A 54,741-nucleotide genomic window follows, 5' to 3' on the forward strand; every position below is an offset into this window, starting at 1 on the left:
CGTTCTTAGACCGCACCATTAATAACTATGCTGATGCTACACCTAGAGGTTTGCATGAAGTAGCTAGGCTATTAAACATATTGACCTTTTTGTATTTGGAACTGCAAACGGATGCCATTGGCGATCAATCTCAGAATCTGGTTACAGAACTGCGTGTGGCGGAAGCATTTCTTGATTCCAGATTGCAGGTAACAATTAATCAAGAAATCACCCAAAAGCTGCTCAACCAAATTCTGTCTTTAAAATCGCGGCAGCAACAATTACAAGATATGTTAGCTGAAAGAAATTCTGAAGAACAACTGCAAGAGCTTCAAACAACTCAGAAACAGCTAGATATGGCAATTGCTGACTATCGCCAAGGGTTGAATGCAGAAATCGAACAAACTCGAAAAATTCGTTTTATAGCGATCGCAGGCGCTCGTGAACAAGCTGCATCTGCGATCGTTGTAGCTCAAAATCACCTAACTGCCATTGAAAATCAACTTGAAACAGCCACAGATCAACTAAATGAACTGTTAACAGAAGAAAACCAATTTCGCTCTCAATATCTCGTCATTTATCCTATTTTGGTTGCTACTGCTTTATTCGGCTTGCTGATTCTGATCGGAATTTTCAATCAATCAACACTATTGCTATTATTGCAAAAGTTTTGGGCTAACTTAGTTAGTTACCTGCTTTGGATTGCGGTAACAATTCTGGCTTATTTAGGTATTGTTTGGCTCAAGTACAGCACTAATATTCGTGGTCGAATTCAAAAGATTCAGAAACAAATTAAACGACTAGAAAGCACTGTTAAATCAACCATTGTAGAATTACGTCGCAATTATAATGAACAATTAAAGTTGGAGTATGATTTATACGCCCAAAATCTCCGTGTCGAGGCATTGAATTATCTGATTAAAACAGTTAAACAAAGGGCTGAGACTTTACGCCAAACTCTTAGCAACTTGTCTGAGATGTACAATGATTTGGTTGCTCAACGCGACCAAGCTACGACGAACTTCTCAGAAGTTAGACTCACAGTTCTCACTGATGCGGATATTGATGCTTATTACCAAAGTTTCTTAACCACACTAAAAACTGAGACATTCACTCAGGAACGAATTAGCCGCTCTCAGTCGTGGAAAATTTCTGCTGAAGCATTTAAAAACCAACTTATCCCTTTTACTCGCCAGCAGTTTGAGCAACTGAGCAATTTGTCTATTGGAGAAGTATTAAACCAATCAGATTTAATTGCACAAAACACTGCAAATTTGCGTTTGAATCAACTTTATAATAGCGCTAACTTGTTGCTGCGAATTCAGGATATTGACACTAATTTAAACCCAACTTCTCAACGGGAAACTACTCTCTGGGTGGGAGCAAAAGATAAAGAACAAATTTTTGCATTTTACAGCCGATTTAGTCGCACTTTAACCGCCTTGGTAGCTGAAGATGAGCAGAGGTTGTGTGTTTTGACGCGTTCCTTGGGCTTTCCAGCTTATTTTCTCAGTCAAATTGAGTTTTATCGAGACTGCTATGAACGAACTCAGAGTGAACAAATCGACGAAGACGAAAACATTCCCGATTTAATCCCAGAGGAAATTGGCTCTAGTAGGGAATTAAAACTAGCTTATCAAACTTTGCTCTTAGCGATCGCTCTTGGGCTACTATCCCAGCATTCTCAAGGTGATTATCAATTCAACGGTCGGTCAATGGGTAAAGACCGAGAACAAATTGCCTTAGCTTTAGCAACTGAGTTCACTTTTCAGGAACTCTATGGAAACTTAGATGAACGTATTGAAACATTTGAACGTGATTTTATTTACCATAAATTACAGGAATTAGGAACATCTGCTTCATATTTAAATCATTACGAAGATAAGCTTTTAGATCATCTCCTCTCAGAGTATAATCCTCTGAATTAGGCGTTAAATCGCCTTATTTTACTTCTCTGAAAATTTACCCCCAACCTCTTCCCTACAAGGGCTATGGTGTACACACAAGTCATTGAATTACCCAAAACATTTTGAAAAACCTCACCCTGGTTCTGCTACGCAAAACCTGTCCCTCTCCTTACTAAGGAGAGGGAAAGATTTACCCTTGGGTAAAGCGAGGGTGAGGTTTTGATTTGTGGGTTGTAGAGTCAATTTGGATTGGGAATTTTCGATTTGTGTGTACACCATAGCCTTTTAGGAGAGAGGTCAAAAACAAGTCTAAAGATAGATTGACATTACATTTGTTCACTGAAAGTATTCTCCCTTCGTAGGAAACTGGTTATAATTGTCTTCCATCTATCTCAGAAATGAAATTATCCTATAGACACTATTTATATGGGACGTGTTCGTTCTAAATCTGACCTACCGACAAAAATCTGTCCGGTATGTCAACGTCCTTTTACATGGCGTAAAAAGTGGCAAGATTGCTGGGAGGATGTGAAATACTGCTCAGAACGTTGTCGTCGTCGCCGTTCTGAAGCTCAAAATGAAACTAACCGCAATACAGACGCAAATAGGGCAAGGGATTAATGGAGTCACAGGTGCAACCTAAATTAATTATTCATGGGGGGGCTGGTAGTTCTCTCCACGGTAAAGGAGGATTGGAATCGGTGCGCCGATCGCTCCATACAGTAGTAGAATTCGTCTATTCTCTGCTATTGTCAGGGACAACTGCCTCTGAGGCGGTGGTGCAAGGTTGCCAAATGCTTGAAGATAACCCCCGCTTTAATGCGGGTACTGGTTCAGTACTGCAATCTGATGGGCAAATCCGCATGAGTGCTTCCCTGATGGATGGCGCATCAGGGCGCTTTAGTGGTGTGATTAATATCTCGCGGGTGAAAAATCCGATTCAGTTAGCGCAATTTTTACAAAGTTCACCAGACCGAGTGCTATCGGATTTAGGATCGGCTGAGTTGGCGCGGGAAATGCAAATTCCCAGCTATAACGCTTTAACTGATTTGCGGTTACAAGAGTGGATACAAGAGCGCCAGGATAATTTTAAAAGTACAATGGCTGGCGTGGTTGCAGAACCCGAACTGGTAGAAACCAGCAATGCCGGACGCGGTACCATCGGCGTGGTAGCTTTAGATTCCTACGGTAGCCTAGCTGCTGGCACTTCTACTGGTGGGAAGGGATTTGAGCGGATTGGAAGGGTAAGTGATTCGGCGATGCCAGCAGGTAATTATGCGACTAGTAATGCTGGTGTTAGCTGTACTGGGATTGGGGAAGATATCATGGATGAGTGTTTAGCTGCAAGGATTGTAGTGCGTGTCACTGATGGTATGTCGCTCAAGGATGCCATGCAGCGATCGTTTGCGGAAGCGCACCAGAACAAGCGGGATTTGGGAGCGATCGCCTTAGATGTCAGTGGAGCGATCGCTTGGGGGAAAACTAGCGAAATCTTACTCGCCGCCTACCACGACGGCGAAAAAATTGGCGATACTTTGGAATGGGATGATAGTGAATTGATTGGCTATTGTTGATAGGACTTACACATCAAGTACGAAATGTATGGGCAATTCATGAATTGCCCCTACCATTGGACGCACCATTGAGAGGTTTTCCACCTAACCAGCCAAATTTACTCAATGCTATTCAAAGCTGGATTAATGAGATTGAATAAAGAATTGAGATGACAGTATCCTTTCAATTCAACCTATACCCTTTGAAATAACCCAACTCAGCGCTTAGTTGGGTTGGAAGCATCTCACTTTTGTCAAAATCGTCTAGCTCAGGGTTATTTTTGAATCAATTCTAGTGCCTGAGTTAAGATTCCTTGTTCGTCAACCATTGTGGCCAATTCTTGGGCTTCATAACGCCCTTTCCTGCGGAACGCTGCGCGAACAAAAGCTTCTAGCGCCGCTCTTTTCAGTGCCACTTGATATCCTTGTTGCAGAATATCCATTAATTCTGCTTGATTCAAGTAAAACCCACCGGATTTGCGGCGCTTGTTTATTTTGTTGATTTCACGCACCGTATTTTCTATCGAAACATCCCCAGAGCGAGTAGAACGTTTTTCGGCCTTTTGTTTAATTAAATGGATGAGCAGAATCACACCATAACTATCAATTTTATTGATTTTGTCACTGAGGCTCATTTCTTCTAACTCATCCACCAACAGCAGCGCCTCATGGATTTTGCCTTGTTCTAGAAATTGCCTAAGTTCTAGCAGTTCTTCCATGTTATATGTTGAAATTTTGGCTTTACTACTAATCTAGCTAGATTAGACAACTTGCAAAAATCCTGGCTTTTGCTCTAAAACCACAGATGAACCGCGATTAACACCGATGAATTATTTGTGTTGATCTGTGGTTTCATTTTCAACACTTTTCCTTTGCCAAGCTGGTTTTACCACCTGACGACTACGGGCAATCACCAGACAATCATCAGGGACATCTTCTGTGACTGTCGAACCAGCTGCGATATAGACATCATCACCCAAGGTAATTGGAGCCACTAAAACGCTATTGGCACCAGTTTTAGTCCGATCGCCTATTTTGGTACGATGTTTCTTCACGCCGTCATAATTGGCAGTAATTGTACCGGCACCAATATTCACCTGATTGCCGACAACTGTATCACCTATATATGATAAATGTGCCGCATTCGTGCGAGCGCCTAATTGCGTATTTTTCAATTCCACAAAATTCCCCACACGGCAACCAGCACCCACTTGTACCTGACCGCGCAAATGGGTATAGGGGCCAATTCGGCTTCCGGCTTGCACAGTACTATTTATTACTACTGAATATTGCACCGTGACATTTTCACTCAACTGGCTATTTTCAATTAAACTCCCTGGCCCAATGTGACTTCCGGTTTGAATCACCGTATTTCCTCGTAGGTGAGTTTGGGGTTCAATAATTACATCTGGCTGTAATTCCACTGTTTCATCAATGGTGATGCTTGTGGGGTCGATGAGGGTGACACCTGCTAGCATCCATTTTTCCTTGACTCGCTTTTGCAAAATTTCAGATGCTGTTGCCAGTTGCAAGCGATCGTTGATGCCGAGAATTTCTTGATAATCTTCCACATCAACTGCCATCACTTTTCCCACCTGAGTCACGGCATCAGTGAGATAGTATTCTTTTTGGGCATTGTTTGCTTGTAAATGGGGCAACACCTTTGCCAAATCTTGCCACCGGAAGCAGTAAACTCCAGCGTTAATCCGGTGATTTTCTCTTTGAGCAGCAGTACAATCCTTGTGTTCGACCATTTGCTGCACAATATTTTCATCGTTACAAAAAACTCGCCCGTAGCCCGTGGGATCGGGTAGGTGCGAGGTGAGGATGGTGGCGGCGTTTTGATTTTGGGCGTGAGTTTGTAACATTTGCTTAAGAGTTTCGCTGCGTATCAACGGTAAATCGCCGTTAAGTACCAGCAAATCCCCAGCGTAATCTTCCAAGTAGGGAAGTAATTGCTGGATGGCATGACCTGTCCCCAATTGCACAGTCTGTTCGACAAACTCCAAACTCTTAATTGAATGCATGGCGGCTTGCACTTTTTCGGATTGATACCCCACAATCACGATTCGCCGTGAGGGCGAAAGTGGTTGTACACTTTCGAGAACTCTCTCTACTAGCGATCGCCCACCCAAAGAATGTAAAACCTTGGGTAAGTGTGATTTCATCCGTGTGCCGCGTCCCGCCGCTAGAATTGCTACAACTACCATAATTAGCTATCAGCTATCAGTGAAATTGTGATTAATGCTGTTGGCACTTTAAAATGTAGGCTCAAATCATACCAGCTAATCATAGAAAACTGAAATTATCATAGGAGTCCGAATTCAGGAGTCGGGAGAACTTCACTCATCAAAGGCAGAGATTATAATAATACCAATTAGGGTTGATTACAGCAGCTACAAATCATTATTCCATACTCCCTACTCGCTCTGTTTTTCCTGACAGCAGCGAATAAACTCTGCAAACTGCTGCATTAGTTTGGGATTACGCCAACCGAAATCAGTTTCTTGTTGCATCATTGAAAGTGCTTCTGCTGAAGTAAAAGCTCTTTTATAAGGTCGTTCGCTGGTTAGGGCATCGTAAATATCAATTAACTGAAATACTTGCGCCAGGTAGGGAATATCATCCCCCTTGAGTCCATCAGGGTAGCCTGAGCCATCCCAGCGTTCGTGGTGATGACGAATAATCGGAATTACACCCCGCATACTGCGTAGTCGCTGGCAGATTTTTTCTCCAATCAAAACGTGCTGCCGCATGATCTGCCAATCTTCGGGGGTAAGTTTGCCTTTTTTCAGCAGCACTGCATCGGGAATACCAACCTTGCCGATATCGTGGAGATAACCACCCCAGATCAAATCTCGAATTTGGTAGCGTGAGAGGTTGAGGTATTCACCAAAAACTTTTCCTTGTTTTACCAGCCGTTCACAATGATCACCTGTGTTAGAATCGCGACTTTCAATAGACATGGCAATGGAAAATAGTACTTGTTCGGCATGGTCTAAATCTTCGTTCAAACGCTTCTGCCGCACCAAAGACTTTACACGCGCCGCCAGTTCCACACGATCAAAGGGTTTGGTGAGAAAATCATCAGCCCCAGCTTCAATTCCCCGAATGCGCGATCGCTTGTCATTTAACGCCGTAATCAAAATCACTGGGATTAGCCTAGTCTGCTCATCCTGTTTGAGTAATTGGCACACTTCAAATCCATCCATTCCTGGCATCATCACATCCAGCAAAATCAAATCTGGTTGTTTTTGAGTTACCAATCCGACAACAATGAAACCACTGTCCGCCTCAATCACTTCGTATCCTTCTATCCCCAAGAGGGAAACAGCAGTCATGCGACTAGCAACATGATCGTCAACTACTAAAACCTTCGGGGGATCTAAATCAAATCCATTCACTTCACTTTAGAACCATTGTGGTTTGTAGTGTTCTAGATACCAATGAATCATCACCGCAATTAACATCAGCTTTTATCCAAGAAGACCTTAGGCTTGTCTATGTTCAAGCATAAGATTCTTCTTGAGATCAGCCTAAAGAATAACCCATAATTAAGCTATTTGGCTTGTAAAAACTTGTTGGCTCACTATCTGGAAAAGAAATCAGAATTTTTGGCAAAAAAAATGTCTAACTTTTCTGCAATAGCGATAGCGTTCGTGCAGCGTCACAGCCCGTCGTAGACATCGCAACTGAACTAAGCTGTTACAGCTTTAATACCAATTCTGTATGAAGATGCGCTAAACCATATTTAAGTAGAAGAAAGAAAAACGTAGACGCATTCGCGGAGCGTCTCGTAGAGAAGCGGTGAAGCAGCGCCAGAACAGGGGAGGCAGTGCTACAGGTGCGGTTTCCCGACTTGTCCCTTGTGCGTTTCACGAGAGGCAGAAGCAACTGCCGTCGGCGAGCCAAAGATTGTTGCACCTGGGGTGGTTTCATGAGCGACTGGTGTTAGCGAAGCGTTAGCGATATGCAAACTAGATGTAAACAGCTTAGAAACTAGTTCCCATAAAATCTCTGCCTTGTGTTCCCAATAACCACTTTTTCCGCCAACGGGAGGTAGGTTCCAGCCAAGAGGTTTGTTGCTCTTGTTGTCGCCGGATCACGATTACTTCGGTTGGATCGCTCAATTGAGGATCGCGATAGGGAATAGCAGCACGGGTTAGCAAGTGTTCTTTTTCAGCTTGCGAGAGGGGAGGAAGTGCTGAGTAGTGTTTTAACTCAGCACTCCCAGAATGGGCTGCCACAGTACCAGGCGATCGCCTTCCCACAGGTGGGGTAGAACCAATGATCAAGCCAGCAGACAAAAGTGCTGTGCGTACAGCAGCAGCACAAGAATAGCTGGCTAATAAACCATCTGGATGTAAACACAATGACAGTTGTTTAATAAATTCAACAGTCCATAATTGAGGACATTGAGGTGGTGAAAAGGGATCGAGGAAAATTGCATCTGCCGAGAAACCCGACTGATGTACTAGCATGATCGTAGTTCTAGCATCGCCAATTAGTAGCTTCGCTTTCAGGCGAGGTGTTTGCACTTGATGCTCAAAAGCTAGCTGTTTCAAAATTTCAATATAGTCACAGTTCCAATTGTCAAACAAGTGATGAGCGATCGCAGCTTGTGGAACAGATGGATTCAGTTCTAAACCGATTACTTCAACACAACAACCAGGATTCACTGCCCATATTGTCTGCAAAGCAGCAGCTGTGTTATATCCTAGACCATAACAAATATCCAATAGTCGCAAGACTGGTTTTTGAGCGGCTGTAGCCAGTTGAGTAGGTTCCACAAACTTGAAAAAACTCTCCTGTTTAGCTCCATAATGGCTATGAAAGGATTCACCAAACTCTTGAGAGACAAAGGTGAAAGAACCATCTGCTGTTAACTTAGGTGTAAAATTCTCTAAGTCTGACATTTTATAAAACTAAATAATGACCAATGCCCAATACCCAATTTGTTGTTTCGCCAGCTTGGCTGTTTGAACATCTAGAAGATCCGCAAGTTGTGATTGTGGATTGTCGCTTTTCTTTAGCCGATCCACAACTAGGACAACAACAGTACCAGACAAGTCATATAGAAGGGTCATATTACCTAGATTTGAATCAGGATCTTTCCAGTCCAGTGGGTAAGCATGGCGGGAGACATCCTTTACCTAACCCCAATGATATAGCTAACAAATTTGCAGCGATTGGGGTAAATTACCAAAAAACTTTAGTTGTAGCTTATGACGATTCGGGCTTTGCCTTTGCGGCTCGTCTGTGGTGGCTGTTGCGCTATCTAGGACATGAGCAAGTAGCAGTACTGGATGGAGGCTTTGCTGGATGGCAAAAAGCTGGGTATTCTGTTACAGATGTTATTCCTCACCCCCGGATGGGTAAGTTTGTAGCTCAAGTACAAACAAAAAAGGTGGTAGATATTACAGAGGTGAAAAGCCGGAAAGATAGCCAGGAGGTAGTATTGGTAGATTCAAGAGAGAGCGATCGCTACCGAGGTGAACGAGAGTCAATTGATAAAATTGCTGGTCATATTCCCGGTGCTGTCAACTATCCCTGGCAAGAAGTTACAGACTCTTGCGGCTACCTACTCCCTGAAGAGGAACAACGCCGTCGGTGGGAAAAGCTAGAAACAGCCGCAGAAATCTTGGTATATTGCGGTTCTGGCGTTACTGCTTGTGTGAATTTACTTTCTTTAGAATTAGCTGGCATTAACAAGGGTAAACTTTATGCTGGTAGCTGGAGTGATTGGATTTCCTATTTATAGTCAGGAGTAGAGACGCGATTAATCGCGTCTCCACAGGAGTGAGAAGTTAAGAATTAAAACTCCAACCTCTGCCAATTTTAGATTTTGATAAGTATTGGGCGAATAGAACAAGACTGTTGGCGAATTGATAAGGAGTCTAACACATCAACCTCAATCCATCTTAATTTCAGTGCGTTTCAACGTACTTTAGCTATTAGCCCGCAATTTATTGCAGGGCGGGAAAGCAACGCAAAACCGATGTTTTAAGGATGGGGGGTTTAACAAGAGAGTGAATTTACCAACAGTCTCTTTCTAATCGCCACGGCTGAAATAAAAATCCAAACTCCAAACTCCAAACTCTGATCAAAACCCACCTAATTGCAAATTGTAATTAATACTGAAGAACCAGCCATCAAAATCAATGTTTTCCTCGGTTGAACTACCTAAACTCACTCCAGCCTGCACATTCATATTAGTGGTATTGGATATTCGGTAATTTAAATGCCCGAATAGCCGATGAAATTGGTCTTCTCGATCGCGCTGTGTAAAGTCAGAAAAGTTCACCTGGTAGTCAATACCAACCTGGAGAGGCTTTTGCAAGTAGTAGTTTAGAGAAACCCAAAAGGAATTGATGATCCGATTACGACTTAGGGGATCAGCAAAATTTACATTCAATTCGTAGAAGCTATCTAGCGTTAATTTTGGAGTTAAGGGATCTCGCCGCCCCAAAGACAGTTGCAGGGAATTCTCGTTTAAAAAGCGATCGCCTGCTTTGAAGCTATCCAAGTGATCGCTATTGTTGGCATAAAATAACTGTTGATCGCTCCAAGTGATTTCTCCGTACATTCGCTGTGATAGCTGCTGGTAAATACTGAGATTAAATCTTACCTGGTTGTAATCATATTGTGACTGATTTATATAACGAATCAGATTGCCATCAATTGAGCCGTTTAAATAAGTCTTAGATCCCAAAGGGAAATATGCAGAGGCTAACGTCAGTCCAGAAATAATTAAACCATCTTCTATTGGAATATCATTTGAGGAAAAAATGTTATCTGTCTGAAAGTAGCCTATACGGGACTGGAGATAGCCTATGGGTTTAAACTTAACTACGGGTTGTTCTGTTGGTGGGGGTGGCTGCTGTTCTAAAGGTCGTAACCGCACACGCAACCCCAATTCGCGATCGCTATCAAATTCAGGTGGTAGTTTTGGCGATCGTAGCAGATATATTAGCCTCTCTAGCCTTTGGGAGTAATTTATCTCAGGTGCATTTAATAGCTGCTCTTTTGAGTCTGGAGGAGATATAGGTAAATTACTTGGCTGCGATTCTAGCTGTGGCCGGTCATTTTGCTTTTGAGTATCTTCGGATTTTTTGGTTGTGTCAGGAACTTGAGTTGTTTCTCGTGTTTGTTGCGCCAGATTTAACGGCATCTGGGAGTCTAAAGGATGCGACTCACTGGACTGCTTGCACAAAGAGTTAATTGCCTCTTCCTCCAACTTCTGACATAATAACTGCTGGTAATTTACCTGTCTGCTTGCTAAATTTTGAGAACGCCAAATATCTCTATTTGCAGATTCTGCCGCATCTACTCTAATGCAACACCAACTTCCACCACTGGACGTTAACAAAATACAAAAAAGCAAATTTTTCCAGTTCTTCAGTCGCATCTAGTTAGACCGCATTCAGCGCGTTTGACAAATGTAGACCTACAAGCTATATCAAAAGTTCCGGCTCAGAATATGCAATTGAGTGCATCTATTTTAGCCTTGTAGGTATATACTGAAACTACAAACTCAAATTGCTGCTTTTCGGATTTTTCTGAGATTTTTTTGCAAAACTGAAAAAAATCCGACGCAATTTTGACTTAAATTTAGTGAAATACAGCCAGTGAGTCATTTCACAACAGATCCCTAACAACTTCTTGTGCTTCATACCTCATGACCCTATGGTTGATCTGATTAAAAAGGATTATCTGTAAGTTACTTCTGATTTAATTGTTTATATCAAGTACTAACTTTTAAATCTGCCACAGACTCTATTGCATACAATGTCAGTTTTAGAAGAAAAACTTAAATCAACTAAATATATAGTTGATTTGTTATCTATTTTAGGTATTAAATGTAAACTAAAATGCAAACAATTTCACTCAAAAGAACTTCCTCTAACAATTAGCAGCAGCTGAAACCTTTAAGTTTTTTTGGTATTAGTTGAAGTTCACAAATTCTCAAACTTATGTTTCATAAATTGTTTCCACTATTAGTAATTGCTTTATGGGGAATTATAGTACTGCCTTTGCCAGATCGAGTAAATGCCATAACTCCTCTGACGCGAGCAGAGATTCAGAACCTCCTCAACTTCGTACAACTGATACCCAGAGATAAACACAAGAAGCGTCCTGCACGCAAATCAGATGCAATGATTCCTGGGGATGGGTTGTCAACTGGTCGAGCTTCCCTAGCAGACTTGCGGTTTAACGACGGCTCTTTTGCACGAGTTGGGGAACAGGCTATATTTCAATTTTTACCAAAGACTCGCAGCTTTAGACTGTCAAACGGAACTGCATTGCTACTTATCCCACCTGGAAGGGGGGAAACACGTATACAAACGCCAAGTGCAGCAGCAGCAATTCGTGGTTCAGCATTATTTGTACGCTACAACCAACAAACGGATACCACGATTGTGGGTGCGCTGACAAATAGCGGCATTGAAGTTTCTAATCAGGAAGCTTCTCAAACTCAGGTGCTGCAAGCAGGACAGATGATGGTTATAGTTAAAGGCAAATTTCAGGGCTTATACGATTTTGATCTCAGAAATTTTTATGAAACGAGCGATCTAGTTCGGGGATTTGATTTGAATAGGCACAATCTTACACCTGCGGCCGATCCAGCGATCGCCAGCGTTCAATCTGAAACTGCTGCGGCTTTGAGGGCGCAGCCGCCAATAACAGGTGAGGGAGTAGTTGAAAACCCATCTTTTGCAGAGTTAACTACTAGTCCTTCAACTTCCCCCACCAATGACACAATCACAAGCAATTCCCCATTAGACCCCATTGGAGATGATTCCCCATTAAATTCCTTTGAGGACATAAGACAAGTCCTGTCAAATACTGAGGAGCGTTCTAGGATAAATCGTAAGAATAACAATTTACGTGTTCAAAATAATAACGTACAACCTATACCAAAAACTCCTGTAGAATCTATACCAAAAACTCCTGTAGAACCTATACCAAAAACTCCTGTAGAACCTATACCAACAACTCCTGTAGAACCTATACCAAAAACTCCTGTAGAACCTATACCAACAATTCCTGTAGAACCTACACCAACAACTCCTGTAGAACCTACACCAACAATTCCTGTAGAACCTACACCAACAATTCCTGTAGAACCTATACCAACAACTCCTGTAGAACCTATACCAACAACTCCTGTAGAACCTACACCAACAACTCCTGTAGAACCTATACCAACAACTCCTGTAGAACCTACACCAACAACTCCTGTAGAACCTATACCAACAACTCCTGTAGAACCTACACCGCCGCAAAAACCAACCACATAAACGTAAATTTATACCCGATGCCAAGGGCAGAACTATAACAAGTTTTAACTACTGCCTCTATTGCCGTCAAAGCAAAAAGTGATATTCCCTACGACTAGAGAACATCTGCTAACGCTAGATTAAATCTAGGACAGGACTTACACAGGGTTCACCGGATATCCTTATATAGTTCAATCACGTTTTCTGTGTAAGTTTCCAGGAACTCACTTGTTGCTAAAGAGAACATAAATTTATGACTTTTGATTACGACCTGTTTGTAATTGGTGCGGGTTCTGGAGGTTTGGCGGCTTCCAAACGGGCGGCTAGCTATGGGGCAAAAGTGGCGATCGCTGAATATGATTTAGTTGGTGGCACTTGTGTGATTCGCGGTTGCGTTCCCAAAAAACTCATGGTCTATGGCTCTCACTTTCCCGCATTATTCAGTGATGCCGCAGGCTATGGCTGGAAAGTGGGTAATGCGGAGTTGGATTGGGAATATTTCATTACATCTATAGATAAGGAAGTTCGGCGACTGTCGCAACTACACATCAGCTTTTTAGAAAAAGCGGGTGTGGAACTAATTCCTAGTCGCGCCAGATTGCTAGACCCCCACACCGTAGAAGTTGATGGACGCAAAATTACAGCAGACAAAATTTTAATTGCTGTTGGTGGGCGTCCCGTCAAACCAGAATTGGCAGGGATGGAATATGGCATTACCTCCAACGAAATCTTTCATCTAAAAGAACAACCAAAACACATCGTCATTATTGGCGCTGGTTATATTGGCACAGAATTTGCTTGTATTATGCGTGGTTTGGGTTCTGAGGTGACACAAATTACCAGAGGTAAAAAGATTTTGAAGGGGTTTGATGAAGATGTCCGTACAGAAATTGAAGAGGGGATGACGAACCACGGAATTCGGCTGATTAAGAATAATGTGGTAAAAACAATTGAACGGGTGTCGGAAAGGTTGAAACTGACTTTATCAGGGGAAGACCAAGAACCAGTAATTGCCGACGTGTTTTTAGTGGCGACTGGTCGAACTCCCAATGTAGATGGACTAGGTTTAGAGAACGCTGGGATTGATGTTGTTGCTACTTCTATGGAAGGGCCTGGATACGCTACCACAAATGCGATCGCAGTCAATGAATATAGTCAAACTAGTCAACCGAATATCTTTGCTGTTGGTGATGTCACTGACCGAATCAATTTAACTCCTGTAGCCATTGGCGAAGGTCGCGCCTTTGCCGATAGTGAATTCGGGAATAACCGCCGCGAATTCAGTCATGAAACTGTACCCACCGCCATATTTTCTAACCCCGAAGCCGCTACAGTCGGGTGGACAGAAGCCGAAGCACGGGAGAAATTTGGTGATGTAAAAATTTTTCACACTCGCTTTCGCGCCATGTACCATAGTTTGACTGGTAAGCAAGAGAAGACAATGATGAAGTTGGTGGTTGATAGCAACACTGATAAAGTGCTAGGCGCTCACATGGTGGGTGAAAATGCAGCTGAGATCATTCAAGGTATAGCGATCGCACTCAAGGTGGGCGCAACCAAAAAGGATTTTGATGCCACTGTAGGTATCCATCCCTCAGCCGCAGAGGAATTTGTCACAATGCGGTAATAAGAGTTAGGAGTTAACAGTTATGAGTTATGAGTTATAAGTTGAAAAAAGAAACTCATAACTTAAAACTTAAAATTCCTAACTCTTAACAATCTACAGCCTTGCACTACATATATCTTCACGGTTTTGCATCCAGCCCTAATTCTGCCAAAGCGCGGGATATAAGCGATCGCTTTGCCCAAATTCAGACAAAGCTGGAAATTCCCGACTTGAATGCTGGTGATTTTTCCCAGTTGACAATCACTCGTCAGCTAACTCAAGTTGCCGCCCAATTCAGCAATGATTCTACGCCAGTAACACTCATTGGCTCAAGTTTGGGTGGTTTGACCGCCGCCCACTTGGGTCAACAATATCTACAAGTACAACGTCTTGTGTTGCTAGCACCAGCTTTTGGGTTTTTATCCCATTGGTTGCCCAAGCTAGGCGATGAAGAAGTACAGCGTTGGCAACAGGAAAAATCTTTCATGATCTACCACTATGGGGAAGGGCGATGTCTAACGACAAGCCGCTCCGCGTCTACGCTTCCTTTAAGTTACGATTTCGTTACAGATGCTGCCCAATATCAAGAAAAGCTTTTGCAACGTCCTATCCCCACCCTAATTTTGCATGGAAAAAAGGATGAAGTCATCCCCATCGAAGCTAGTCGAGGCTTTGCGCGTTCGCGTCCTTGGGTGGAGTTAGTCGAACTCGACAGTGACCACGCCTTGGGTAATGTTATGGAAAAAATTTGGCAGGCAATTCGGCTCTTTTGCCAGTTACCTTGAGGCTGTAAAATATTAAACTCATACCTAACCTAATATTTTTCAGTAAGTACTACTGAACTCGTAGATCCAAAGAGTTTCAGAGATATTTTGCCTAAGTCCTATTAAAACCCAAAATCCAAAATCGATATGCTTCCCTTCATCCGGTCAGATTTAGCCCAGTTCACCGCGTACAAACCCCACCCCAGTAGCGATACAGCCGCATCTGTCCCCGCGCAGTTTGATCGGCTGGATACAAATGAAAGCCCCTACGATTTACCACCTGAGTTAAAAGAGAAGCTGGTCTGGACGTATCAGCAAGTAATTGAAACAAATCGTTATCCCGATGGTGGACATGAAACACTTAAGGATGCGATCGCCCAGTACGTCAATGAGTCATCTGCCCTCTCGCTATCCAATACTGCTGCCAATATTTCTGTTGGCAATGGTTCAGATGAACTAATCCGCTCTTTATTAATTGCCACCTGTCTAGGAGGAGAAGGTTCAATTCTCGTTGCTAATCCCACTTTCTCTATGTACGGAATTTTGGCACAAACTTTGGGCATTCCTGTAGTAGCGGTGGGTAGAAATGAAACAAATTTTGAAATTGACTTAAAAGCAGCACAATCTGCGATCGAAAAAACTCAAAATCCCCCGATTCGCGTAGTTTTCGTAGTCCATCCTAATTCGCCGACTGCTAATAGCTTAACTGCGGCAGAGTTGGCATGGTTAAGAAGTTTGAGTGAGCATATTTTGGTAGTAATTGATGAAGCTTACTTTGAATTCAGCCAAACTACCCTAGTAGGTGAATTAGCACAGCGTCCCAATTGGGTAATATTACGCACTTTTTCTAAAGCTTTCCGATTGGCATCTCTCCGTGTTGGCTATTGCGTCGCTCATCCCGAAGCGATCGCCATTTTAGAAAAAGTTCGCTTACCCTACAATCTCCCCAGCTTTTCCATAGCAGCAGCATTAGTTGCTTTACAAAATCGCACACTCTTGCTGGAGTCAATTCCCCAAACCCTGAGTGAACGAGCCAAACTCATCGAAATTTTGTCCCAGCAACCAGAACTACAAATTACCCCAAGCGCTGCTAACTTTATTTACCTGCGTCTTAAACCAAATAGCTTTAATTCACAAGATGTTGTGTTAAAAACTTTCCACCAGAAACTTAGAACACTCGGCACCCTGGTGCGACACATTAGCGGAGGATTGCGAATTACTGTTGGGACAATAGAAGAAAACGTTCGCACCGTTAATCGAGTCCAAGCGGCTTTGGCAAATTTGGAATTTTAGCAATTCACTCAGTAATTAAATCGGCTGTCCATCTCACTGCCCAAACGGCGTACTATTCCCACTGTTTGTGGCAGCACACCTACTAAAAGAGCAAAAGCAACATCCGGCAGAAGAGTCACTATTTCTGGTGGAAAATATTGTTCAAATTGATCGAGAATCTTTTGGACTCGCTGCCCAGGCACTGGGTTTTCTGTAATTTGTTTGATCAATCGAATCCACTGTCGCCTAATCAAGTAAGCCTTCTGGCGTTCTTCATTAGATTCGGGAGTTAGTAAAGATAGATTACCTATGGGCAATGCCCTTTGGCAATCACAATCGTAATCCCCACCCACAGCAGCCCCAGGCCCAGCAAACTCTGCATGGTAGCGTTTAAAGAGTATTAATCCATTTCGTCTACGACTATTGACGATGAAAACTTCTCCACTGTGCAAACGTGTAAGGATATCCGAGCCTTGCGATTGCTCAGTTCCATCTTGCATGACAAGAGAATCAAGGAAACTAGTTTCAGGGTAATAAGTTGATACCATAGAGGTTTGATAGCGTCGATGCTGTTCGCTATCCATGTTTTTTAAACTTTCAACGAATTTGGTAGTAGTATGCACTTCAAAACGGAATTAGCTGTTATATCAAATCAGGTTTTTGAATTCTTTTATTATCAAGAGTCTTTTGTCCAATTTAACTAAGATAGTAATAAATAGGCATTCTTTAGTAATTGAGTGATCATATTTTATGAAATATAACTAGATTTGTCTCCCAATTCGGAGAGTGTTTTCTTAAAGTTTTTATAAAGATAAATATCTTAATTACAAAGTTCTTATGAGGGGGTTGCTCATTTGCTAAAGGTCATTGTACAGCTATTTCCATTATAATTCATTTACTTATCTATATAAAATATCTAAGTATTATTATTTCATCACAAATTAAAACAAGACAAAATGTAACATTTCAGTGAAGTTTTCCCAAGTTATCTTTTATTAAGATAGTGATCTTTTATTAATATGATGAATAGGAATAACTGTAAAAAATATAAATAAAATATTCTTAAAAGGATTATCCTAAGGTATATACAGCAGAAGTCAGAATTGGTCAATTCCCAAGTAAAACACGCTTTCTACCTGGCTTTTAGACGAATAGTTGTGTAATTTCCCTTTCTTGAAATCTGCTGTATATCTAGCTATTTAGCTAATATTGGCTGAGTTTTTAATTAAGTTAGTTTGTACTTTGATTGTCGATATTGGTGAGAGATTTTCTCGAAACTAATTACAACATCAAAATTTACAATTGCCCAAATAAAATTCAGATAGTGGAATCAGCACTCAGGTGCTTGTGCAAGAACATCTGGCTTGAGCGTCCTAGTAAAAATGTATTCCAATTAGATTCGACTTTATCCACCCGATATCCCGCCTTGAAATAAAGTTGCCTTGCCTGATGGTTATTTTCCAAAACGTGGAGATATAAGTCTTGAAATCCCCACTCGCGAGAGACTTTTTCACAGCTAGTCAGTAACCCTGAAGCCACACCATTTCTACGGTATTTTGGGTGAACCGCTAAATTAGATAAGTAAGGAAAACCTATACCAACCTGGCTCCACGAATCACTGTAACGTACACCCAATTCCACACTTCCCACTAAATTATTAGCCGCACCAGTAGTAGCTTCAAAAGCGACTAAACAAATATGACGTAGCGGAGGGGATGCCATGCGATGCCTTAAGTCTTCGTAAATACCCAAACGTAGCAATGGAAAAGCCCATCCCCACATACCCTTTTGGGAGTGAAAGCTTTCAGCAATAATTTGGGCAACATCGATCAAATCAGCAGATGTAGCTGTACGAATTTGAAATTGGCAGCAAGCTGGATCGATTGCCTGTTGCTGGTATGGATGAAAAAACCGATATTTCAAGGCTAATTTAGTATTGATTTTATTCAACGAAAATTTTCTCAAATCTTCTCAAACACCATTTAAACTTAATGAAAACTTTATATCTGCCCAGGAGATTGAACTGACCTAAGATTGCTAATTCGCTTTTCCTTGTAGAGTATACAAAGTTTTACACTTTAGTTTGGGGCTTTATAGCCTACATTTTTGAAAGAGTCTTAAAAGTTACAGCTTCATAAATTTACAATCTTTCCCTTGCTTTAGTAGGGAGGATATCAGTCTGTTTACCACAAAAACATCTGTCAAGTAGTACAGGTTTAGGTAAATGGGTAGATAAATAGCATAACCTGTCGGTAGGCATAACCTACAAAATTGTTAAGTAAGTATACTACCGACAAACTCTGGTTGCAAACCACCTTTGCTTGCAGTACTGAACTTGTTTATGCAATTGCCGCTACACTAATAGAACTTTGCTACCAGGTCATAGCAAGAGGCTGTACAGCTACTGGGGAAAAACCTGCAAGGTTCTTAATCCCTAATTTATTAAGCACGATCACTTGTCTGAATGATAGTTCTGATTGCTAAATTAGAAAGAGGTATTTGTCTAATAGTATACTTTGGCTTTAAATTTTATTGTTTTAATTTTGCTGGCTCTACCATGACTACCATAAATAAAATTTACCTGCAAGTGTTAGTAAAACTGCTGCGGAGGGAAAACTGAGTATGCAGCTGATATCTAGATTTTTCAGCTAGCTATGAGCGCTGTATGTAATATCAGACATTGCTCACAGGAGGTGAAAGAAAATTTGACAAGCAAGCATCGGCTCTGTAACCCTAAAACTGACTATGAAAACAATTACACTGCACCAAAGCAAACGGTAATCGGCACAAGCCATTGAGACGAACTACTGTGAGTAAACGCTCCTACACTCAGCAGTCATGTAGCCAAACAGCCTTATTGGTCAAAATGCTCTGCTCTTACCTGACTCAGAAAAATCCTTACCTGATCAGATTATTCTTTATCCGACTGCCATTGCAGCAGGAAGGCGGTGCATGAAATCCCAAGTAAACAGTAAGCCTAAAATTTTGGTTGTCGATGATGAACCAGACAACCTTGACTTGCTTTACCGCACTTTCTATCGGGACTATAAGGTGCTAAGGGCAAACTCTGGCCCTGCGGCACTCGATCTGCTGGCTCAAGAGGGAGAGGTCGCAGTGATTATCTCCGATCAGCGGATGCCGATGATGAGCGGTACAGAATTTTTGAGCCTGACAGCAACTCAATATCCAGATATTATCCGGATTATTTTAACTGGCTACACCGATGTCGAAGACTTGGTGGAAGCAATCAACGCTGGTAAGGTATTTAAATATGTCACTAAACCGTGGGAAGCAGAGGAACTCAAAGCAGTGGTACGCCAAGCTTTGGATACTCACAATGTCCTCAAAGCCCGCACCCGCGAACTTACCCGCACACTTCGACAAGAATCGCTGCTGAATACCGTCACAAATACGATTCGCAGTGCTTTAGACTATCGCCAAATTTTGCAGGCAATTGTCGATACAGTGGGGCATATGTTGGAGGTGGATGTCTGTCTATTGCGTCCCTTCCAAGATGAGCAGTTGGCGGATAAAGGATTCATTTATCAGAAGGCTCTTTCTGAAGAAGCAGGGGAAGTTGCAGTAAGTCTTTCCCCTCTTTCCCCAAAGGGGGATCTGAGTCCCACCATAAGCGGCGCTGTGGCTCTTTTGGCTCAGACGGTGTGGGAAACCCGCGAAGTCCAGGTGATTCACGATGTGATCGATGATGAGCGCATTCACGGTAATACTCCCGAACTGCGTCAACGTGCAGCAGCTTTTGCTGAGGCTAACATTTGTTCTAGTTTGGTTGTGCCATTGATCTGCCAACAAGAACTGATGGCAGTCCTGGCACTGCATCAGTGTTCTGTGCCTCGCTTCTGGGGGGATGATGAGGTGCAGTTAGTGTTGATGGTAGCGGATCAGGCAGCCTTAGCTTTGTCTCAAGCTTATGCTTACGAACAAGTACGTGCCCTTGCCAAGCGAGAAGCCCTAATTAATACGATTACTAGCGCGATTCGCTCTAGCTTAGACCCGGAAGATATTTTTGCGGCGATCACCCAGCAATTGGGACAAGCCTTACAAGTCGATGGCTGTGTCTTGTCTTTGTGGACAGAGGAAGATGAGTTTGCCGAGTGTGTGGGCTTATACGACAGTTTTCAACATACTGAAAATTTGCGTAGGCACAGCCCAACCCAGGCATCGCCAGCCCCAGACAAAAATTTAAGTAGCAATAAAAACCTATTAACTCAGAGAATACCCTATTCTCAAGCATCTATACAGGAGAATCCAATCCTTCAACAGATGCTACAGACACATGAACCAGTGGTAATTGGTGATGTCAGCCATTCTTCCTCACAAGTGCAGGGTTTTAATTTGCCTTTAAAAATGCCAGGGCGATCGCTAATGTATGTGCCATTATTAGCTGATGGTAAATGTATCGGTAGTATTACGTTGTATGAAGGTAAAAAAGTACGCCAATGGCTGTCATCTGATATCGATTTGGCGAAAGCTGTAGCAGCTCAAGCAGCGATCGCTGTGCAGCAGTCACACTTGTATCAAAAGACTCGCCAACAAGCTGAACGCTTACTGGAATTAGACAAACAAAAAACTGAATTTTTCCAAAATATCTCCCATGAGTTTCGCACACCCATCACCTTGATTCAAGGGCCTTTAGAGTCGGCGGTGGCGGCTGGTGAGGGATTATCTTACTCCCAAAGTGCGATCGCCTTGCGTAACTCCCGCCGCCTGCTGCGACTGGTAAATCAACTCCTGGATTTACAACGCCTGGACGCAGGAAGAATGCAGCCTAGTTTCCATCGCTGCGATTTAGTCGAATTTGTCAGCCAAATTGTAGAGTCTTTTCGCCCCTACTGTGAGAAAAAAGGACTGCATCTGACTACCCAGTTAGATGAATGTTCTACGGTGTACTTGGACATGGAAAAATTTGACAAGGTGGTTTACAACCTGCTGTCAAATGCGATGAAGTTTACTCCCGAAGGTGGCACAATCAGCGTCAGACTAAAATCTGAAGGCGATCGTTGCATATTGGAAGTACAAGATACTGGAATTGGCATTCTTAAAGAACAAATTCCCCACCTATTTGAACGCTTCCGCCAAGCTGAAGGTTCAGCAAATCGCTCCTATGAAGGCAGTGGTTTGGGTTTAGCTTTAGTTAAAGAATTGGTAGAATTACATGGTGGCGAAGTCAGTGTGGAATCAGTTTACGGCGATGGCACTACCTTTAGTTTATGGCTTCTGACTGGAAATGCTCATTTACCCGCACAGCAAGTACTAGAAACGTCTACCGAACTAAACATCAGCCGCGCTAGCGTAGAATTGGCTGATTTAGAACTGGTATCAACAACAGATAATATTGAAGATATTACAATAAACTTATCCCCCAGTATTGACACTTCATTATCAGCACTCAGCGAAAATGAGGGTAGGCTTGCGACCATCAGAGATTCGGCGACTCAGCACTTAATTTTAGTTGTAGACGACAACCCGGATCTGCGAAACTATGTATCTGAGATTTTTCGCCGCAACGGCTATCATGTACGGACATCTCGTAACGGTTCTGAAGGGTATGCGATCGCTAAGGAAATTATACCCAGCTTGATTGTGACTGACTTAATGATGCCCTTGGTGAGCGGACTTGAGATGATTCAGATGATCCGCAATGACGAGAAGCTGAAAGGAACACCAATAGTTCTGCTGACTGCGAAAGTAGATGAGGAAACCCGCATCGAAGGTACAGAACATGGGGCGGATGCTTATTTAGCAAAACCATTCAATGACCGGGAACTTTTGGCGGAAGTTCGGAATCTTTTAGGATTGAAGGAAAATGAACGACGAATTATAGAGTTAAATACTTATCTAACAGAATCGGTGCTAAAGCGCTTTTTGCCGGCTGTGTTGGTGCAAAAAGCCGCAACGGGGGATTTAACGTTAGATTTGCGCCCAGAACCACGCTTAATTACAGTTTTGTTTAGTGATATCGTCGGTTTTACACAGCTAGCAAATACTCTCAGATCCCGACGAGTAGCAGAGTTGCTAAATGAATATTTAGCAGCCATGACCAAGGTTGTATTTGCCAATGGCGGCACTGTAGATAAATTTATGGGAGATGCTATCTTAGCTTTATACGGAGCGCCGGAAGAACTAACCCCCAATGAACAGGTGCGTCGTGCCATCAATACAGCAAGAGCAATGCACCGCGCACTGGCTGAGTTGAACCAGCGCTGGCAAGACCAAGGTGTATTCGATGGACACAAACTTACTAGCGTACAGTTTCGCTGCGGTATCCACCAAGGTACTGCTGTTGTGGGGATGTTTGGTAGCGCTGAACGTGCCGATTATACTGCTATTGGCCCAAGTGTGAATATTGCTGCAAGGTTGCAAGCTGCCGCCGTTCCCGGTACGATCCTGGTTTCTGCTGCCGTGGCAGATTATTTGCAGGAAGAAGAAATTACTAAAGGTAGTTCGCTAGAACTTAAAGGAGTAGATGAAACGGTTTTGACCTTTGCTGTTACACCAGAGATAATGGTTAATCGCTAAAATTTAGCTGGGAATAGAAGAAGCCCCACATCTGACCTGAAAGGCAGTGTGGGATGAATTTTGGGCAATGATAGCGAAGCGGTAGCGAGTCATCGAGCGTCGGAATTGATCAACGAGCGATAGCAAACGCAGTTTACTCACCAATGTTGGTCGATGATAGCGCAGCCTCTTCGAGTCCGCGAGCGTCGGAATTGCCTATCTCTGGGATTTTTAATGAGTCAATAAGGTCTTCAATAACGTGAGTCATCGTCGTATCCTTCATTGTTGCGTATAAACGAAGCTTATCCATTCTACGTTTGCTCATCCGTATTCTTAAATAATCTTCTTTCATAATATCTCCTCAATATCTCCTCAATTATGTTAACATGAGGATACAAGGAGGTAGTGAAAAGTGTTGAAAGCAACTAAGGTAAGATTGTGCCCAACAACTCAACAAGAAATAGCTTTAGCCAAATCGTTTGGTTGTGCAAGATGGTACTGGAACTATGCTTTAAATGCTTGTATTCAACACTACGAAGAAACCGGAAAATCATTAAACAAGAGTGTTTACAAAGCTTACTTGCCTCAATTAAAAGTAGAACATCCTTGGTTAAAGCAAGATTGCTATTCGTCGGTTTTGCAATGCGTAGCTATTAACCTAGATAAGGCATATAAAAACTTTTTTGTTCGCGTAGCGTCTCCCTCAGGAGAGGGAAGGGCTAAGTTCCCTAAATTCAAATCCAAAAACCATAAACAGTCGATTCAATATCCGCAAAATGTCAAAATTGTAGGAAATTGTTTAAATATTCCCAAAATGGGAGAAGTGAAAACGATATTTCACCGACCGATTCAAGGGAAAATCAAAACGGTTACTATCAGCAAGACTCCTACGGATAAATATTTTGCTTCTATCCTATGTGAAGTGGAAGGTGAATCCAATCAATCAACTGGCGACAAGACGTTGGGTATTGACTTGGGGTTAAAGGAATTTGCTATTGTTCATGATGGAGAGCAAGTTACCAAGTATTCCAACCCTAAACACTTGAGACGACATGAGAAAAATCTAGCACGTAAACAGAAAAAATTTGCACGTAAAGTAAAAGGGAGTAAGTCAAGGCAGAAACATAAAAAACTAGTAGCCAAGGTTCACGAAAGAGTATCAAATTCCCGCCAAGACTTTCTGCATAAACTAAGCAGGAAGCTGGTAGATGAAAGCCAAGTTATCATTGTGGAAAATCTCAATGTAAAGGGAATGGTACGGAACCGGAAGCTAGCAAAATCAATATCTGACGTGGGATGGGGAACCTTTGTTAATTTCCTTGACTACAAGCTGAAACAACAAGACGGTCAACTTATAGAAATAGGAAGATTCTTTCCCAGCTCAAAAACCTGTTCATGCTGTAGTCACGTCGTTGATGAGTTGACATTGGATGTACGTGAGTGGGATTGCCCATCATGCAATACTCATCATGACCGTGATGGTAATGCAGCATTAAACATCAGAAAAGAAGGGATGCGGATATTGCAAAACAATGGCGGAGGGAACCCCGTTATTGCCGTGCCGAGGAAGAGTAAGACCAATAATAAGCCGCAAGGTGGAAAGGCATCTATCGTTGAAGCCGGAAGCCTACACAGTACTGTACTCAGTCAGTGTAGGTAGTTCACACTGGTATTTTAAAGCATTAACAATGAGTAAGAGTGCGTAATCATATCCAGTTTCTATAATATGACACCATCGGTTGCAGACAAAACTCCAATACCAGCCAAGGTCTGGAGACGACACACTGACCCACCCGGTTTGTGGATTTCTGTCGTTATAGGTTCAGTCTTTCTGCACTTGCTGGCGTTCTGGCTGATGCGCTCATCTAATGCATTTAGTCTATGGTTTCCCCAGCAAAGTCAATCTGCTGTTCCCATTGAATTGATAGACATTACTCCTAAAACAAAATCAATAACCAAATCAAAATCAACAGCTAAAACAGTTTCGCTAAAGCCACTATCCTCAACTCAAAAGTCTGTACCAGCACGTTCAGCACAAAGAGAACGAACTACGCCCAGAAATGAAGATTTTGGCGCAATAAATTCTGCGGATAATCTCCAGCAAAAGAGCCGAACTTACGCCTCTAAACCTAAGAGCAAACCCTTTAGGCAACAGAGAGTTCCCACGCCGACACCGAAACCTACAGCCACACCGAAACCTACAGCCACACCGAAACCTACAGCCACACCGAAACCTACGCCGACGGCAACACCTACAGTTCCAGTCGGGAATTTACCTTGGAACCGCCGTCAAGAAATCAAACTGGGAAAGGGAACGCCACTACCAACAGGTATTCCATCAAATCCACCAGTTTCGGAACCTGAAAACAGAGAAACTCCAGCAACTCGAACTAGGGAAACTCCAGCAACTCCGACTAGGGAAACTTCAGCAACTCCGACTAGGGAAACTCCAGCAACTCCGACTAGGGAAACTCCAGCAACTCCGACTAGAGAAACTCCAGCAACTCCGACTAGGGAAACTCCAGCAACTCCGACTAGGGAAACTCCAGCAACTCCGACTAGAGAAACTCCAGCAACTCCGACTAGGGAAACTCCAGCAACTCCGACTAGGGAAACTCCAGCAACTCCAACTAGGGAAACTCCACCAACTCCTACTGTGGGAGCATCGGTAGCAATAGTAGCTCCTTTGCTTAGAGATGAAGTGAGTAACTTGATACAAACAGGAAGATTACGACAAGATGCTTTACCCGACGTTATCGCTTTATACAACGGAAGTAACACAAAACAATTAGACTCAAGTTTTCTTGTCCACAATTCTGGACTTGAGCCAGCACAACTCTTGGCTAGCTTAATAATTGATAAGAATGGCAATTTTCAAGAGGCTGTAGTTCTAGAAATAGAACCAGGAACACTGCAAAGGGAAAAAAGCACATACGAGCAAGTCCTCAGCGAAGTTTTCAAAACAGAAAACTTTATTGCTGCTCACAACAACAATGGCACAAAACCAGGTTTGAGCAATCTGTATGTCAGGATCAAAATCCAACCTGCCAATTCCAAATAAATGCTTGAATTTTTGCAAAAGCTGTGTTATGTTTATTAGGTTGGAAATTTGCGGGCGTAGTTTAGTGGTAAAACTATAGCCTTCCAAGCTATTAATGCGGGTTCGATTCCCGCCGCCCGCTTAGAAAAAACCCTGAAATACAGTAGTGCAACAAGTAAGTCTGGGCTTAGTAAAATAACCAGTTCCAAATTAACTTGTTAAATCATGGATGCCTACGAATAAATAGCAAGGCAAGCCAGACACTAGTACTGCAATATGTGTCGGCCTATTTTGGAGCGGGTATTTTGCCCGCCCAGTCAATACAAATATTATGTTAAATAGTTTAATTATTGCTTTTCTTGACCCAGAAACAGCCATAATTGAGCGACCGATGCCTGCGGCGGGCTACGCCTACGCCAACGTTGGCAAACAAATAAAAAAATAGAGGAATATTTCACAGCTTTAATTGCCGAGTATCCCTCATTGCTTTAAGATCAACAATGTCAAATATTTCTTTATCCAAATTTGCCACTGACGTAATCTCGCGTCTCTTCTTGGTTAGGATTGTTGAAAATTACTTCTGTTAAGTCGTACTCTACCATGTAGCCGCTACGACCTCCTGTGTCTGAAGTCCGAACATTAAAAAAGGCTGTCTTGTCAGAAACGCGCGCTGCTTGCTGCATGTTATGGGTGACAATGACGATAGTATATTGCTCTTTAAGTTCGTGAATCAGTTCTTCAACACGCAAGGTGGAAATGGGGTCAAGAGCAGAGCAAGGCTCATCCATCAGTATAATTTCAGGTTGTACTGCGATCGCTCTAGCAATACATAACCGTTGTTGTTGTCCACCGGATAAAGACGCTCCACTTTGTCGGAGTTTATCTTTGACTTCATCCCACAAAGCTGCTTTTCTGAGACTGCTTTCTACCAATTCATCCAAATTACCTTTGTAACCGTTGATTTTGGCTCCAAAAGTAATATTGTCAAAAATTGATTTTGGAAATGGGTTTGGTCTTTGAAACACCATCCCAATTCTCCGACGCACTTCTACAGGGTCGATGTCGGATGCATACAAATTTTTATCGTAAAAAAATATTTTACCTTCTGCCCGAAATGACTCAATCAGATCATTGAGGCGGTTATAGCATCGCAACAATGTACTTTTACCACAACCAGAAGGGCCGATAAAGGCTGTCACCTGATTTTTTGGTATATCTAGCCAAATATTCTGTAAGGCTAAAAACTTGCCGTAGTAAATGTTAAGATTTTCGGTGCGTAAAACGGTTTCAGTGTCATTCACTGTGCTAGTGCGAGTAGGCATAAATTAAGTAAGTGTGTTAGTTTTAGCGATGGGAACTGCACTGTGGATGGTTGTTTACTAAGCTTTTTTACGAGTTGCCCAACGAGCGATGATACTTGTGAGTAGAACCATTAATACCAAAATTAAAGATGCTGCCCAAGCTAATGATTGCCAATTTTTAAACGGAGAAATGGCGTATTTGTAAACCAAAACAGCAAGGGAAGCTGTTGGTTGGAATAAGCTATCAGGCCAAAAGTTGGAAAATAGAGCAGTAAATAGTAAGGGTGCGGTTTCTCCAGATGCTCTGGCGATCGCTAGCGTTGCCCCAGTTACAATTGCTGGTAAAGCTGCTGGTAATACTACTTGACTCACTGTTTGAAAGTTAGTCGCTCCTAACCCTGCCGATGCTTGCCGCAAATCTTGCGATACTAACTGCAAAGCTTCATCGGTAGTTCGCAAAATAATTGGCAACATCAAAATTGCCAGTGCAAACCCTCCACCGAGAGCTGAATATGATCCTAAGTTTAACTTTACCAATGTCAATACTACAATGCCATAGGCAAATACCCCAGCAATAATCGAGGGGACTCCACTCAGGACGTTAGCCGCAAAACGTACCCATCTGGCTACTTTTGCCGAACTAAATTCTGTGATGTAAATCGCCCCCAAAACTCCAAAGGGGATGCTAATCAAGGCAGCAATTCCTACCATCAGCAGTGTCCCTAAAATTGCATTACCAAAACCTCCTCCCTTTTGTAGAGCTTTGGGTGGCAGTTCAACAAACACCGCCAGATTCAGACTGCTAAAGCCTTTAATAATCACGTAAGAAAGCACTGCTAGCAAAGGTAAAAGTGCCAATACTCCGCAGATAAATGCGACTACGGTCATCACTGTATTAAACAGTGTCCTTTGAGACGTGGAGGAGCGAGTTAAACTGCGCTCTGGAAAACTAGAAGTCATAATTTAACCCAAAACTAAGCTACAGTCGCTTGACTCTCATAACGATCAACTCTGCCAGAATATTCACTACCAGCGTCAAGAAAAATAGAACTAAAGCCGCGTACATTAAAGCCGCAACTTGCAAACCACTAGCTTCTGAGAATTGATTTGCTAGTAGAGAAGAAATCGTATTGGCTGGTGCTAAAAGAGAGATACTAATGTTGTTGGAGTTGCCAATTAACATCGTTACAGCCATTGTTTCTCCCATTGCCCGGCCGAGTCCCAGCATCACAGCACTGACTATGCCCGAAAAGGCTGCTGGGATCAGAACTTGCAAAATCGTTTCCCAACGCGTTGCTCCAAGTCCTATAGAGGCTTGGCGCAAACTGGGGGGTATCGAAATCAAGGCATCGCGGGATAAGGCTGTGATGATCGGCAAAGTCATAATCGCTAATATGACTCCCGCCGGCAACATTCCTGGCCCTGTAGGAGAAGTGCTAAAAAATGGCAGCCAGCCAAAGTAACCATTGAGCCATTTTCCCAAGCTGGTTAAGATTGGCACTAAAACAAAAATACCCCACACGCCATAGACAACGCTGGGAATAGCTGCCAGCAGTTCTACTGCGAAAACCAGTACCAGCTTCACTTTAGCGGGTAAAAAATCCTCACTTAGTACAATAGCAGTACCAACCCCAATTGGTACTGCTATCAGCAGACCAATAAAAGAACTCACGAGAGTTCCATAAATTTGAGGTAGCACCCCATAGCTATCATTAACCGGGTTCCAAGTGGTGTTGGCTAAAAAGCTGGCACCAAATTTTTGGATGGCAGGCCAAGCGCCAATTGCAACCTGCGACGCGATCCATAATAAAGTAGCAGCAACCCCAAAGGCGAAAATTTTAGTCAGCCAAATAAAACCCTGATCTAGCGACTTTTCTGCGCCAGAGCGATTTTTCATCGCTGATGAAAGATTTTGAGAATTTGTAGTCATGAATACCGACTTTAACAAGTAAACCAGAGAAAAATGGGGGAGGCAACCAGATTAGTAAAATTGTCGCCTCATCATCTATTTAAACTGATGTATTAGTAACTCCGTGTTTCCAGTTACTATTGATTAGGCGTGTTTGATGCTTACTTGCTAGCGCTAGTAGCAGTGCCAACAGAAATTTTATACTCTGGACTGATTTGATCGGCAGCAGCAGCCACCTTTGTGATCACGTTTCCGGGTAGAGGAACATATCCTAGTGCACTAGCCTGCTTCTGACCCTCAGTTAAAGCGTATTCGATCGCGGCTTCAACTGCCTTAGCTTTTGCGGCATTGGGATATTTCTTGTAAGCCAAAATCCAGGTGTAAGTGACGATGGGATAGGAATCAGCCCCTTCGGGATCGGAAATGAAGGCGCGGAGATTTGCGGGTAGAGGTACTGATGCGAGAGTTTTAGAGGCTGACTCCTCACTAGCTACAACAAACTTACCGCCTTTGTTTTCCAAGGCAGCAAATTTGAGACTATTTTGTTTGGCATAGCCGTACTCGACATAACCAATGGAACCTTGAGTTTGTTGAATTTGAGCGGTAACACCCTCATTACCCTTAGCACCGGTTCCCGTAGGCCAGTTGACAGTTTTGCCTTCGCCAACTTTAGTCTTCCACTCCGGGCTAATAGCACTAAGGTGTTTTGTGAACACACCCGTGGTTCCGCTACCATCGGAACGATAAACAACATTGATCGGCTCTTTAGGAAGTTTTGCACCTGGGTTAGCCTTGGCAATTTGGGGATCATCCCAAGACTTGATTTTGCCTAGTAGAATATCGGCGTAAACGGCCCGTGGTAGCTTGAGTTCTGGAACATCTGACAAGTTGTAAGCCAGGACGATGCTACCAGCAGTCACAGGCAGTAAGAGAACACCCCTATCTGCTGGTACTTTCTGGATTTCTTCATCCTTCATCGCAACATCGCTAGCACCAAAGTCTACGGTGCCTTTGATAAATTGCTCAACTCCAGAACCGCTACCAACTGATGCATAGTCAACTTGCAGATTTGGATATTTTTTGTTTAAATCCGTGAACCAGGTATCATACAGTGGTGCTGGAAAAGACGCCCCAGCCCCGCTTAACTTTACGGTTCCACCAAGGTCTAATTTGGCTGGGCTAGAGGCAGTAGTATCTGTAGCAGTGCCAGAAGGCGTATCCTTCGTGGCTGTATTATCTGGGGTTTGCTGTCCGCCACAAGCTGCGAGGCTGATTGTCAGTGCTAACACTGAAATTGAAGCTGTGAGGCGATGAGTTTTTATTACACTAACAGGTGAGAGCATCGCTATAAATTTTTTAGTAACTTTCCAGGTGAGCGTTTCTAAGATACCCCTAAAGGACTACGATTAAGATTAACAATAGGTTAATAAAGCAAAAAAATGCTTGTTTTTTTTTGATGAAGAGCAAAGCCTTCTTTATAGTTTTGCTTGATAAATTTTATACTCTTACGTTGGAATAAGTTATAAATAATGCTGCCTAAACAGAATCACACGTATTTACAAAAATTTATTCTTAGTGTATCTTCATTGGTCAAGCGCTCAAAAAAGTATGTCAATAGATGATAAAGCCTGGTAAACTAATGTACTTTGAATTTGCATAACCAGGGCGGGTTTTCTGGGCTACCCCACAAGAGTTTTACTTCTAGGTAATATGCAACTTTTATGTCCAACAGCTTAAAACAAAAGGCTTAGAAATTTGGGAGCTTATGGAAAACTGTTTCTAGTTACTAGCCTAAGCAGACCTGAAGCAAACAACTAAACAATCTCATTTAGGCTGTGAAATTCTTGTAAGAGAAAGAGTAAGTTGTTTATGTATGGAGAATATAGGGAGCGATCGCCTAAAAAAGTCGATTAAGGAAATATTTTAAGCACTTTGTAGCTAATTTAGACAATACTCTCAAAAATTAGTACAAGAAATTATATTATACTCAGTAATTTTACCATATTTTAGGTCAAATACCAGAATCAGAAAACGCCTCAGTCAATAAAAATTAGACAATAGACACTTAAGCCGCAATTCGCAGAACTGAAAAGTTACATACCAAGAAGGCAAAAGAAAATATGCTAGTTCTTAAGATGTCAGCAGAAATTTCATTTCAATATTAATGAATATACTGGTTGCTGTAGGTTTTCCCTTTTGCCTTTTCTTGGTTGTCTGATAAATGTTTGCTGCTTCCAATCAATTACTATGGTCTATGATTGGCTTACTCCTAACAATGGGTGGCACTTTCCTAGAAGCTTATGGCATCACCTTACCTTGGAGTTGGAGTCAGCACGGAATTCAAACTTTTTCTTTAGGAGTCAGTTTTCAAATTGGCGCAGTGCTGCTGGTGGGTTGTTTAGGAGGCAAAAATGCCGGTGCGCTCTCGCAAATTGCTTATTTAGTGATGGGGTTAACCTTATTACCTGTATTTGATGATGGCGGCGGTATTGGTTATGTTAAGCTATCTCAGTTTGGCTATCTACTAGGCTTTATTCCTGGAGCTTGGATTTGTGGCTTGTTCGCTTTTAAAGCTAGACCCCGACTAGAAACTCTTGCCTTTAGCTGTATCTGTGGCTTGTTAACTCTCCACCTATGGGGTATTACTTATTTGATTATTAGCTATATGTTTCAGTGGAAAGGCACAGAAAATCTACCCTTGATGCAAGCAATCCTCAGATACTCCTGGTTTGCACTACCAGGTCAACTAACTGTGGTGTGTGCCGTTACTGTAATAGCATATATATTGCGCCACTTAATGTTTTATTAGTTCATTATCATTTGTCAAAAGCTGATGACCAATGACCAATGACCAATGATCAATGACCAATGACCAATGACCAATGACCAATGACCAATGACCAATGACCAATTCGCCATGCGTTTAAAAAATAGCCTTTTCTGGATAGCTGCCTTCATAGCTTTTTTCTTAGACCAAATAACAAAATACTGGGTGGTGCAAACCTTTAGCTTGGGGCAGACACTACCACTCTTACCTGAGATATTTCACTTCACTTATGTCACTAACACTGGTGCCGCTTTTAGTCTGTTAAGTGGGAAAGTAGAGTGGTTACGCTGGCTATCTTTAGGAGTGAGTTTAGTATTGGTAGCGTTGGCGTTGTTTAGTCCAACGTTAAATTGGTGGGATCAGTTGGGCTATGGCTTGATTTTAGGTGGAGCGATGGGTAATGGTATTGATCGTTTTATTTTAGGCTACGTCGTTGATTTTCTTGATTTTCGCCTGATTAACTTTGCCGTATTTAATGTGGCAGATTCATTTATTAGTATCGGTATTGTTTGCCTATTAATTGCTTCGTTGCAAAAAACACCGACTTCAACTGGCAGGCCGCATTAAACTATTAAGCCTGGGATGATTAATCCCAGGCTATTAATTACTAAAACCCTTGTTCAATCCTATATGCGAAGACTTGATATATAGGTTTGAGCGATTTTTATTTGTCATATTACACCAGTTTGCATAACTGGTGCAAGAGGTGAAGATGCACCGGCGATCGCTGATGGCAAACTAGTATTCAGATTATGCCCCAGCTTTTAATTTAATTACCTGCTGCCAGGAGTTGTTGGCATAGAGCCTGGAGTAGTGGGAGAGCTACCTGGTTCAATACTGCTGCCAGGAGTGCCAGGAGTGCCAGGTTGTTCAGGTGGGGTTGAGCTACCTGGTTCGGTAGTGCTGCCAGGAGGAGTACCAGGTTGTTCAGGTGGGGTAACGCTTCCTGGACCTGGAGTTAAGTTGCTAGGAGCGCCAGGTTCAGGTGGGGTTGAGCTACCTGGTTCGGTAGTGCTGCCAGGAGTGCCAGGTTCAGATGGGGTTGAGCTACCTGGTTCGGTAGTGCTGCCAGGAGTGCCAGGAGTGCCAGGAGTGCCAGGAGTGCCAGGAGTGCCAGGTGGGGTAATGCTTCCTGGTGCTGGAGTTAAGTTTCTAGGAGCGCCAGGTTCAGATGGAGGAACGCTTCCTGGTGTCGGACTGGTTTCGGGAGTGCCAGATCCAGGTGTGGTAACGCTTCCTGGTGATGTGGTGCTATCTGGAGTGGTGGTGCTGGGCGTAGTTTCTGTTGGTACAGTGCTAGGAGCGCTAGGGGTGGATGCTGTACCGCCAGGACAGCGAGAGTTGAGCGGAAAATACTCGCACAGAATTTTCATCCCTTCTGGCGACATCTTGATTTCCGTTGGTGCAGTAGTGGAGTCGCTACTGGATTGGGCTATGGGGGATTTACTGGATTGACCTACAGCAACGTTAGCGGTGAGCGCTAAAGATAGAGCTGTACCAATCATGGTCAGAGATTTTCCCATCATTCTGAAATTAACCTTAACGGAACACTCGCACTATTAAAACAGACAATTAGATTTAGAAAATCTTCCTAAATGAAGATATTTCGGTTTGTTTCAGAATATGTGGATATGTAAAATTGGTAAAAATTAAATCTGTTGTTTATTAATAACTAGTGTTTAAAAGTACAACAATAAAAATTATGGTTGTAGTTATTGAACTAGTAAGAGTAGATAAAATAAGCCTTTGAGAATTGGAAAAAAAATTATCCCTCTGTAAGTAAGTGACAAAAATCACAAATTTATTCCAGTTATCAGCTAAATCTAAGTATAAATTAGATTAAAAAATTCCGTATAGCCAATTTATGCTTTGGCTTATGAGTAAAATGATGAAAGACTAACATTTAAATTGATTGTAATTCGATTGCCCGATTCTTCACTAAAAACTCTGATGTGAATAGCCGATGAGTTCTCCCCAACCCCCTCACAAGCCACAAACGTTACTAGGTCAACTGACTCAAGCAGTACATACGATTCAAGCTAGGGTCGATTTTTCTAAATTGGCGCTCAAGCCTAATGCCAAGGTACCGGAACTTTGGGTGCAGGATGCGGGGGCGGATAAGGCAGAAGTATATCCACTGTTGGGCGATCGCTATATTCTAGGTCGTAGCTCCAAATCCAGCGATATCGTCATCCGTAACCCTGTTGTTAGCCAAATTCACCTGTCGCTATCGCGCAATTCTACTCAGCACACACCAGTTTTCGTGATCAAAGACGAAAACTCCACCAATGGCATTTATCGTGGCAAGCGTCGTGTTAGTTCCCTAGAACTGCGTCACGGCGATATTCTTACTCTGGGGCCCCCAGAACTCGCTGCTTCTGTGCGGTTGCAATACGTCGATCCACCAGCCTGGTATGTCAAAGCTGCAAGTTGGACAGCTTATGGTGTCGGTGGTGTTAGTGCCCTGTTAGCGTTAGTGATTGGCGTCGAATGGCTGAAATTTACAGTTAAACCTCTACCTACAGCTACACGCGCCCCAGTCGTTGTTTACGCCCGTGATGGCGCCACCCCACTGAGAGAGCCTCGGACTATCTCTCATGTAGACATGAAGCGTTTAGAGGAATTTGGCCCTTATTTGCCTGTTGCGGTGGTAGCTTCAGAGGATAGTCGTTATTACTGGCACTTTGGGGTTGACCCTGTGGGGATTTTACGAGCCGTGTTGATCAATAGCCGCAGTGGAGATGTGCAACAAGGAGCCAGCACTGTTACCCAGCAAGTTGCCCGCAGTTTGTTCCGCGAGTATGTAGGCAGACAGGATACCCTTGGACGCAAATTGCGGGAGGCAATTGTCGCCCTGAAACTCGAAACCTTTTACAGCAAAGATGATATTTTGCTGATGTACTTAAATCGGGTTTTTTTGGGGGGGGATACCTCTGGCTTTGAGGATGCATCCCGATATTACTTTGACAAGTCAGCGAAAGAATTAACTTTGGCAGAAGCAGCAACGTTGGTGGGAATTCTACCAGCCCCCAACGGCTTCGATTTTTGTGGAGATAGTCACAATAAGCTAGAAGCTGCTGAATACCGCAATCGCGTGATTAAGCGATTGCTAGAGATGGGCAAAATTAAACCTGAGGATGCGAACCGAGCCAGACGCTCCACCGTCCAAGTTAGTCCTAAAGTGTGTGAACAGCAAGCTAAGACGATCGCTCCTTATTTTTACAGTTACGTCTTCACGGAACTAGAATCAATCTTGGGGCAGGGAGCCGCAAGAGAAGGAAACTATATCATTGAAACCCAGCTTGATCCAGCCTACCAGACCCAAGCAGAAACAGCGTTGCGAAATTCAGTCAACAACGGTGGCGCAAATTTTAATTATTCTCAAGGGGCAGTAGTTACTCTTGACTCCAGTACTGGTAGCATCCTGGCAATGGTGGGCGGGACTGATTACAAAAAAAGTCAGTTCAATCGTGCTGCCCAAGCCAAAAGACAACCAGGTTCCACCTTCAAAATCTTTACTTATACCGCCGCTATTCAACAGGGAATTTCAGCATCCAATAGTTATTCTTGCGCTCCTTTAACTTGGCAAGGCTTCACCTATAAACCCTGTCGTTCAAGTGCTGGCAGTTTAGATATTGCCACCGGGCTGGCTCTTTCAGAAAATCCCATCGCCTTGGGAGTTGCCAAACAAATTGGGCTAGATAAAGTCGTGGCAATGGCGCAGCGTTTGGGGATTAAATCACCTCTCGATCCAGTTCCGGGCTTGGTATTGGGTCAAAGCGTGGTCAATGTTTTGGAAATGACTGGTGCTTTTGGTGCTATTAGCAATCGCGGTGTATTGAATCCTCCTCATGCGATTAAGCGAATTTTAGACAGTGGTGATTGCCGCGATCGCAATGATATCAAAACTTGCCGTGTAATCTACTCCTTCGACCAAGATCCGGATGCCAACAAACGAGTGCTGCCAAATGGTGTAGCCGATGAGATGACTAGTTTGATGCGTGGCGTAATCACAAGAGGTACTGGTCGTAGTGCTGCCATAGGACTGGGGGAAGCTGGTAAAACTGGCACGACTGATAAAAACGTTGACTTATGGTTCATCGGTTTTATCCCCGATCGGCGGCTTGTAACTGGTGTTTGGCTGGGAAACGACAATAATTCCCCTACATCTGGTAGCAGCGCTCAAGCAGCTCAGTTGTGGGGAAATTATATGAGGCGGATTACAAGGTAAATTGGGCATTGGGCAATGCCCTATGATTAAAAATTCATAATTCATAATTCATAATTATGTAATAGAAAAGGGATTTCAACCGTTCGACTGAGCGCTCATGCGAAGCCCCAACTAAAACATAACTGCTTGTAAAAGCAACCGAATCAAACCCTTTTTAATTATGAATTATGAATTAATAATTATCAATTAGGCTGATATCCCTGCCAAGGAGTGACTTCCAGCGTGCCGCTAGGCTTGAATATCACTTGGAAATGGGCGAGAGGTTCTTTATTGTTGGGAGCTGCTACATTGGAACCATAGATAGCGTTGAACATTTTCGGAAGGGGTGTTTCCCGAAAATAGTCAAAGGCGACTTGGTTGAGTGGTTCATAATCAGCAATTACACCACCTTTGTTAACCGCTACGCGATATTTTAAATCTCGCGTAAAGGTGGGGGTGCCACTCCAAGTTTGGCGAACTGAATTATAAAGCTTTTGGTTTAAACCTTTGACTATATTAGAGTCAGTAATTGTTGCGCCAAGTACCTTTGGTGTACTAGCATATCCTCGCCAAGGGCTAACTTCTAGTACTCCTTTTGTATTAAACACTACTCTAAATTGGGCGATTGGTTCATTGGAAATGGGAGTGCGGTTAGCAGGATTGTAAAGTACGTTAGGCAGAGGAGTTTGCCCCACTCTTAGATTCGCCTCTTTATTCAACGCTTTGTAACCAACGATCGCCCCATCCGCAGCTACACCCAGCCGATAAATTAAATCCTCGTTCAATCCTGAGCGATTAGTCCAAGCTGGATGAATTTGGTTGTACACTTGGCGATTCAATGCACGTAACTGGGATGGATCAGTAATTTCCGAAACTGTATTTAAAAGTGCTTCTAAATCTTTAACTGGCGGCTTGGCATTAGCTGTGGTTGTTGGTGTTGATGTGGGGGTTGCAGCAGTGACGGGAGTTGCAGCAGCTGATACTAGAGGAGTGATGCTTTTTGTTGTAGAGCTAGTTTGGTCATCTGGTTGAGGCTGCGGTGGACGCATTTGAGGAGGTGGAATCAAGTTAAAAGCGATCGCTGCTACTGCTAAACTTGATACTCCCACAGCCGCAGGAACTGCTTGCCTGATCAAAGCCTGACTAGCACCGCCATAGCGTCTGGTAACTGGTTGTAGTTCTAAGGAAAGTTCTGGTAAAGTTTGGCTATCAGCAAAAAACTGATCCACTGCTTCCACTAAATCAAACAACTGCACCGTATTCAAATCTATTTCAATAGGCGGACGTTTGGAATTGTTAGAGTGGGACTCGAACCCGTCTGGAGCACCTTCTGAATGTATAATTAGCCTGTGTCGGTTGCTGTCAACTTTCTGAAACTCTACTAGTTCCGATTCCTGGTTGTGTGCTTGCGGATTGGGTACACTACTTAAAAATTCTTGGGCATAGCCACTAACAGCCCTCACCAAACTTTCAAAAAACTCCCGCCCTCCGGTTAGGGGTTGATTGTAACCAGATAAATAGCATTCTGCATTTACCAATATTGATAATTCCGGGCGCATTTCCTGGAACTGTGCAGCCCTAGTGACATCACTTAACCCTTCTAAAAGCAGTGTACAATTAGGTAGACTGTACTTACGTTGAATATTCATTCCACTTCCCCGTCAAATAAACTAATCCAGAACCTCTGCATTCCAGCTGTACCCGTACAAAATAGTAATTGTCCTAACAAATTTATCGCTAGCTCATCTAATTTTTCATCAGAACTTAATGCTAGTAAACCAGAACGGCGAGCATTCATCCGGCTCTTGAAATGCGCTCTAAACCGCTCTAGGTAATTAGATAGGCGCAAATTCTGTTCTAATGGAATCTGTTTTTCTTCCATTTGTTGACATATCATTAGTAACTGGCGGATGACAACAGTTAAACGCCGCGCCATGTAGCAAGCAATGACCACCAGAGCTTTTGCTTCCATAATAGTTAAGGGACGGCGCATGTGCGCTCTTCGTAGCGGGTTAGAGCTACGCATCCGCCATAAATTCACTCTGTCTTTAACAATTCCTTTAAGATCCAACTCTTGAGCAAAAGCCAGGATTGCTTCCGAACCACCAAGCTCTAAAGCTTCAATTGCCAGTAAAATCAGATCAATTTGCAACCGCGTTCTTCGAGGACAGGTTTTGGAAGCGATCGCCGGATCTGGTAAAGTGTCCAGAACCATCGGCAGTGATTCTTGGGTTGGACTGTTGAACGGCGTTAAACTTGCTGAGACATTCATTCTATAAATACCTTGTGCGGTTCCAACAGACTAGATAAAACAAATTTAAGATCGGTAGCCAAGACTTGAACATTAGACTTGTAGCACTAGTATGACTACCTGATATATACATTAGTTAACTCTTTCTACTCAAAAGTTTCCCTATATTGAAATTAAAGTTTTAAAACATCAGTTAATTCACCTCATTTATTAGTGCAATACCTTTTCTAGCTTGGTTTAGATTCTAATTATCGTCAATGAAGGGCGAAGCTTCAGCCTCGACTCCCAGCGTATGACATTATAGTGTACGATTTTTCAGGTATCTGAAATTGAACATTGGGTGTTGGACATTGGGCATTGGGCACAGTTATAAATTTAAATTAATAACTCCTCACTCTTCACTCCTAACTTTCCCTACTCCCTACTCCCTACTCCCTACTCCCTACTCACCATCCACTTTTTTATGGATTTGAAGTCTCTCGTTCGTGACATCCTAGATTTCCCCAAACCCGGAATTTTATTTCGGGATATTACTACGCTGCTGCGCGATCCAGAGGGACTGCGCTACACTATTGACTTTTTAACACAAAAATGCAATCAAGCTGGGATAACGGCAGATTATGTCATCGGTATAGAGTCGAGGGGATTCATTTTTGGCTCACCTCTGGCTTATAAATTAGGAGTTGGTTTTATTCCCGTCCGCAAAAGTGGGAAGTTACCAGCAGCCGTTCACTCAATTGAGTATGAACTAGAATATGGTACAGACTGCCTGGAAGTGCATCAAGACGCTTTACCCAAAGGTAGCCGAGTTTTGATTGTGGACGATTTGATTGCCACGGGTGGAACTGCGAGCGCAACAGCAAAGTTGGTACAGAAGATTGGCTGCGAACTAGTAGGGTTTGGGTTTATTATCGAGCTACGGGATTTACAAGGACGTAAATATCTGCCGGACGTGCCGATTATCTCTCTAATTGAATATTAGTCATGGGTGATTAGACAAAGGACAAAAGACAAATGACATCTACGAGAATTTCCTTGGAGACAGGTCGGGATTGGCTAATCAGGCTAGTCACGAGCGAAACTTTTGTTTATGTCGCAAAGCGGCTATTCCAGGCACTACTGACTTTGTTTTTGGCGGCAGCGTTGTCGTTTTTCATTATTCAACTCGCTCCTGGGGATTATGTAGATACGCTGCGGCAAAACCCGAAGATATCTCCAGAAAGAATTGAGGAAATCAAGCGGCAGTTTGGTCTGGATAAGTCTTGGCCAGAGCAATTTTGGCTGTGGCTATGGCGAATCTTGACAAAAGGGGATTTTGGTACGAGTTTTATTTATCAACGTTCAGTGGCATCGCTGTTGTGGGAACGGGTACCAGCGACTTTGCTATTAGCGATCGCATCTTTAATTGTCACATGGGCGATCGCCATCCCTCTAGGAATCTTTGCTGCTGTTAACCAAAATAAGCTAGCAGACCGGATTTTACAAGTGATTAGCTACGCCGGACAAGGCTTTCCCAGTTTCATCACTGCCTTAGCGCTGCTGGTTTTAGCCCAACTCACCTCGCCCTTATTCCCAGTCGGTAGCATGACTAGCATCAATCACTCGGAACTGTCGTGGTTTGGCAGAATCCTTGATATCGGCTGGCACATGATTTTACCAACGATCGCCCTCTCAATTACAAGTTTTGCTGGTTTACAACGGATCACTCGCGGCGAATTATTAGATGTGCTGCGTCAAGATTACATCCAAACGGCTCGTGCCAAAGGACTGCCAGAAAACCGCGTCATCTACGTTCATGCACTCCGCAATGCCATAAATCCCTTAATTACCTTATTGGGTTTTGAATTAGCTGGTTTATTAAACGGTGCCTTCATTGCGGAATTTTTCTTCAACTGGCCCGGTTTAGGGAGGTTGACTTTACAGGCTTTACAAGCTCAAGATTTATATTTGTTAATGGCAAGCTTGGTAATGGGCGCAGTGCTGCTGATTGCTGGTAATTTAATCGCCGATTTAATGTTAAAAGCCGCCGATCCACGCATTCGCCTAGAAAATCTCAATTAGTCATTTGTCATTTGTCATTTGTCATTGGTTTAACCCCATCTCCCTCATCTCCCTCATCTCCCCCATCTCCCTCATCCTCATCTCCATGCTGTCCGAAGTCTATTACTTAGTGCGCTCAAAAACTGACGGTAATTATCTCATCGCTCGTCCTGACACCGAAACATCAGGTTATTTATTGCTGTTTCAGGAAAACTTTGATGCCCTTAGCTATCTCAACACCCATGCGGCAGAAGTGGCAAATCGCTTTACTGTAGAATCTATTGCGCGTACACAGTTGGGAAACTTGCTCAAACGCTGGGGTTTTAGCGGTGTGGGTATTGTGACTGACCCCTTATTGCCCAAAGTTGAGTTTTTACAGCACAGTTAAGCTGTACTTTCTATTTGTTAATTGGATATCCATCATAAATGTTGGGTTTCCTTGCTCAACTAGCGAGGGGAGCGATCGCATTAATTATTTCTAATACTTCCATCCCACATGATGGTGTGATAAAGAATAGCATCATTGACATGACCATCAGTACTACCCGTCAAGTTTGCATAGCTGAGGTTAGCCCCATCAAAAATAGCAGCCTCCAACTTGGCGTAGGAGAGATCAGCCCCAATCAACAGAGCGTTCTCCAGAGAGGCGCTATACAGGTCAGCCCTATTTAGGTCAGCACCACTGAGATTAGCCCCACTCAGATCCGCACTCAGATGACTATCACTGAGATTAGCCTGTCTGAGATCAGTATTAATCATTTCAGTAGCCTCGAAGTGAGTACCTACCAAACAAGCCCCACAGAGGTTGGCATCCATTAGGTTTGCACCATCCAAGTAAGCTCTACTCAGATTAATACCCCGCAAGTCGGTTCTACTCAAGTTAGCGTTACTCAAATCAACTCTAGTAAAATCTCTATCTCCAGCAGCATAACGCCTGAGCAATTCCTCAGCATCCATACCTCAATTCCGCATTCATTCATTAATTAATATATTCTAAAGATAGCGTCCTTTTCGTCAGAGTCATGTTTTCTCTGAGAAGGAAAATCGGAAGATGCTACTGAAAAGCGATCGCGTGCTAATTTGTTAGGTAAATAATTGTGCGATCGCACAGTTAAATTTATGGATTAGTGTGGACTCAAAGCAGCTTGTCTCTGTTTGATAGGAATCTCAATCATAAATTCTGTCCCCTTTTCAGGTGCAGAAACACACTTAATTTTTCCCTTATGCTTATCTACTACAATCTGGTAACTAATAGATAATCCTAAACCAGTACCTTTGCCTACAGGTTTCGTAGTAAAGAAGGGGTCAAACAATCTAGTCTTAATTTCCTCAGTTATTCCTGAACCATTATCTTTAATGCTGATAACTACGCACTCTTGATTTTTAACTTCAGTATGAATAGTAATAAAACTGGGGTGTTGTTTAATTTCTTCTTTTAAGCGCCCCATTTCCTGTTGACGTAAAGCATCAATAGCATTACTCAAGATATTCATGAAGACCTGATTTAATCCCCCTGCATAACATTCGACAAGAGGCAAATTATCATAGTCTTTGATAATTTTAATTTCTTGCTGTTCAGATTTTCCTTTGAGATGATGCTGCAAAATTAACAGTGTGCTATCAATTCCTTCATGAATATCAACAGGTTTCATTTCCGCTTCATCAAGACGGGAGAAGTTCCGTAAGGTTAGCACAATCTCGCGGATACGATCAGTACCAACTGCCATTGAGGATAAGATTTTCGGCAGATCATCAATAATAAACTCCAAATCTATCTGATGAATTAAAATACTTATTTCTGGGTTGTCATGAGGATATTGTTGCTGGTACAGATTCGTTAAAGCTAGTAATTGCTGAATATATTCTCTAACATACATTAAATTGCCATAAATGAAATTAACAGGGTTATTAATTTCATGAGCAACACCAGCAACTAGCTGACCCAGCGAGGACATCTTTTCAGTTTGGATTAGTTGTACTTGAGTATTTTGCAATTCTTGCAGTGTCTGTTCTAGTTGAATATTTTTCTGTTTTAATTTTTTCGTTCTCGTCGCGACTTGCATCTCCAAGATATAATTAGCTTCCTCTAAGGCGGCTTGAGCGATTTTTTTCGCTTTTAAATATTCTTGCAATAAATTCAATACCAAAAGCCATGCCGGAATAAGTATTATTAAACTTATGATAGATTCTAAAATTGCCCAAAATATTCTTTGACGATATTCAGCAACTGTCTGCTGTAACTGAAGTGAGATATTACGGTTTCTTTTAGCAACACCATCGGCATAAATGTGTTTATTAGTTTCATATTCGCGACTAGATAATAGGAGTTGGGCCGCTTGTTTTTGATTATTCTTGACTAAATCAAAAGATTGATACTCCATTCTGACCAACTGCTGATTTGCAGCATCAATTTTTTTGGTATCCTCATTTTCATATGTTTTAGGAGCCAGTTTAATAAGTTCTTTAATGATCACATCGAGTTGAGGTTCAAATTGCCGATACCGTTGTTCCCAAGTCAAATTACCTGTAACAGCATTCATGCGAGCCGACATTGTTAATACTTCATCAAAATAGATAATTTTATCACTTAGTTTTTGGAGTTGAAATTCATTTTTAGTAATCCTATTAAAATGATAATATGCTTGCCAATTAAGCCAAATTTGAGGAATAAATAAAAGTAACGTTAGTAGTACTGTTACAGTTACTATTTGAGATGGAAGAAATCTCAGTTTATAAGGCAGGTGCATTTTTATACTCTTGTTTTAGATATAATTAGAATCGGGCATCAACTAAATTTCAATATGTTGTATTAGTGGGATCTCATCAGCACTAATACCAAAATAATTTCTGAGATATTTTATAGTCTCATTGTGATAATTTTCAAAAATTACCTCATTTATTTGTTTGATTTTGATTTTTTTTCCATAAATAAAACCTAAGTCAAAATTTATTAAATCTAATTTAGAAAATTTATATGGATATGGATATATAAATCTAGCAAAAAACTTAAATATCAATAAATGTATTCTATTAGTATTTAAGTCGTTTCCCATAGTAAATCCAATTACAAAAGCTTCATCTTGAGGAGAAATTCCTTTACCTAAAAGTATGTGAATATAATCATGAGCGTGAAGGCTAATTTTACCAGGTAGCGCCAAGGGGCTATTAGGATTCTCTAGTAACCAAATGATAAAGGGAATCTTCGGATTATGTAACCTAAATACTGTTGAATATGCTTCTTTTAACTTAATATGATCTACATCTATTTGAAAAGTTGTATCTAAATCAAAAGCCATCTCTATACTCCCCAACGTTATTTAAAAAAGAATTAAACTTTATTAGTCTTGATGAGTTTGCTATTTATATTAATTTGCTTTTATTCTATAAATAGCAAAAGCATGGCAATTAGCGGCTACTGTTAGATTTAATAAAAACAGAAAAAATAGATTAATTACTGTCGGTTCGCCCATTTTTTAAGCGATTAGAAAAAAGACGGAACGGAAGAATAAGGATTATAGCGTTTGTCCCAAATTGCGATGTCTACGACGGGCTGTGACGCTCCTGCGTCGCTAACGCTACGCTATCGGTGACGCCAGTGGAGTCAATTAATCTTGGGTATTGGTTCACCACTCGCCACCATCCAAAAACCTGATTTCTCCCAAGCCCTTATTCTTAGGTTATTTACCAATTTTTCTAACTTCAAAACAATGGGTGAACCCCCAGTAATCAATTAGTATTTGCTTTTTCCTAATTTGTCTATATTTATCATGAAAAGTTATTCTTATTTTTATAAAAGAATGCTTAAAATTAGTTACAGTAAACTCTCAGTATTATCACTACTTAACGTTTATAAAATTTATAATTACGTTAAAAAGATGACAATTTAAATATTAAATATTAAATATAAATTTTGCAAATATAGCGTTAATGTTTGAATGTAGTAAGATTTTTTAAAAATTTAAGTAATATAGCAATCCGAATTGAAACCTGAGAAAATACGTAGACATAAAGTACGTATCTATAAGCATTTCAGCGATTTTCTTGCTCATGAATGATTTAGGATTGCTATATCTACATTTATTATGAAGATATATAGGACTCAGATTTGATTTTTTAAATACACGTAGGGGAGCCAGTACGTTGGACGGGTTCCCCGGCTTTAGATAGCTATAGACTAATTTGTTTAAGTAAATAATTGTGCGATCGCACAGTTAAAATCAGGCAATATCGGTGAACTCAATTCATCACCATTGAACAAAGTAGCAACTAACTTTAAACTTGCTTGTTCGCGTCGATAGACTTCCACCTGTTGCTTGTGCCAATCCACAATCCAATATTCTCTGACGCCTCTTGCTGAGTAAAGCTTTAATTTAAGTTCCCTGTCCCGCTTTTCATTTTCAATCCCAGCAGATAGCACCTCTACAACCAGTTCTGGCGCACCGATCAAATGCCCAGCCTCATCTAAAAGTAGGGACAATCTCTCATTGCTAGCCCAGACAACATCGGGAATCACATTATCATTATCCCCAAAAATTATGCCTGGAGCAGTCACAACTTCTCCCAAAGAAGTAGTCTGTGACCAATTATCCAAGGCAGTACAAATTCTGACACAGACTTTTTGATGATTCCAGTGAAGCGCTCTGGTCACAAACAATTCTCCGTCAATAATTTCATAGCGGTTCCCGTTATCTGGAAACAATTCTAAGTCGGCGGTAGTCCAGCGCACTCTCTCAGATATCGGCTGGTTCATAAATCATCTCTGTTAGAGTATTTACCTATTTTAGCCTGAGTGGAAATTGAAAATTAGTTAATAGTGAGGAGTGAGGAGTTAGGAGTTATTATTCACTCTCTGCTCCCCTCAGTCCTAAGTTCCTAGTACAGTAGGGCGTAAATAAGCCACCCATTTGTAATGTCTGAAACCCTTGCTAAAACGTAATTACGAATTACGTTAGCGTAGCGGGGCGTAGCCCATTACGAATTACGAATAGCGGTACTAGCCCTCTACACCACTACCTTTTCTAAGAGCAGCTTAGAACGCTTCACTTGCTGAGGAATTTCTACGGGATAATCTCCAGTGAAGCAGGCAGAACAGAAACTGTTGGTGTCTTCTCGTGTCGCTTCTAGCATTCCCTTCCAACTAAGATAGGCGAGGCTGTCTACTTCCAGTTGCTTGGCAATTTCCGCTACTGACTTGGTAGCAGCAATTAGCTGATCCTGAGAATCGGTATCGATGCCATAGAAGCAGGGATGAGTTACAGGCGGAGAAGAAATTCGCATATGTACTTCTACTGCACCAGCCTCACGTAAGGTTTTTACTAATTTACGGCTGGTAGTACCCCGCACAATCGAGTCGTCTACGATGATCACTCGTTTACCCGCCAGCACATCTTTGAGGGGGTTGAGTTTCATACGGAGACCTGACTCGCGCATGGCTTGGGTTGGTTGAATAAAAGTTCGCCCAACGTAGCGATTTTTAATCAGTCCTTCACCGTAGGATACACCAGACGCTTGGGAAAATCCGATCGCAGCAGGGATACCCGAATCAGGAACACCAAAGACAATATCGGCATCTACAAAAGATTCTTTAGCTAGTTGATGTCCTAACCGCATTCGGTAGCTGTACAAACTCTCGTTGTGCATGACGCTATCAGGGCGGGCAAAGTAAATCATCTCAAAGATACACAATTTCCGCTCGGACTTTTGACTCCAATGATAGGAAGCTAAACCTTCTTCAGTAATCCAAACTAATTCCCCTGGCTCTACGTCTCGCAGGTATTCGGCTCCAATGATGTCTAAACCACAAGTTTCGGAAGCCAAAACGTAACGGACTGGATTACCAGCCAAAGTCCCAATTACCAAGGGGCGAATCCCATTGGGGTCACGGACACCCATAACGCCAGTAGGAGTGCCAATGACTAAACTAAAGGCTCCTTGGCAACGGTGAAATGCCTGAATTGCACCTTCTAGCCAATCTGCACCAGCATTGATGGCTCCTGCGATCGCAAAAGCGATCATTTCTGAGTCTGTTGTCGTGACTAAGTTACATTTATTCTCAAGCAACTCTTGACGCAGTTGCACAGTATTGACTAAATTACCGTTATGCGCTAGAGCTAATGAACCTAAACGGGTTTCCAGTACTGCGGGTTGAGCATTAACTTTGCGGCTAGAACCTGTAGTGGAATAACGAGTGTGACCAACAGCAAGGCTACCAGGTAACTGATCCAAGATGGATTCATTGAAAACTTGAGACACCAAGCCCATATCTTTGTGAAGATGTACTTGTGTACCCTCAAAGGTGGCAATACCAGCTGATTCTTGACCCCGGTGCTGGAGGGCATACAATCCAAAGTAGGTCAGTTTAGCAACGTTTTCTCCTGGGGCGTAGATGCCAAAAACACCACAAGCTTCTTCTGGCTTGTCAGGCTGATTTTCATGACTATTGATTGGGTTGTTGATCTCGTCGGGGTATTCATCCGAAGTGACAGAATGAATGGAAATCATACTAGCTTTGCTCCTGGTAGGGGGTCAATCAATTTTGGATTTTAGATTGACGATTTTGGATTGATCGCACCATAGTAGGGATGCAGCTTGGGATTTGAGAGTGGCTATTTTAGATTTGTTTCGCTTACTAGGAGCAAGACATGAACCACAAGCAACGCCCCCAATCCCTCCGGGTTCGGTAGTTGCTCATGAGGGAAACCCCCTTCTCTACGAGACGCTCCGCGTTCGCGGAGCGTTCCGTTGGCGCAGCCTCTCGCAGAGAAGGAAAGGCGCTAGCCACGCGCGTGAGGGAGAAGACCGCACTACCTCACCAAAATCTAAAATTCAAAATCTAAAATCGGTACTCAAGTCACTGGGATTATCTCTATAGATAGTTGTAGCTTTCTTAATAAATCTTTAACCATCTATTAAAACAGTACCGTAATTATGAGCAGGGACGCTAATAAAAGAGTTAGGAGTTAGGAGTTAGGAGTTAGGAGTTAGGAGTTAGGAGTTATGCTTTTTATTCCTAACTCGTCACTTTCAACTCCTAACTTCTTTAACTGGGGGTAGTGGTGGGGATGGCGAGACGCCTGGCGATCGCGTGGGAATAGCGATCGCTCATATCTTCGATACTAACTTTGATTAAGGTTTGGTTATTAGTGGTGAAAACCCCCAAACCCGTCTCAAAATTCCCAACCGTACCTAGTTTTTGCCACTCTTGACCGAGATGTTCCTTTAAATATGATTCCCAAATTTCTTGTTGTGCTGATGCTACAGAAACTAAAATTCTGGCACCACCTTCGGCAAACAGCACCTGATCGAGGCGATTTGACTGCGTTGATGCTATTTCTAAATTGATTTCGGCACCAAGGTTGCCAGCAATACAACATTCGGCGATTGCGATCGCCACTCCTCCCTCAGCACTATCATGGGCTGAACGTACCCAACCATTACGAATTCCTTCACGACAAACTTTCTGGACGCGGCGTTCCAAGTCAAAGTTTACTCGTGGCGGTTTTCCGGCAACAGTACCGTGGATAGTGGCTAAATACTCCGATGCTCCCAAACTGATTTTGGATGCCAGAGGCAATCCGAGAAGATAAATCACATCGCCGGATGCTTGCCAACCTTGACCACAAATTTTGCTTATATCAGGAATCAAGCCCACCATACCCACAACAGGAGTGGGATAGATTGGTTGTGGGATTCCTTCAGAATCGAGGGTTTCATTGTACAAAGAGACATTTCCGCCTGTGACTGGTGTCGCCAATTCTCGACAAGCTTCTGCCAAACCACGACAAGCTTCTGCCAATTGCCAGTAACCAATTGGTTTTTCTGGAGAGCCAAAATTTAGGTTATCCGTTACCGCCAGAGGTTCTGCACCCACACAGCTAAGATTACGTGCAGCTTCTGCCACCACTGCCTTAGCTCCTTCGTAGGGGTCAAGATAAACATAACGAGGATTGCAATCTACCGTTGCCGCCACTCCTGATTTTGGATTTTGGATTTGGGATTTTAGATTGGGGATTTGTTCTAGGGGGCGCAAACGGATAACAGCTGCATCTGCACCACCAGGGAGTATTACTGTATTATTTTGTACTTGATGGTCATACTGACGATATACCCAATTTTTAGAAGCGATCGTGGGTGTATCGAGCAAAGTTAACAGAATATCATTCCAACTTTGCAGCCCTGCTTGGAGTTCTATTCCAACAGTTGGGCAATCAGGTAAGGAATCAGGAGTCCATTCCCAAGCTTTACGCGCATATTCTGGCGGTTCTGTCAATAACTCCCGATGATAAAGTGGGGTATTCTCCGCCAAAGCTTCAGCCGGAATTTCTGCTGCTACTTCACCCTGGAAGAGAATCCGCACGATAGGTTCAGCGATGACTGTACCGGCGACAACGGCTTGAAGCCCCCAACGGTGGAAAATGTCGATTAATTCCTGCTCACGTCCCTTGTGGGCAACGAACAGCATTCGTTCTTGAGATTCCGAAAGCAGATATTCATAGGGAACCATTCCTGTTTCTCTGACGGGAATCTTATCTAAATCTAGTTCAATTCCCACACCGCCTTTTGCCGCCATCTCTGAAGTAGAACAGGTGATCCCCGCCGCTCCCATATCTTGGGCGGCGACAACTGCACCTGTCTTAAACGCCTCCAAACAAGCTTCAATTAACGACTTTTCCAAAAATGGATCGCCCACTTGTACAGCAGGACGGTTGTCTATTGACTGTGAACTCAATTCGGCACTGGCAAAACTCGCGCCTCCCATGCCATCGCGCCCGGTGGTGGAACCAACATAAAGCACGGGGTTGCCTAAGCCAGATGCTCCAGATTTGACGATTTCTGCTGTTTCCATCAACCCTAGTGCCATAACGTTCACCAGAGGATTACCAGAGTAAGCAGAGTCAAAGTAAACTTCGCCGCCCACTGTGGGTACTCCAACACAATTACCATAATGTGAAATTCCCGCCACTACGCCTTGGAACAGCCTTTGAGTTTTGGGATCTTCTAGGGAACCGAAGCGCAGGGAATTTAATAGAGCAATGGGACGCGCACCCATTGTAAAGATATCTCTGAGAATGCCTCCTACTCCCGTTGCGGCTCCCTGAAATGGTTCGACTGCTGAGGGGTGGTTGTGGGATTCAATCTTAAAGGCTAGTTGGAGTCCGTCGCCCAAATCTACAACACCAGCATTTTCACCAGGCCCCACGAGGATGCGATCGCCTGTCGTGGGAAACTGTTTTAATAGCGGTCGTGAATTTTTGTAACAGCAATGCTCTGACCACATCACCCCAAACATTCCCAGTTCAGCTTTATTGGGATGACGCCCTAACCTACGGACAATTTCTTCATATTCTTCTGGCTTTAAACCTTCTGCGGCGATTTCTTCGGCAGAAAAGGCTGGTTTTGAGGTTGCAGTCATGGAAGTAATGCACTCTGGGGGACAGAGCATTATTCTATCGATTTACTTGGCTTGTAGATGCAGTTCCAGAAATGCAGATAATTCTTCTTTGGATATTTCTTTCTGGACTACTTGAATCACCAAGTTGTAAGCTTGCTCTGACGATAAGTTCAAACTGTAGGCGTTTAAGGTTATGAAGGTATCCATAACCGCAAATGCAGTGCGCTTGTTACCATCAATAAACGGATGATTCATCGCTAAATGGTACAGGTACGCTGCTGCTTGCTCGTGAATTGTTGGATGGAGAAGTTCACCGCCAAAAGTAGCTTGAGGTTGTGCGAGGGCTGAATCTAGCAAACCTTCGTCTCTGACACCAGATGTTCCACCAAAGCTGTTTATCTCATCTTGGTGAATATCTAAGACTTGAGAAATAGAAATAAATCTAGGAGTCTGCAAGGCGACGGTAAACCTCCTGCCATTTCTGTTTAGAAGCTAAGTAAGCCTGCCATACTTCTTCATCTGAGGCAATCTGATTTGAGGCAGTATTTTCTAATTTGTTTTCATTTTGTTCAATTTCGCGGAAAGATTCGGCAAAATCAGGAATATTTAATAATAGTTTTTCAGTAGCTTCGCTTTCTTCTGTTTTTTGTAAATAAGCAATAATTGCAACTGCTACTCGCAACTTCTCAGGAGGAAGTTGACGCAAACGGCTTTCTGCTTCTGATAAATAACTGCTGTGCTTTTGTTCTGTTGCCATCGTTACCCCAAGCTAGGTTTGTTGCAAGACGTTGTGAATCAGTTCTGCTGCTAACTCTAGCTTATCGTGCAATTGTGATTTACTCAATGAAGGCAACTGCAAACCCAACTAGCCCTTGGGGGCTTTTTTATTACAGTTTAACTCTTGAAGAGGTTTCTATGAAAACAATAATTCATCCTATTAAATACCGAATTATCGAACGTAAAATTACTCCAGAAAAATCTTACTGGCATTTTATTAAAGGTAAAACCTTTTATAATCCACTAAATCTGCCAAGTGAAGGCGATATAGAATTTATGTTCGGTACAACTAAAAAGAAAGTTGTTATTGAACTGTTTCGCATCAATGGCGGGAAGGTAGGATACTATTTGGTAGATTTACGAGAGAAGCAATACTATTACTGTGGTCAGAAATGGGAAGATGTTAAAGCCAAATTACGGGAATTAGGCATTGGCACAAATGAACCGAATTATCACTCTTGAATGAAAAGTTTTTGTAGAAGCGTAGCCGCCGCAGGCATCGCCCATCCATTGCGTAGCTCTGTTGGTGAATGACGTTAAAAGTATTTTGGGATGCTAATTAATTTGTGTTGTAAAGCGCGATGTTTAAAGATAAGTCAACTAAGTAATTTAACTGCAACTTCTGGCACTATGGCTTGCGGAGATGTACTGAAACTTAGAGATGATTTGAGTATATGCAGTTTAGCTGTAACAATCAAGTGACGAGAATCACATTTATGTATGATTAGGATCGTCTCCCTGCGATCGCTAACTAGGCATAATTAATGACAACTGAACTCTAGCCGAGTCATTAATAGGGAACACACTTAATTGCCGACAGCCTTAATCAAGGACTGTCGGTTTTTTGTATGTATATGCCCAATGCCCATAAAATTTCCCCACAACTGGTTGATAACTTGACAGAGATTTTGCCAGAGTCACTACCAAATGTGGGGAAGGTATGATCAAATTGGGGATCTTATGCCTATCAAGCGCTAATATCTTGCACTCACTCTAGTAGACCGGAAGTATACTCCTAGAAACAGCACAAACTTTGTATTAAGACATCGCTTGAATGATGTAATCAAAGTAGGGCGCTGCTTCAGCAGAGTCTTCCGCACTCAGTAAGCCAAGGGAGGCTGTTTTGAGGGAATTGATCGCTTCTACCATTCCAGGGACAGGAACGCCCAATGAATTGTACATTTCCCGCACACCAATCAAACCGATTTTTTCAATTGGCTCTTTGTCGCCGGCAAGTACACCATAGGTAATTAGGCGTAAGTACCAGCCAAAATCGCGGATACATAGAGAGCGCTGGCGTTCTCCGTAAGCATTACCTCCGGGGGAGATAAAGTCAGGACGCTTCTGCCAAAGTTGTTTGGTTGCTTCCTGAACGATCTTTTTTTCGTTTTCGGCTAAGGTAGCCGCAATCCGCGTCCGTTGTACGCCGGTTTGCAAAAAGTCTTTGATATTTTTAAGTTCGCCACTGCTGGGATAACGCAGTTCGTCGTCGGCTTTGAGAATAACTTGGCTAATTACAGTCATGATGATTGAAATCACCTGAAATATTATCTGTTAGTTTAGCGAGTTGGAGGTACACAAGTGAAGAGATAGGAGCTACTTATGTATTGAACTGATCTGTTTGGGGGGAGTGGGGAGTGGGGAGTGGGGAGTGGGGGAATGGGGGAGATGAGGGAAATGGGGGAGAAATAACCAATGCCCCATGTGAACAATGACCAATGACCAATGACTAATGACCAATGACTAAAATAATTTGGCAACAGGGTGAATTAATTGAAGTTACGATCGCTAATCTGAGTGATACAGGCGATGGTGTGGGACGCGCTGATGAGCGTGTCGTGTTTGTCCCAGATACTGTACCAGGCGATCGCGCGATCGTCCGCTTAATACATGTTAAACCCAAATACGCCCACGGGAAGCTCCAGGAGCTATTAGAACCATCCCCCCACCGGATTAGACCTAGTTGTATTGTGGCGGATAAGTGTGGTGGTTGTCAGTGGCAGCATATTAGTTATGATTACCAGCTAGTAGCCAAGCAAAATCAAGTTATCCAAGCTTTGGAACGCATTGGCGGTTTTGTCCAACCACCAGTTGATTTAGTACTCGCCGCCTCTTCTGCTTTCGGCTACCGTAATAAATCTACATATCCTCTAGGCATATCGGCAACAGGACAGGTACAAGCTGGATATTACCAAAAAGGTAGTCACCAATTAATTAACTTAAATCAATGTCCAGTCCAAGACGCGCGATTAAATCCTTTACTAGCCGAAGTTAAGCAGGATATTCAACAACAGGGTTGGCAAATTTACGACGAACAGCGTCACCAAGGAAAAATTCGCCATCTTGGTTTACGCATTGGGCGACACACTGGGGAAATGTTGCTGACTTTGGTGGTGAAGGACTGGAATTTATCAGGAATTGAAACCCAAGCCCAGGAATGGTTAAAGCGTTATCCCCAGTTAGTAGGAGTGTCGCTCAATCGCAACGGCGATCGCACAAATGCTATCTTTGGATCAGAAACCCGTTGCATCGCTGGAGTCCCCCACCTGCGTGAAAATTTTGCTGGACTAGAATTTCAAGTGCGCCCAGATACATTTTTCCAAGTGTATACAGAAACAGCAGAGGCACTATTGCAAGTAATTCAATCAGAACTCAATCTTCAAGGGCATGAGTTGCTAGTTGATGCCTACTGTGGTATTGGGACTTTAACTTTACCCCTCGCCAAAAAAGTGCGTATTGCTACAGGATTAGAAGTGCAACCAGCAGCAGTAGACCAAGCGATTTTGAATGCCCACCGCAACGGAATTGATAATGTCACATTCCAAGTCGGGGCAGTAGAAAAATTGCTTCCCAAAATGGGCACAATACCAGAAGTAGTAATACTCGATCCGCCACGTAAGGGGTGCGATCGCACTGTCATTGAAACTTTACGGCAACTGAAACCATATAGAATCGTTTACGTCAGCTGTAAAGTAGCTACCCTCGCCCGCGACCTGAAATTACTTTGTGAAGATGGGCTATATACCATCACACGGGTACAACCTGCTGATTTTTTCCCTCAAACCGCTCATGTTGAAGCTGCCGCCTTTCTTGTGCTATCACATTTGGACAAGGGTAGTAATTCCTTGACAAAAACTGAAATTTGAAATTTTTAGTCTACTGCATACTAAAGATGCTAAAATTGAATTAAGCTGAAAATAGAAATTCATTTTGTTTAAAGAAATTCAAGTTGCATAGGCTCTTAAAAATGTGAAATTGGATTGTGTAAATTACAAATCGGCAATTAACTAGAGTATGCCAATACTCTCTTAAATTACTAGCATCTTTTGAAGTTGCTGACTTCATTATCAAACTTATTCCAGCCGCTATATATCTAAACAATCCCAACTCATACATGAAGTCAATGCTCCCTAGCATTTTCAAAATTTAGTTTTAAAGACGCAAGTTTGAAGGCAGCATGACCACCTCAAGTTTTATCAGGGTGCCTGTAATAGCAAACTGATGTCTAGCTAACTGAAAGCTATGGGGTTTCTCTTGTGATTACAATTTCACTCCGTCCAGTTGGGCGTTATTGGGGCACTATTAGTTTTGCCTCAACCCTCTATCTTTGTCCAATATTAGATTTGCTGTTGGCAGAAATCCCAGCAAAGTTACAAGCAGAATTGCGGCTAGGACTTCAAGAAGCCCTAGTAAACGCCGCTAAACATGGCAATAATCTTGATCCCAGTAAAACAGTTCTAGTGCGTTTTTCCTTAATAGATAATCAATATTGGTGGATAATATCAGACCAGGGTAGCGGCTTTACTCCTTCATCGAGTAGTGATGAAGAGCCAACAGACTATCTCCCACCAGATGAATCAGAAAGTGGTCGTGGTTTATGTCTTCTCCATCAAATTTTTGATCAGGTAGAGTGGAACCGTAAAGGCACAGAATTGAGGCTTTGTAAACAAATGGAAAATCGCCGGGGACTATCTCTGCGGCGATAAAAGGGGAGTGGGGAAAGTTATTAGCTGATTGATTTTTTTACTCCCTACTCCCTACTCCCTACTCCCTACTCCCTAGTCCCTACTCCCTACTCCCTACTCCCTACTCCCTACTCCCTACTCCCTACTCCCTA

Annotated in this window: 46 protein-coding genes, 1 tRNA gene and 1 pseudogene (1 of these 48 running past the window's edge); 24 read left to right on the plus strand and 24 right to left on the minus strand. The window is 42.6% G+C overall.

Annotated features, from left to right (window positions below; genetic code table 11):
* The 4 genes from HWQ23_RS21135 to HWQ23_RS33715 all read left to right on the plus strand — a co-directional run.
* A protein-coding gene (locus tag HWQ23_RS21135; RefSeq protein ID WP_292832291.1) for an AAA family ATPase crosses the window boundary here: on the plus strand, positions 1 to 1,907 show its 3' portion. 1,150 nt of this gene lie to the left of the window's left edge; only the last 1,907 of its 3,057 coding nucleotides appear in the window; the start codon falls outside the window, past its left edge; its stop codon occupies positions 1,905 to 1,907.
* A gap of 405 nt (positions 1,908 to 2,312) precedes the next feature.
* A complete protein-coding gene (locus tag HWQ23_RS21140; protein ID WP_292832293.1) occupies positions 2,313 to 2,507 on the plus strand; it encodes a DUF2256 domain-containing protein in 195 nt (64 codons plus the stop codon).
* Positions 2,507 to 3,460, plus strand: a complete 954-nt coding sequence (locus HWQ23_RS21145) for an isoaspartyl peptidase/L-asparaginase (protein ID WP_292832296.1) — start codon at positions 2,507 to 2,509, stop codon at positions 3,458 to 3,460. The genes HWQ23_RS21140 and HWQ23_RS21145 overlap by 1 nt, the downstream gene beginning before the upstream one ends.
* A gap of 56 nt (positions 3,461 to 3,516) precedes the next feature.
* Positions 3,517 to 3,600 carry an NACHT C-terminal alpha/beta 1 domain-containing protein gene (locus HWQ23_RS33715; protein WP_472850407.1) on the plus strand — a complete coding sequence of 28 codons (84 nt, stop codon included), beginning with the start codon at positions 3,517 to 3,519 and terminating at the stop codon, positions 3,598 to 3,600.
* Between the two features lie 114 nt (positions 3,601 to 3,714).
* Here HWQ23_RS33715 and HWQ23_RS21150 read toward each other — a convergent pair whose 3' ends face one another.
* From HWQ23_RS21150 to HWQ23_RS21170, 5 genes and pseudogenes are all read right to left on the minus strand, one after another.
* Positions 3,715 to 4,158 (minus strand): DUF29 family protein, encoded by a 444-nt coding sequence (locus HWQ23_RS21150; protein WP_292832299.1) that lies wholly within the window; start codon positions 4,156 to 4,158, stop codon positions 3,715 to 3,717.
* A 111-nt stretch (positions 4,159 to 4,269) separates the two neighbouring features.
* Positions 4,270 to 5,649, minus strand: a complete 1,380-nt coding sequence (glmU, locus tag HWQ23_RS21155) for a bifunctional UDP-N-acetylglucosamine diphosphorylase/glucosamine-1-phosphate N-acetyltransferase GlmU (RefSeq protein WP_292832302.1) — start codon at positions 5,647 to 5,649, stop codon at positions 4,270 to 4,272.
* Positions 5,650 to 5,859: 210 nt separating this feature from the next.
* Positions 5,860 to 6,849: pseudogene (locus tag HWQ23_RS21160) on the minus strand (HD domain-containing phosphohydrolase); the annotation flags it as partial.
* A gap of 428 nt (positions 6,850 to 7,277) precedes the next feature.
* Positions 7,278 to 7,415, minus strand: coding sequence for a hypothetical protein (locus HWQ23_RS21165; protein WP_292832305.1), 138 nt, complete (start codon positions 7,413 to 7,415; stop codon positions 7,278 to 7,280).
* Between the two features lie 16 nt (positions 7,416 to 7,431).
* The gene (locus tag HWQ23_RS21170; RefSeq protein WP_292832308.1) at positions 7,432 to 8,355 is read right to left on the minus strand and encodes a tRNA (5-methylaminomethyl-2-thiouridine)(34)-methyltransferase MnmD; all 924 of its coding nucleotides are present in this window, start codon (positions 8,353 to 8,355) and stop codon (positions 7,432 to 7,434) included.
* A 23-nt stretch (positions 8,356 to 8,378) separates the two neighbouring features.
* Here HWQ23_RS21170 and HWQ23_RS21175 point away from each other — a divergent pair, with 23 nt between their 5' ends.
* On the plus strand, positions 8,379 to 9,200 hold the full coding sequence (locus tag HWQ23_RS21175) for a sulfurtransferase (protein ID WP_292832311.1): 822 nt from the start codon (positions 8,379 to 8,381) through the stop codon (positions 9,198 to 9,200).
* Between the two features lie 342 nt (positions 9,201 to 9,542).
* Here the strand turns inward: HWQ23_RS21175 and HWQ23_RS21180 are convergent, their stop codons facing one another.
* Positions 9,543 to 10,847, minus strand: a complete 1,305-nt coding sequence (locus tag HWQ23_RS21180; protein ID WP_292832314.1) for a porin family protein — start codon at positions 10,845 to 10,847, stop codon at positions 9,543 to 9,545.
* A 565-nt stretch (positions 10,848 to 11,412) separates the two neighbouring features.
* On the opposite strand from HWQ23_RS21180, the gene HWQ23_RS21185 reads away from it, so the two are divergent.
* The 4 genes from HWQ23_RS21185 (at position 11,413) to HWQ23_RS21200 (ending at position 16,383) form a co-directional block, all read left to right on the plus strand.
* Complete coding sequence (locus HWQ23_RS21185; RefSeq protein ID WP_292832317.1) at positions 11,413 to 12,741, plus strand: FecR domain-containing protein; 1,329 nt, start codon at positions 11,413 to 11,415, stop codon at positions 12,739 to 12,741.
* 232 nt (positions 12,742 to 12,973) lie between these two features.
* Positions 12,974 to 14,347: a glutathione-disulfide reductase gene (gor, locus tag HWQ23_RS21190; protein WP_292832320.1), complete on the plus strand. Its 1,374-nt coding sequence runs from the start codon at positions 12,974 to 12,976 to the stop codon at positions 14,345 to 14,347.
* Positions 14,348 to 14,448: 101 nt separating this feature from the next.
* Positions 14,449 to 15,111, plus strand: coding sequence for a YqiA/YcfP family alpha/beta fold hydrolase (locus HWQ23_RS21195; protein ID WP_292832323.1), 663 nt, complete (start codon positions 14,449 to 14,451; stop codon positions 15,109 to 15,111).
* Between the two features lie 126 nt (positions 15,112 to 15,237).
* A complete protein-coding gene (locus HWQ23_RS21200) occupies positions 15,238 to 16,383 on the plus strand; it encodes a histidinol-phosphate transaminase (RefSeq protein ID WP_292832326.1) in 1,146 nt (381 codons plus the stop codon).
* A gap of 8 nt (positions 16,384 to 16,391) precedes the next feature.
* Here the strand turns inward: HWQ23_RS21200 and HWQ23_RS21205 are convergent, their stop codons facing one another.
* Both HWQ23_RS21205 and HWQ23_RS21210 read right to left on the minus strand, forming a co-directional pair.
* Positions 16,392 to 16,946 (minus strand): hypothetical protein, encoded by a 555-nt coding sequence (locus HWQ23_RS21205; protein ID WP_292832329.1) that lies wholly within the window; start codon positions 16,944 to 16,946, stop codon positions 16,392 to 16,394.
* Between the two features lie 733 nt (positions 16,947 to 17,679).
* Complete coding sequence (locus HWQ23_RS21210) at positions 17,680 to 18,312, minus strand: GNAT family N-acetyltransferase (protein WP_292832333.1); 633 nt, start codon at positions 18,310 to 18,312, stop codon at positions 17,680 to 17,682.
* 1,002 nt (positions 18,313 to 19,314) lie between these two features.
* Between HWQ23_RS21210 and HWQ23_RS21215 the strand changes: the two genes are divergently transcribed.
* Positions 19,315 to 22,899, plus strand: a complete 3,585-nt coding sequence (locus HWQ23_RS21215) for a response regulator (RefSeq protein ID WP_292832336.1) — start codon at positions 19,315 to 19,317, stop codon at positions 22,897 to 22,899.
* A 133-nt stretch (positions 22,900 to 23,032) separates the two neighbouring features.
* Here HWQ23_RS21215 and HWQ23_RS21220 read toward each other — a convergent pair whose 3' ends face one another.
* Positions 23,033 to 23,230, minus strand: coding sequence for a hypothetical protein (locus HWQ23_RS21220; RefSeq protein WP_292832339.1), 198 nt, complete (start codon positions 23,228 to 23,230; stop codon positions 23,033 to 23,035).
* A gap of 60 nt (positions 23,231 to 23,290) precedes the next feature.
* On the opposite strand from HWQ23_RS21220, the gene HWQ23_RS21225 reads away from it, so the two are divergent.
* The 3 genes from HWQ23_RS21225 (at position 23,291) to HWQ23_RS21235 (ending at position 26,060) form a co-directional block, all read left to right on the plus strand.
* Positions 23,291 to 24,538, plus strand: coding sequence for an RNA-guided endonuclease InsQ/TnpB family protein (locus HWQ23_RS21225; RefSeq protein ID WP_292832342.1), 1,248 nt, complete (start codon positions 23,291 to 23,293; stop codon positions 24,536 to 24,538).
* Between the two features lie 66 nt (positions 24,539 to 24,604).
* Positions 24,605 to 25,939 carry a hypothetical protein gene (locus tag HWQ23_RS21230; RefSeq protein ID WP_292832345.1) on the plus strand — a complete coding sequence of 445 codons (1,335 nt, stop codon included), beginning with the start codon at positions 24,605 to 24,607 and terminating at the stop codon, positions 25,937 to 25,939.
* A gap of 50 nt (positions 25,940 to 25,989) precedes the next feature.
* Positions 25,990 to 26,060: transfer RNA gene (locus HWQ23_RS21235), tRNA-Gly, on the plus strand.
* Between the two features lie 373 nt (positions 26,061 to 26,433).
* Here HWQ23_RS21235 and pstB read toward each other — a convergent pair.
* The 4 genes from pstB to pstS form a co-directional block, all read right to left on the minus strand.
* Entirely contained in the window at positions 26,434 to 27,240 is an 807-nt protein-coding gene (gene pstB / locus HWQ23_RS21240) for a phosphate ABC transporter ATP-binding protein PstB (protein WP_292832348.1), read from the minus strand.
* 57 nt (positions 27,241 to 27,297) lie between these two features.
* A complete protein-coding gene (gene pstA, locus HWQ23_RS21245; protein WP_292832351.1) occupies positions 27,298 to 28,179 on the minus strand; it encodes a phosphate ABC transporter permease PstA in 882 nt (293 codons plus the stop codon).
* A gap of 19 nt (positions 28,180 to 28,198) precedes the next feature.
* On the minus strand, positions 28,199 to 29,149 hold the full coding sequence (gene pstC, locus HWQ23_RS21250) for a phosphate ABC transporter permease subunit PstC (protein WP_292832355.1): 951 nt from the start codon (positions 29,147 to 29,149) through the stop codon (positions 28,199 to 28,201).
* 140 nt (positions 29,150 to 29,289) lie between these two features.
* Complete coding sequence (pstS, locus tag HWQ23_RS21255) at positions 29,290 to 30,471, minus strand: phosphate ABC transporter substrate-binding protein PstS (protein ID WP_292832358.1); 1,182 nt, start codon at positions 30,469 to 30,471, stop codon at positions 29,290 to 29,292.
* An 878-nt stretch (positions 30,472 to 31,349) separates the two neighbouring features.
* Between pstS and HWQ23_RS21260 the strand changes: the two genes are divergently transcribed.
* From HWQ23_RS21260 to HWQ23_RS21275, 4 genes are all read left to right on the plus strand, one after another.
* Positions 31,350 to 31,937, plus strand: coding sequence for a biotin transporter BioY (locus tag HWQ23_RS21260; protein WP_292832361.1), 588 nt, complete (start codon positions 31,350 to 31,352; stop codon positions 31,935 to 31,937).
* Between the two features lie 108 nt (positions 31,938 to 32,045).
* Positions 32,046 to 32,522, plus strand: coding sequence for a signal peptidase II (lspA, locus tag HWQ23_RS21265; protein WP_292832437.1), 477 nt, complete (start codon positions 32,046 to 32,048; stop codon positions 32,520 to 32,522).
* 246 nt (positions 32,523 to 32,768) lie between these two features.
* Positions 32,769 to 33,410 (plus strand): hypothetical protein, encoded by a 642-nt coding sequence (locus HWQ23_RS21270; RefSeq protein WP_292832363.1) that lies wholly within the window; start codon positions 32,769 to 32,771, stop codon positions 33,408 to 33,410.
* Positions 33,411 to 33,918: 508 nt separating this feature from the next.
* Positions 33,919 to 36,186 carry a transglycosylase domain-containing protein gene (locus HWQ23_RS21275; RefSeq protein ID WP_292832365.1) on the plus strand — a complete coding sequence of 756 codons (2,268 nt, stop codon included), beginning with the start codon at positions 33,919 to 33,921 and terminating at the stop codon, positions 36,184 to 36,186.
* A gap of 182 nt (positions 36,187 to 36,368) precedes the next feature.
* Here the strand turns inward: HWQ23_RS21275 and HWQ23_RS21280 are convergent, their stop codons facing one another.
* Both HWQ23_RS21280 and HWQ23_RS21285 read right to left on the minus strand, forming a co-directional pair.
* The gene (locus HWQ23_RS21280) at positions 36,369 to 37,814 is read right to left on the minus strand and encodes a DUF4335 domain-containing protein (RefSeq protein ID WP_292832367.1); all 1,446 of its coding nucleotides are present in this window, start codon (positions 37,812 to 37,814) and stop codon (positions 36,369 to 36,371) included.
* The gene (locus HWQ23_RS21285) at positions 37,811 to 38,437 is read right to left on the minus strand and encodes a DUF3038 domain-containing protein (protein WP_292832370.1); all 627 of its coding nucleotides are present in this window, start codon (positions 38,435 to 38,437) and stop codon (positions 37,811 to 37,813) included. The genes HWQ23_RS21280 and HWQ23_RS21285 overlap by 4 nt, the downstream gene beginning before the upstream one ends.
* A gap of 442 nt (positions 38,438 to 38,879) precedes the next feature.
* Between HWQ23_RS21285 and HWQ23_RS21290 the strand changes: the two genes are divergently transcribed.
* The 3 genes from HWQ23_RS21290 (at position 38,880) to HWQ23_RS21300 (ending at position 40,844) form a co-directional block, all read left to right on the plus strand.
* On the plus strand, positions 38,880 to 39,398 hold the full coding sequence (locus tag HWQ23_RS21290; RefSeq protein ID WP_292832373.1) for an adenine phosphoribosyltransferase: 519 nt from the start codon (positions 38,880 to 38,882) through the stop codon (positions 39,396 to 39,398).
* A gap of 32 nt (positions 39,399 to 39,430) precedes the next feature.
* The gene (locus HWQ23_RS21295; protein ID WP_292832377.1) at positions 39,431 to 40,477 is read left to right on the plus strand and encodes an ABC transporter permease; all 1,047 of its coding nucleotides are present in this window, start codon (positions 39,431 to 39,433) and stop codon (positions 40,475 to 40,477) included.
* Positions 40,478 to 40,562: 85 nt separating this feature from the next.
* Complete coding sequence (locus HWQ23_RS21300) at positions 40,563 to 40,844, plus strand: hypothetical protein (RefSeq protein WP_292832379.1); 282 nt, start codon at positions 40,563 to 40,565, stop codon at positions 40,842 to 40,844.
* Positions 40,845 to 40,924: 80 nt separating this feature from the next.
* On the opposite strand, the gene HWQ23_RS21305 is transcribed toward HWQ23_RS21300, so the two are convergent.
* The 5 genes from HWQ23_RS21305 to purF form a co-directional block, all read right to left on the minus strand.
* A complete protein-coding gene (locus HWQ23_RS21305) occupies positions 40,925 to 41,413 on the minus strand; it encodes a pentapeptide repeat-containing protein (RefSeq protein ID WP_292832382.1) in 489 nt (162 codons plus the stop codon).
* Positions 41,414 to 41,580: 167 nt separating this feature from the next.
* Positions 41,581 to 43,203 (minus strand): sensor histidine kinase, encoded by a 1,623-nt coding sequence (locus HWQ23_RS21310; RefSeq protein WP_292832385.1) that lies wholly within the window; start codon positions 43,201 to 43,203, stop codon positions 41,581 to 41,583.
* 42 nt (positions 43,204 to 43,245) lie between these two features.
* Entirely contained in the window at positions 43,246 to 43,752 is a 507-nt protein-coding gene (locus tag HWQ23_RS21315) for a hypothetical protein (protein ID WP_292832388.1), read from the minus strand.
* Positions 43,753 to 44,639: 887 nt separating this feature from the next.
* A complete protein-coding gene (locus tag HWQ23_RS21320) occupies positions 44,640 to 45,206 on the minus strand; it encodes a Uma2 family endonuclease (RefSeq protein ID WP_292832391.1) in 567 nt (188 codons plus the stop codon).
* 251 nt (positions 45,207 to 45,457) lie between these two features.
* Positions 45,458 to 46,957, minus strand: a complete 1,500-nt coding sequence (gene purF, locus HWQ23_RS21325) for an amidophosphoribosyltransferase (protein WP_292832394.1) — start codon at positions 46,955 to 46,957, stop codon at positions 45,458 to 45,460.
* 100 nt (positions 46,958 to 47,057) lie between these two features.
* On the opposite strand from purF, the gene HWQ23_RS21330 reads away from it, so the two are divergent.
* Positions 47,058 to 47,327, plus strand: a complete 270-nt coding sequence (locus HWQ23_RS21330) for a hypothetical protein (RefSeq protein ID WP_292832397.1) — start codon at positions 47,058 to 47,060, stop codon at positions 47,325 to 47,327.
* 168 nt (positions 47,328 to 47,495) lie between these two features.
* On the opposite strand, the gene purL is transcribed toward HWQ23_RS21330, so the two are convergent.
* Genes purL through HWQ23_RS21345 form a run of 3 tightly spaced genes read right to left on the minus strand, consistent with a single transcriptional unit; the run spans position 47,496 to position 50,604 of the window.
* Positions 47,496 to 49,868 carry a phosphoribosylformylglycinamidine synthase subunit PurL gene (gene purL / locus HWQ23_RS21335; RefSeq protein WP_292832400.1) on the minus strand — a complete coding sequence of 791 codons (2,373 nt, stop codon included), beginning with the start codon at positions 49,866 to 49,868 and terminating at the stop codon, positions 47,496 to 47,498.
* A 42-nt stretch (positions 49,869 to 49,910) separates the two neighbouring features.
* Positions 49,911 to 50,303, minus strand: a complete 393-nt coding sequence (locus HWQ23_RS21340) for a type II toxin-antitoxin system death-on-curing family toxin (protein ID WP_292832403.1) — start codon at positions 50,301 to 50,303, stop codon at positions 49,911 to 49,913.
* A complete protein-coding gene (locus tag HWQ23_RS21345) occupies positions 50,290 to 50,604 on the minus strand; it encodes a hypothetical protein (RefSeq protein WP_292832406.1) in 315 nt (104 codons plus the stop codon). The genes HWQ23_RS21340 and HWQ23_RS21345 overlap by 14 nt, the downstream gene beginning before the upstream one ends.
* Positions 50,605 to 50,762: 158 nt before the next feature.
* Here HWQ23_RS21345 and HWQ23_RS21350 point away from each other — a divergent pair, with 158 nt between their 5' ends.
* The gene (locus HWQ23_RS21350; protein WP_292832408.1) at positions 50,763 to 51,086 is read left to right on the plus strand and encodes a hypothetical protein; all 324 of its coding nucleotides are present in this window, start codon (positions 50,763 to 50,765) and stop codon (positions 51,084 to 51,086) included.
* A 576-nt stretch (positions 51,087 to 51,662) separates the two neighbouring features.
* On the opposite strand, the gene HWQ23_RS21355 is transcribed toward HWQ23_RS21350, so the two are convergent.
* Complete coding sequence (locus tag HWQ23_RS21355; protein ID WP_292832411.1) at positions 51,663 to 52,148, minus strand: allophycocyanin subunit alpha-B; 486 nt, start codon at positions 52,146 to 52,148, stop codon at positions 51,663 to 51,665.
* Positions 52,149 to 52,363: 215 nt separating this feature from the next.
* Between HWQ23_RS21355 and rlmD the strand changes: the two genes are divergently transcribed.
* Complete coding sequence (gene rlmD / locus HWQ23_RS21360) at positions 52,364 to 53,770, plus strand: 23S rRNA (uracil(1939)-C(5))-methyltransferase RlmD (RefSeq protein ID WP_292832414.1); 1,407 nt, start codon at positions 52,364 to 52,366, stop codon at positions 53,768 to 53,770.
* A gap of 390 nt (positions 53,771 to 54,160) precedes the next feature.
* Positions 54,161 to 54,610: an ATP-binding protein gene (locus tag HWQ23_RS21365; RefSeq protein ID WP_292832417.1), complete on the plus strand. Its 450-nt coding sequence runs from the start codon at positions 54,161 to 54,163 to the stop codon at positions 54,608 to 54,610.
* Positions 54,611 to 54,741: the final 131 nt, after the last annotated feature.

Source organism: Nostoc sp. JL33, from assembly GCF_017114985.1.
Classification (GTDB): Bacteria; Cyanobacteriota; Cyanobacteriia; order Cyanobacteriales; family Nostocaceae; genus Nostoc.

Coding starts and splice junctions, on each gene's coding strand:
- HWQ23_RS21140 (WP_292832293.1), top strand. CDS start 2,313: ATGGGACGTGTTCGTTCTAAATCTGACCTACCGACAAAAATCTGTCCG.
- HWQ23_RS21145 (WP_292832296.1), top strand. CDS start 2,507: ATGGAGTCACAGGTGCAACCTAAATTAATTATTCATGGGGGGGCTGGT.
- HWQ23_RS21150 (WP_292832299.1), bottom strand. CDS start 4,158: ATGGAAGAACTGCTAGAACTTAGGCAATTTCTAGAACAAGGCAAAATC.
- glmU (WP_292832302.1), bottom strand. CDS start 5,649: ATGGTAGTTGTAGCAATTCTAGCGGCGGGACGCGGCACACGGATGAAA.
- HWQ23_RS21170 (WP_292832308.1), bottom strand. CDS start 8,355: ATGTCAGACTTAGAGAATTTTACACCTAAGTTAACAGCAGATGGTTCT.
- HWQ23_RS21175 (WP_292832311.1), top strand. CDS start 8,379: ATGCCCAATACCCAATTTGTTGTTTCGCCAGCTTGGCTGTTTGAACAT.
- HWQ23_RS21180 (WP_292832314.1), bottom strand. CDS start 10,847: ATGCGACTGAAGAACTGGAAAAATTTGCTTTTTTGTATTTTGTTAACG.
- HWQ23_RS21185 (WP_292832317.1), top strand. CDS start 11,413: ATGTTTCATAAATTGTTTCCACTATTAGTAATTGCTTTATGGGGAATT.
- gor (WP_292832320.1), top strand. CDS start 12,974: ATGACTTTTGATTACGACCTGTTTGTAATTGGTGCGGGTTCTGGAGGT.
- HWQ23_RS21200 (WP_292832326.1), top strand. CDS start 15,238: ATGCTTCCCTTCATCCGGTCAGATTTAGCCCAGTTCACCGCGTACAAA.
- HWQ23_RS21205 (WP_292832329.1), bottom strand. CDS start 16,946: ATGGATAGCGAACAGCATCGACGCTATCAAACCTCTATGGTATCAACT.
- HWQ23_RS21215 (WP_292832336.1), top strand. CDS start 19,315: ATGAAATCCCAAGTAAACAGTAAGCCTAAAATTTTGGTTGTCGATGAT.
- HWQ23_RS21220 (WP_292832339.1), bottom strand. CDS start 23,230: ATGAAAGAAGATTATTTAAGAATACGGATGAGCAAACGTAGAATGGAT.
- HWQ23_RS21230 (WP_292832345.1), top strand. CDS start 24,605: ATGACACCATCGGTTGCAGACAAAACTCCAATACCAGCCAAGGTCTGG.
- pstB (WP_292832348.1), bottom strand. CDS start 27,240: ATGCCTACTCGCACTAGCACAGTGAATGACACTGAAACCGTTTTACGC.
- pstA (WP_292832351.1), bottom strand. CDS start 28,179: ATGACTTCTAGTTTTCCAGAGCGCAGTTTAACTCGCTCCTCCACGTCT.
- pstC (WP_292832355.1), bottom strand. CDS start 29,149: ATGACTACAAATTCTCAAAATCTTTCATCAGCGATGAAAAATCGCTCT.
- pstS (WP_292832358.1), bottom strand. CDS start 30,471: ATGCTCTCACCTGTTAGTGTAATAAAAACTCATCGCCTCACAGCTTCA.
- HWQ23_RS21260 (WP_292832361.1), top strand. CDS start 31,350: ATGTTTGCTGCTTCCAATCAATTACTATGGTCTATGATTGGCTTACTC.
- lspA (WP_292832437.1), top strand. CDS start 32,046: ATGCGTTTAAAAAATAGCCTTTTCTGGATAGCTGCCTTCATAGCTTTT.
- HWQ23_RS21275 (WP_292832365.1), top strand. CDS start 33,919: ATGAGTTCTCCCCAACCCCCTCACAAGCCACAAACGTTACTAGGTCAA.
- HWQ23_RS21280 (WP_292832367.1), bottom strand. CDS start 37,814: ATGAATATTCAACGTAAGTACAGTCTACCTAATTGTACACTGCTTTTA.
- HWQ23_RS21285 (WP_292832370.1), bottom strand. CDS start 38,437: ATGAATGTCTCAGCAAGTTTAACGCCGTTCAACAGTCCAACCCAAGAA.
- HWQ23_RS21290 (WP_292832373.1), top strand. CDS start 38,880: ATGGATTTGAAGTCTCTCGTTCGTGACATCCTAGATTTCCCCAAACCC.
- HWQ23_RS21295 (WP_292832377.1), top strand. CDS start 39,431: ATGACATCTACGAGAATTTCCTTGGAGACAGGTCGGGATTGGCTAATC.
- HWQ23_RS21300 (WP_292832379.1), top strand. CDS start 40,563: ATGCTGTCCGAAGTCTATTACTTAGTGCGCTCAAAAACTGACGGTAAT.
- HWQ23_RS21305 (WP_292832382.1), bottom strand. CDS start 41,413: ATGGATGCTGAGGAATTGCTCAGGCGTTATGCTGCTGGAGATAGAGAT.
- HWQ23_RS21310 (WP_292832385.1), bottom strand. CDS start 43,203: ATGCACCTGCCTTATAAACTGAGATTTCTTCCATCTCAAATAGTAACT.
- HWQ23_RS21315 (WP_292832388.1), bottom strand. CDS start 43,752: ATGGCTTTTGATTTAGATACAACTTTTCAAATAGATGTAGATCATATT.
- HWQ23_RS21320 (WP_292832391.1), bottom strand. CDS start 45,206: ATGAACCAGCCGATATCTGAGAGAGTGCGCTGGACTACCGCCGACTTA.
- purF (WP_292832394.1), bottom strand. CDS start 46,957: ATGATTTCCATTCATTCTGTCACTTCGGATGAATACCCCGACGAGATC.
- purL (WP_292832400.1), bottom strand. CDS start 49,868: ATGACTGCAACCTCAAAACCAGCCTTTTCTGCCGAAGAAATCGCCGCA.
- HWQ23_RS21345 (WP_292832406.1), bottom strand. CDS start 50,604: ATGGCAACAGAACAAAAGCACAGCAGTTATTTATCAGAAGCAGAAAGC.
- HWQ23_RS21350 (WP_292832408.1), top strand. CDS start 50,763: ATGAAAACAATAATTCATCCTATTAAATACCGAATTATCGAACGTAAA.
- HWQ23_RS21355 (WP_292832411.1), bottom strand. CDS start 52,148: ATGACTGTAATTAGCCAAGTTATTCTCAAAGCCGACGACGAACTGCGT.
- rlmD (WP_292832414.1), top strand. CDS start 52,364: ATGACTAAAATAATTTGGCAACAGGGTGAATTAATTGAAGTTACGATC.